This window comes from Vibrio fluminensis (assembly GCF_015278125.1).
GTDB classification, from domain to species: Bacteria; Pseudomonadota; Gammaproteobacteria; order Enterobacterales; family Vibrionaceae; genus Vibrio; species Vibrio fluminensis.
This window is the reverse complement of sequence record NZ_JADILO010000022.1, coordinates 1-57,671: the sequence shown is the minus strand read 5'-3', so window position 1 is coordinate 57,671 and position 57,671 is coordinate 1. Positions and strand designations below refer to the sequence as shown.

Genomic DNA, 57,671 nt, shown 5'->3' with positions numbered 1-57,671 from the left:
TTCGGTAATCAAAAGTGCCTTTGAAAACCTTTCAGAACTTATTTTCGTTAAAGGTATCCACGGAGAAAAACTGTTTACCAACCGTGCCTTTGACCGATTTTGGGGAGAGCGTTTTGACGAAGGCATGTCTGATATCGTAGGGATAAAGAAAGGACGTGTATCACAACGTCATTGGACCGTGGATATCTATGGTCGTAGTTGCTTGCTCGAAACTCATCAAAGCTTATTAATGTCGCCGCAAGGTGAGCCTTTGGGAATGCTAGGCATTAGCCATGATGTTACTGATTGGCATGATATCCAACGCAATTTGCGTGATGAGATGGAAAAACGCCGCGATACAGAAGTTGCCTTGGCACAGCGAGATACTATTTTGCACAACATTTTAGAAGCTAGCCCTGATGCGATAGGTATCTTTAATGAGAACATGATTTATCAAGCCTGCAACAAGCCATTTGTTGATAAATTGGGGATCACTGACCCCGAAGAATTGATCGGTCATCGATTGCAAGACGTCATTTCGGATAATGCCTATCAACGTTTTTCTGCCAGCGATAAACAAGTGTTGGAACAAGGTGAGCCGCTGCGTTATATCGACCGCGTTAGTCTTAGTGATGGTGAAGAGTCATGGTTTGACGTGGTTAAGTCACCATTTAAAGACCCAGCATCAGGCACCAACGGCGTACTGGTCATGGCGCGAGACGTTTCTGAGCGATATTTGAGCGAAAGAAAATTAGCTAAGGCGAATCAAGAACTAGAGAGGTTGAGTTATGTTGATAGCCTTACGCAAATAGCCAACCGCCGCCGTTTTGATGAGCAGTTGGATCTGATGTGGCATATTCATGGTCGCGAACAAAAGTCACTCACAATCATGTTGTGTGACATTGACTACTTCAAAGGCTTTAATGATCTTTATGGTCATCAAAAAGGGGATGATGCCTTAATTAGTGTTGCTCAAGCTTTTACTCGAGTCATTAACCGTTCTAGTGATTGTGTTGCAAGATACGGTGGTGAAGAGTTCGTTTGTCTGCTGCCGAATACGACAATTGAGGGCGCAAAAGTTGTGGCACAACGTATCCATAGTGAAGTGGCACAATTGGCCATTCCGCATCAAGGTTCCCAAGTGAGTGAGTCGGTCACAGTGAGTGTCGGCATGGTCTCCTTTGTGCCTTCTTTGCAAAGTAGCGCTCAAGCAATGCTCTCTTGCGCTGATAGCGCGCTGTATCTAGCCAAGGAGAGTGGCAGGAATCAAACTTGCGTACATCACACATCCAATAATTAACCCCAATGTTGATGGGGATTGTTTAGCTGTGTGTCACTAAAGCAGGTAAGATATTGCCTATGTCGTCACTGCATTACTCTAAATCCAGCAGCGGAACTTTGTGGCGATAGCTGCTGCCTTTTTGTCGCTCGGAGCGCTTAATGAAAACCATCAAGAACCTTGCTCAATACTACGTAGATTTACTCGTAAAACTGGGTATTTTGCGTTTCTCTATTCTTCTGGCTCTTGCTCTTATTTCTCTTGCCGTTGTTGTCCAGGTCGGGATCACTCTGTTTCTTAGTGGCTCTGTTGATAATATCGATATTGTCCGCTCTGTTTTCTTTGGCTTAGTTATTACGCCATGGGCGGTTTACTTTCTTTCAGTGGTGGTTGACCAACTCGAAGAGTCGCGTCAGCGTCTGTCGAAGCTCGTATCAAAATTGAAAGTGATGCGTTCACGTGACTTAGAGCTGAATCAACAACTGCAGCTCAATATCGAAAAGCTTAATCAGGAAATTGAAGACCGTATTAAAGCGGAAGAGGGACGCGAAGAAGCAATGAAAGACTTAGAAAATGAGGTCTATCAGCGTGAGCGTACTCAAATGGAACTGGCTGAGCGAACCGCATTGTTGCGTTCTTTTATTGATGCATCTCCAGATTTGATTTATTACCGCAATGCAGAAGGTGTGTTCTCTGGTTGTAACCGCGCAATGGAAGAGTTGACCGGGAAAAAAGAGTCTCAATTGGTGGGATTAACGCCATGGGAAGTTTATAGCAAAGAAGTCGCGCAACAAATCGTTGAAACCGATGATGCGGTATTTGCTGATAACCAAGCAATTACTTATGAACAATGGCTTGAGTATCCTGACGGGCGTAAGATTTATTTTGAATTACGTAAAGTACCGTTTTACAGCAAAGATGGTCGACATTTAGGTTTGGTTGGTTTTGGACGCGATATTACAGAACGTAAGCGCCATGAAGAATCTTTGGAAAAAGCCAGCCGTGACAAGACAACGTTTATCTCTACCATTAGTCATGAGCTCAGAACGCCATTGAATGGCATTGTTGGCTTAAGCCGTATGTTGCTCGATACACCTATGACCGATGAGCAGCGTAAACATATGCAAACCATTAATGTCAGTGCCATTACCCTTGGTAATATTTTTAATGACATCATTGATATGGACAAGTTTGATCGTCGTAAGTTAGAGCTTTATCCAGCGCCACTCAACTTTGAAGACTTTGTGGTAGAAATAGAGAGTATTGCGGCTTTGATGGCAGAACAAAAAGGACTGCGTTTTAACTTGGAGCGTCTTAATGATCTACCAACAGGAATCAGCGTCGACGCAACGCGACTGCGCCAAGTGTTGTGGAATTTGATCAGCAATGCGATGAAGTTTACCAAGGAAGGTGGTGTTGTCCTTTCTGTGAGTTCGTACATTGAGGACGAGCATGCACATATTACATTAGAGGTAGAAGATACGGGAGTTGGCATTCCAGAGCTTGAACTCGACAATATTTTTGCCATGTACTATCAAGTTAAATCTGAAAAAGACAACTTACATGCCGTGGGTACGGGCATTGGCTTAGCCGTTTCCAAGCAACTGATTGAAATGATGCATGGTGACATTGTTGTAAGCAGTGAAGAGGGCTTTGGTAGCACCTTTACTGTGACGATTTGCGTGCCACTGGCTCAAGAGATAGAAAGTGCCAAAGTGGAAGTGCAACCATCTGAGCGTGAGTTGAATATCTTTATGGTTGAAGATATCGAACTTAATATTACCGTGGCTCGTTCGCTGCTTGAAAGCATGGGGCATGAAGTGTCCGTGGCAATGACAGGGCAAGAAGCGCTCGAGATGTTTGATCCAGAATTGTATGACTTGGTGTTCCTAGATATTCAATTACCGGATATGACGGGATTTGATGTGGCCAAGCATTTCCGTGAACTCTATTCACAGCTGCCGCCGCTGGTGGCACTAACTGCTAATGTGGTAAAGAACAAGCAAGAATACTATGAGCAAGGTATGGACGAAGCGCTGAGCAAACCGCTTTCAGTTGCCGCAGTGCAAGAGGTCATTGCTCTGTTTGGTGATCATAAACCATGCGAGCCTATGCCACATTTACCAGAGCCTGAGCACTTAGTGGATTCTGATGAGGTTTATCAGACCATTCTCGATCTCGATATGTTAGAGTCTTACGTTGGTATTGTGGGCACTAAGCCAGTGCTTGAGAGCATAGCCATGTTTGAAGATATGATGCCGGATTATATTGAGTTACTAGACTCAAATATGGTTGCCAAAGATCAAGAAGGCATTGTCTCTGAAGCGCATAAAATAAAAGGTGCCGCAGGCTCTATTGGTCTCAAACATATTCAAAGTGTGGCGCAAAAAGCGCAATCCCCCGATATGCCTGCGTGGTGGGAAAACATTGATGATTGGGTCGATGAAATTAAGAAAGAATACCAAAGCGATATTCAGATACTCAAAGAATGGCTAGCCCAGAGGTAAGATTATGAAAAAATTTGCTGCTGTTTCACTGACTCTTGCCCTATTAGCAGGTTGCTCTGCGCCTCAAGTGGGGTGGGAGCAAGATGAGCATGTGACGATAAATAATGCTCAAGTGCAACTAACTAGTAACTTGTGGCTCAACAAGATGCCAACAATCGGTGAGTTACAGGAACAGAACTTACATGGTGCACTTTACTTAGAATCATCTTCAGCGTTACCAGCAGATTTAGAGATAAAGAGTATCACTCTGCGTCAAGGTGAAGAGACTTGGTTGATTGATGGTGACGACCTAGAACTTCGCACTCACAATGAAAATCAGTGGGAGTTGGTGTTTGTTTGGCAGTTTGAATTAGATCCGACTCAACCGGTTGATGTCGCAGTGCAGACCGAGCAACAAGGGAAGCAAGAGTGGATGGTTGAGAAACAAGTTAAGATCGACACCGTCTACTAGAAAACCTCTGAGATTTACTGAAATGTAAGCCAACCTTATCGGTTGGCTTTTTTGTTTAAAAAACAAATGGATTGGCAGTTGCATATTTCTAAGAAGAATATCTTATAAACTATCACTCAATTAAGTTATTTTTAGGTTAAAAAATTGTTTTTATTTTAATTGTTAAAAGCTGGTTGAATATTAATCTCAATTGCTTAGAATTTAACCATGAGTTTAGGCTCATACCCATTCGAAACTGGATTAAATAATTGCTAGGAGGCGCACGATGAAACAATTCACTGTTATTCAAAATCTGTGTGCCCCAGTAGCCCCTGCTAACACCACCGTCGTGGTTAAGGGTTCAGCGATTATCGCCTCAACCTGTAAGGGCGATCGCAAACCTACGCATGCATATATTTAATCCGTAACCTCTTTTAATTGGCTGCGGAAACAGTAGCCGATTACTCCAATAGATACACTTTCTCGGTTGCTTTTTCCCAGCTTTAATCTGACTGGAGAAAACCATGAACCAATCTATTTATCTGAAAGTTGCCACTTTACTTGTAAGAGCCGATATACGCCGTGAAGAACGAGCTTGGCGAAAAAAAGTGCGTCGTAGTGCTCATGAACTTCCTTGGATGAACGAACATTTGTTGCGAGATATCGGCCTTGATATTGAGGGGCGTCCAATTGGTAAGAGTAGTGCACCTGAAGTGAAAGCTGAGCGTCGTATTCGTCATCTTCGTCGGGTATTAACGCTGCGAATACCTACGTAAGTTTTGGGAGGGAAATGATATCTCCCTCCCATCTACTCGCTACGGACAAGGGTTGGAGTAAGTGGTACCAACCTCTTGGATATCTTTTAATAACTCATCACTTAACGTTATCTCGATACTATCGATATTATCTTTCAGTTGTGCCATCGTTGTCGCACCAATGATATTTGCGGCAACGAATGGACGCTGGTTAATAAAGGCCAGTGCCATTTGCGCAGGATCCATTCCGTGACGATGGGCTAAGTCGACATACGCTTGCGTTGCGGCAATTCCTTGTGGAGTAAAGTAGCGCACGAAGCGTTCAAATAGCGAACAGCGCGCACCTTCTGGGCGCTGACCATTGAGATACTTGCCACTCAAGCAACCAAATGCAAGTGGGGAATAAGCCAGTAATTCCACCCCTTCATAGTGGCTAATCTCAGACAGACCGACTTCAAAACTACGATTGAGTAAATTGTATGGATTTTGAATCGACACAATTCTTGGCAGATTGTGCTTCTCTGCTAATTTGAGCAGGCTCATGACTCCCCAAGGCGTTTCATTTGAGACGCCGATGTAGCGAACTTTTCCGGCTTTAATTAACTCTGCCATCGCTTCGAGCGTTTCTATTAACGTCACTTCTTGCAGGTTATCTGGATAGGGGTAGTTTAACTGACCGAAGGTATTGGTTTCACGTTGTGGCCAATGGATTTGGTATAGATCGATATAGTCCGTTTTTAATCTTGTTAAGCTATCGTCAATGGCTTGATGAACATTGCGGCGATCGAGCTTCATGTTGTCGCGAATATAAGGCACATTGCGTGGGCCTGCGACTTTGGTGGCCAGCACCACTTTTTCGCGTTTACCTGATTTATCCAACCAATTGCCAATGTATTCTTCGGTTGCACCTTGAGTTTGTTGTTTTGGTGGAACGGGGTACATCTCAGCGGTATCGATGAAATTGACTCCGCGCTCGAATGCGTAGTCTAGCTGATTGAATGCTTCCGTTTGTGAGTTTTGTTCACCAAACGTCATGGTACCTAAGCAGATTTTACTGACTTCTAAACTTGAATGCGGGAGTTTGTGATATTTCATTGCGCTTCCTTGTTGGAGAGTTCTCGATAGCGGTGAGTCTCTTTCACTCTGACAATTCAATATAAGCGAGCTTTTGTTGTGATTGAAAGTACCTAGGGCACAAAATGGCTGCCACTAACTATAATAATCATATTACTTCGCTACCGAATTAGGAGGGGGCATGCATAGGAAGCAACTCGACAAGTGGATCCATGGCTTTCATAAAAAAAGCTACCAGCCGCCAAAAGTATTTGTGATCAGCTGTTCTGACCTTTCACAGTACTTACTCGCAGTGGAATACAAACATAAACTCGAACCGATTTGTGAGGATGGTGAACCGGTCCATTACGCCTCACTTGATCAAGTTAAAGAAGAGCTGTATCGACTTGATGTTGAACGTGCTTATCTGCGTTTGCACAATAGCTATGACGAGTTTGGTTCTGACGATATGCCTAGATATCATGATATTGAACTCGCTGTCACGAGACATTAACTGAGCAAGTTCATGCAAAGTTTTTTTCTAGGATACGTGCGGTAAATTGAGTTCGTAAGTAAAAGCCTCTAGGCAACGTTTTAATTAGCTTACCGCTAGCACCGTAAGCTTCGGTTAATGCACGGCTATTGGCTGCTTTTGGTCGAAGCTGCAGTACTTCCCCATGTCGAGCGGTAATCTTTTCAACTTGACCAAGTACGATGAGCTCCATCAGCTCTTCCCAATCGGTTTGCAATTGTTGTTCTTCTTCTTCATTTGGTGACCAGATCAGTGGTGAGCCCACCCGGCGCTCAGCCAATGGGATCTCACGTTCTCCTTCTACTGGGACCCAAAGTACGCGAGACAGTTTGTTGCGTACATGGCTGTGTTGCCATGTTAGGCCTTGTACGCCGGTTAGTGGTGCAACGCAAACAAATGTAGTTTCTAGAGGCTTACCATTATAGCCAATAGGGATCGTTTTCAGTTCAATGCCAAGTTGTTCAAAGTCTTGTTGAGGTTTGCTGCCTGCTGTTGCGCCTAGATGCCATTCTAATAACTGTCCAACCCAGCCTTTATCTCGGCGCAAATCGGCAGGTACTTTTATCCCTGCTTCGTCTGCTAATTCGAGGAATGTGAGGCCGGCAATGTCGGTTGCGCGTTCGAGGAGTTCTTGTTCTGACTTCGGTTCAGCTTTCATTGGTGCTACTTATTGGCTTGTTGGCTTACTATTTTAACGCAATCTCGTCAAATGTGGAGTTGGTGAAAGATCATGCAGAGTGGCGAAAAGATCTTCATTAATAGGTTATCCACAGATATTGAATGAAAAATAGCTAAATTCATAACTTATGTATGAATTAACAGGGGTACTAGGTGGTAATTTTGCTTGAATTTTCAGACTTTAGCTTTTTTTGCTTAACGTTGTGTGGATAAATAAATGAGTGGTTGATCTTTGAGCAGTTTGGTTTGAGTGAAAATATAGACTTATAAATGGTAGAGTTTTGCTGTGGTGTTTTGGTTTAACTTTATGTTTTTAAATGTTTTTTGTTGGTGTTTCATAGGGGTGTTTTGTTGCGCAAATTGCTCTTGGTGAATAAATGATCGCTTGTTCGGTGTTTTTTCACATAGTTATACACAGAAAAGGTGAATAAATGTGGAGTAGGTCTCATCACGTTGTGAATAACGGCGTTTGTGGCTGGTAGTTATTCATAATGACAAGATTCGGCGATAATTTCTGTGCTAGTCACACTAGTAAGTTTGCTCCGCTTGGGGATATGTGGAAAAATTACTGCAATTAAGAATTTATTAGAGGTTGGCCAGTGATAGATGGCGATGGTTACCGCTTAAATGTGGGAATTGTAATCTGTAACAACCATGGTCAGGTCTTCTGGGCTAAACGATACGGACAACATTCATGGCAATTTCCTCAAGGTGGAATTGATGACGGTGAGACACCGGAGCAAGCCATGTTTCGAGAGTTGTATGAAGAGGTAGGTCTTACTAGTAAAGACGTGAAAATCATAGCGACAAGTCGGCATTGGCTAAGGTATAAATTACCGAAACGACTTGTCCGTTGGGATTCAAAGCCTGTTTGTATCGGCCAAAAACAGAAATGGTTTTTACTGCGCTTAGATTGTGATGAAAGTAAGATCAATATGCAGCGCGGTAATTCCCCTGAATTTGATGGTTGGCGTTGGGTGAGTTATTGGTACCCAGTGCGTCAAGTGGTCTCTTTTAAGCGTGATGTCTATCGTCGCGCGATGAAAGAGTTCGCATCCATGGCAATGCCGTTTAAAGAGCGTCGAGTCAAAGGCAAACGTAAATCACGAAGAGGGTAGAGATGCTTTCTCAACTAAGGGACATAGTTGAACAAGTTTCACGAGTTGAAAACGTTCATGCAGCGTTGCAACTTTTGGTTAAGCAAACTTGTCTTGCTATGCACACGGAATGTTGCACGATTTACCTTGCGAATGAAGAGATGCAGCGTCTTGAGTTAATGGCTACTCAAGGTTTGCGTTTTAAAGGCAATAAAATACATATCAACTTTAGTGAAGGTTTAGTAGGTTTGGTTAAACGCAGTGCCGAACCTTTGAACCTTGCTGAAGCTTCTAAACACCCTAACTTCAAATACTTTTCTCAGTTAGGAGAAGAGGTCTATCAGAGCTTTCTTGGCACGCCCATTATTCACCGCAAGCAGGTGCTTGGGGTATTAGTCGTGCAGCAAAAAGAGCAACGTCTGTTTAATGAAATGGAAGAGTCCTTTTTAGTCACGTTGGCCGCTCAGCTTGCGGTGATCATCGCACATGCTCAAACACAAGGGCAATGGCGACTAGAAAAGACTCAGCAAGCCATTCGTGGTATTCCGGCGTCTTCAGGTGTCGCGATTGGTCAGTTCTGGTGGGATGATAGTCAACCGCTCCTTTCTGATGTCAGCCCTGCTTCGACGTTGGATATTGAACGCGAGCAAGAGTGGTTACTGTTAGCCATTGAAGCCGCTCTTACTGATTTTCGTCGGATGCGCAAAAAGCTTGATAGCGAAATCAACAAAGATACGCTGGCGATATTCGATCTGTTTACCCATTTGCTCAATGATCCGATGCTACGCAAAGATCTCAAAGCACAGATTCAGAAAGGCGATCGTGCGGATTGGGCGGTACGACAAGTTGTTGAGACCTACTCGAGTCGCTTTGCTCGTATGTCGGATAGCTACTTGCGTGAGCGCGCGCAAGATGTGCGTGAGTTAGGCCAGCGACTGCTCTACTTCCTCAATAATACGGAACAAGAACAGCAAACGTTTGATCAACCTGTTATTTTGGTGGTACGCGAGTTAACCGCTTCGTTACTCGCATCAATTCCTAAAGAACAGTTATTGGCGGTGATTTCATTAGAAGGCGCAGCGAATTCGCATGCGGCTATCTTGTCACGTGCGCTTGGCATCCCTGCGGTTATGGGGGTTAACCTTAACCTCAACACCATTAATGGTAAACAGGGTATTGTCGATGGCTATAGTGGTAAGATTCTAGTATCACCAAGCCGTCAGTTACTCAAAGAGTACCGAGCTCTTGCCAATGAAGAGCGTGAGTTAGCCAATATGGTTAACCAGCGCATTGAGGAGCCAGCGCAAACCAGTGATGGTGAGCGTATTGAAGTATTACTCAATGCGGGTCTCAGTGCCGATGCCAATATTGCCGTTAACCAAGGTGTTGATGGGGTCGGTTTATACCGTACAGAAATTAGCTTTTTGCTCCAGCATCGATTCCCGTCAGAAGACGAACAGACGCAGCAATATAATTCCGTGTTGACCACGTATCCTGATAAGCGTGTAGTGATGCGTACCTTAGACATTGGTGGCGATAAACCATTGCCATATTTGCCAATCGAAGAGGACAATCCATTTCTGGGTTGGCGCGGGATTCGTTTTACACTCGATCATCCAGATATCTTTTTAATGCAAATTCGCGCGATGATGCGGGCAAGTTCAACAACGCAAAACTTAAGTATTTTGTTGCCGATGATTTCTGGTGCGCAAGAGCTGGATGATGCTTTGGTTTTGATTGAGCAAGCCTATTCGGAAGTCTTGACACTGAACCCTAGTTTGTTGCGACCTCAAGTTGGCATTATGATCGAAGTGCCTTCGATGCTTTATCTGTTGCCGCTGGTGGCAGATAAGATCGATTTTGTTTCAGTCGGAACCAACGATTTAACCCAATATTTACTTGCGGTAGACCGCAATAATTCACGGGTGTCTGATGTTTATGAGAGTATGCATCCGGCAGTGGTCATGGCGTTAAATCATATTTATCAAACTTGTCAGCAGTTAAAGTTGCCCGTTTGTATTTGTGGTGAGTTGGCGGGCGACCCGATTGGTTCATTACTTTTAGTGGGGCTGGGGTATCGAAGTTTAAGTATGAATACCTCGAACGTGGCTAAGGTGAAATACCTGCTACGCCACACCAGTATCGAAGAGTTGAGTCAATTAGCGAGCCAAGCTTTAACCCAACCTTATGGCAACAACATTTATGCGATGATGGAAGATTTCTTTGAATTAAAAGGCTTCTCAGGCTTTATCCGCGCTGGTAAAAAATAAGGAAACAGAGTGTCTATTGAATTGCTATTGTTAATGCTTTTGCTTGGCTCATTCGTGGGTGTAATGGCAGGGTTATTAGGTATCGGTGGTGGTTTAATAGTGGTCCCTGCTTTGGTATTTCTTTTACCGCAAGCCGGAATTGATCCCAGCATCACGATGAACATTGCGTTGGCAACCTCACTTTCGACCATCATCGTCACTTCAGGTTCTTCGGCGTTTAACCATCTCAAACTAGGTAACGTTGATATGTTTGTCGTTAAATGGTTGATGCCTGGTGTTATCATTGGCGGCTTTGTTGGCGCTAATGTCGCCGAGTGGATACCGAGCGAGTACCTACCTAAAGTCTTTGGCGTAATTGTGTTGCTGCTTGCGTTGCAGATGCTACTGTCGATTAGAAATACCATTGAGCGCAGTATGCCATCGAGTGGGGTAACCATGGGGTATGGTGCTGGTATCGGTATTATTTCCAGTTTGGCAGGGATTGGTGGCGGCTCTTTATCGGTGCCTTTCCTTAATCGCCATGGCGTTGAGATGCGAAAAGCGGTAGGCTCTTCCTCTGTGTGTGGCTGTGTGATTGCCATTTCAGGTATGACAGGCTTTATTTTGCATGGCTACAGCGCTGATAACTTACCAAGTTATAGTGTGGGTTACGTGTATTTACCCGCACTGGCAGCGATTGCATCAACTTCAATGTTGACGACAAAGATCGGCGCTAAATTGGCGACATCTTTACCGACGGCTGTATTGAAAAAGATTTTCGCGCTATTTTTGATGTTTGTAGCAGGAACTATGTTGCTGTAGTGCAATCTCATCTAAATCATTATTAAAAGAGTAGTCTTCTTATGTCTCAGGGATACTTTGAATTTCCTAATATCGATCCTGTATTAGTCTCAATTGGCCCACTATCTATTCGTTGGTATGGCTTAATGTACTTAATCGGTTTTGCTTTTGCGTTGTGGTTGGCAAATCGACGTGCTGATAAACCGGGCAGTGGCTGGACTCGCGAACAGGTGTCTGACTTGCTCTTTGCTGGTTTCTTAGGTGTCGTGATCGGTGGTCGTGTCGGTTATGTATTGTTTTATAACTTCGATTTATTCCTACAAGACCCACTTTACCTATTTAAAGTTTGGACCGGTGGTATGTCATTCCACGGCGGTCTGCTAGGTGTGATTACCGCAATGTTCTGGTATGCGCGTAAAAATGGGCGCACCTTCTTTGGGGTTGCAGATTTTATTGCTCCACTGGTGCCGTTTGGCTTAGGTATGGGGCGTATGGGTAACTTTATGAACAGCGAGCTGTGGGGACGTGTTACTGACGTGCCTTGGGCTATCGTATTTCCTAATGGTGGTCCGCTGCCGCGCCATCCTTCACAGCTATATGAGATGGCTCTGGAAGGGATCGTACTGTTCTTTATTCTAAACTGGTTTATTAAAAAGCCACGTCCACTTGGATCTGTGTCAGGTCTGTTCCTAGTTGGTTATGGTACATTCCGTTTCCTTGTCGAATATGTCCGTGAACCAGATGCACAATTAGGCTTATTTGGTGGCTTTATCTCTATGGGTCAAATCTTATCAACACCAATGATCATTGCTGGTGGATTGATGATGGTATGGGCCTACAAGCGCGGTCATTACAAAGACGAATTACCCCAACAGAAAGCGAAGTAAGGAATTGGTGTGAAACAGTATTTAGAACTCTGTCAGCGAATTGTTGACCATGGTGAGTGGGTTGAAAACGAGCGTACTGGCAAGCGCTGCTTAACGGTGATTAATGCCGATTTAACTTACGATGTGGCTAACAACCAGTTCCCGCTAGTGACTACACGTAAAAGCTTCTGGAAAGCGGCAGTCGCAGAGCTACTGGGCTATATCCGTGGTTATGACAATGCCGAAGACTTTCGTCAGCTAGGGACAAAAACCTGGGATGCGAATGCGAATTTGAACGAAGCTTGGCTGAACAACCCATACCGCAAAGGCGAAGATGACATGGGACGCGTATACGGCGTTCAAGGTCGTGCATGGGCAAAACCCGATGGTGGTCATATTGACCAGCTGCGCAAGATTGTAGATGACTTGACTCGCGGCGTTGATGATCGCGGTGAGATCTTAAACTTTTACAACCCAGGTGAGTTCCATATGGGCTGTCTGCGCCCATGTATGTACAGCCATCACTTCTCGCTACTGGGCGATACGTTGTACCTAAACAGCACTCAACGTTCGTGTGACGTACCGCTAGGGCTGAATTTCAACATGGTTCAAGTGTATGTGTTCCTTGCTATCATGGCGCAAATTACTGGTAAGAAGCCCGGTGTGGCGTACCACAAGATTGTTAATGCACACATCTACGAAGATCAGCTTGATTTGATGCGTGATGTGCAGCTAAAACGTGAGCCATTAGCACCAGCAACGTTCCACATTAACCCTGAGATTAAGTCACTTGAAGACTTGGAAACATGGGTTACCTTGGATGACTTTTGGGTTGAAGGCTACGAATGCCACGAACCAATTAAGTATCCGTTTTCGGTGTAAGCGATAGATTGAATGAAAAAGACTGACCTAGTGTCGGTCTTTTTTTTGGAAGTGGGAACGCGTTGCTACGGAACGTTGCGCTGCACTTCACTTACGGATGCGGGAATGCGTTGTTACGGAACGTTGCGCTGCGCTTCACTTATGGATGCGGGAGGCGTTGCTGCGGAACGTTGCGCTGCACTTCACTTATGGATGTGGGAATGCGTTGCTACGGAACGTTGCGCTGCACTTCACTTACGGATGCGGGAACGCATTGCTACGGAACGTTGCGCTGCACTTTACTTACGGATGCGGGAACGCATTGCTACGGAACGTTGCGCTGCGCTTAACTCACTGATGCAGGAATGCGTTGTTACGGAACGTTGCGCTGCGCTTAACTTACTGATGCGGGGATGCATTGCTACGGAACGTTGCGCTGCGCTTAACTCACTGATGCGGGAATGCGTTGCTACGGAACGTTGCTCTGTACTTAACTTACGGATGCGGGCATGCGTTGCTACGGAACGTTGCGCTGCACTTCACTTATGGATGTGGGAATGTGTTGCTACTAAATGTTTTTCCCGTGAGCGAAGCGTTCCGTAAACGCAGTGTTCCTATGTTTCCTTAGCCTGCGTTCCTTGCAAAAAAAAGCCCCTGACCGAGGTCAGGGGCTTAGCAAGCGATGGTGTGTTACTTTGTTATTATACTGTCAGTGCTAGGATTGCGCCTGGTAGCACGATGAACACTGATAGTAGGTATGCTGCTACAACTGCTTTGTTCTTAACTGCTGTTGCTGCTAGGTATTCAGCACACTTCACTGGAATCTCACGTAGGAACGGGATACCAAAGATAAATACAGTTGCCATCAGGTTAAACACTAGGTGTACAAGTGCGATTTGTAGTGCGAACACTGCGAACTCGCCTGATACTGCTGTTGCTGCTAGTAGCGCAGTAATACAAGTACCGATGTTAGCGCCTAGAGTGAACGGGTATACGTCACGTACTTTAAGAACGCCAGTACCCACTAGTGGAACCATTAGACTAGTTGTCGTTGAAGAAGACTGAACTAGTACTGTCACGATAGAACCCGATACGATACCGTGGATTGGACCACGACCGATTGCGTTCTTAAGAATATCACGTGCACGACCAACCATTAGACCTTTCATTAGCTTACCCATTACGGTGATAGCTAGGAAGATTGTCGCGATACCGATAGCGATCAGCAATACGCCACCAACAGTGTTACCAAATGTACCTAGAGGACCTTGCAGTGCACTGATTACTGGTTTAGTGATTGGTTTGATGAAGTCAAAACCACCCACGCTCATATCACCAGTGTTTAGTAGTGGTGAAACCAACCAGTGAGACACTTTGTCTAGAATACCGAACATCATCTCTAGCGGTAGGAAGATCATTACAGCTAGTAGGTTGAAGAAGTCGTGAATCGTCGCACTTGCAAAAGCGCGTTGGAATTCTTCTTTGCAACGAACGTGACCTAGAGAAACTAGAGTGTTAGTTACTGTTGTACCAATGTTTGCACCCATAACCATTGGGATTGCAGTTTCAACTGGTAAACCACCAGCCACAAGGCCGACGATAATAGAAGTTACTGTACTTGAAGACTGGATAAGTGCTGTAGCCACAAGGCCGATCATTAGACCAGCAATTGGGTGAGCCGCAAATTCAAATAGAACTTTAGCTTGGTCGCCCACTGACCATTTAAAACCAGTACCTACCATTGATACCGCTAGAAGCAGTAAGTACAACATGAATGCCAAGTTAGCCCAGCGTAACCAGCGAGCCGTGCTCGAAATAGGTGCTGCTGTAGTAGTAGCTTGGTTCATAAATATTTTCTCCGTTGGACCGTTAACTCGTTGATTTGGTCTGTAAGTTGAATCTGAGGGCGATAGTAGAGAGGAAATATTTCAGTAATATTACAGTTAAGTGTAACAATGATTTTTTTTCTCTTAGTAAGCAAATATGTCTGTATTTTTTGCTTTACATTTAATTTAAGTTATTGAAATTAAATGAGTTAAATACTGGCTTGATGTTGTTGAAATCAGTCACAAAAATGTCAGAAAAGTCAGGATTGAGTAAAGTTGAACGCTGTTTTATGACAATGAAGTGTCATAAATGACAATGAGAATATCGGTAAAACTACGCCTTTTGCCATTTTTGGTCGGTTTTTTCGAATCGTTGTTGTCATCTAATGCTTCTGTTATAAAATAAAGACATCAATTGACCAATGAAATTTATAATGTCTCATCTAAACTACAACCACCTTTATTACTTTTGGATGGTCTGCAAGCAAGGTTCAGTAACCAAAGCAGCAGATGCTTTATTCCTCACACCGCAAACTGTCACAGGCCAAATCAAAGCACTAGAAGATCGTCTTGACGGCAAGTTGACCAAGCGTAATGGTCGTAGTGTTGAGCCGACAGAGTTGGGACAACTTGTTTTCAAGTACGCCGATCGTATGTTTGGTTTAAGCTATGAGATGCTTGATATCGTGAATTACAGTCAGCATTCGAATATTCTATTTGATGTTGGCGTCGCGGATGCATTATCGAAGCGGTTGGTGAGCAAGGTTTTGATGACCACAGTGCCAGAAGACAACAGTATTCATTTACGCTGCTTCGAATCGACTCACGAAATGCTACTTGAGCAACTGGCACAACATAAGCTGGATATGATTTTGTCCGATTGCCCAGTCGATTCGAGCCAAAGTCCGGGACTGTTTAGCAAAAAGCTAGGTGAAAGTAGCATGAGTTTCTTCTGCTCTGGTCAAGTAGAAAAAGCGAAGTTTCCTGAAGTGCTAGAGCAGCGTAAGTTACTGATCCCAGGTAGTCGCACGGCGATGGGACGCAAGGTGATTGAGTGGTTTGATCGTCAGGGGATCACCGTAGACATTCTGGGCGAATTCGATGATGTCGCGTTAATGAAGGCATTTGCCCGTTATCATGATGACGTCATCTTCTTAGCTCCGACTCTTTACAGTCAAGAAATTCAAGAAGACCAAGCTTTGCAGTTGCTTGGACATATCGACGAGTTGAAAGAAGAGTATTACGTTATTTTTGCTGAGAGGATGATCCAGCATCCTGCTGTAAAAAATGTATGTGATGCGGATTTTAGTAAACTATTTAATTAAGGTCTTTTACACATTGCGTCAGATCGCTTAACATCCACATTTAGTAAGTGTATATAATACAGACTAATAAAGGTCTCAAAACCTCAGGTGAGATGTTTTGCTGTTCCAAGGAGGCGTACTGATGAATGTGCTAGAGATGGAGAAAAACTCTGCTCAAGCGGTAGTGCTATTAAAAGCGATGGCCAATGAAAGACGCTTGCAGATTTTATGTTTGTTGCATAACCAAGAACTTTCGGTTGGCGAGTTGTGCAGTAAGTTATCACTGAGCCAGTCGGCGCTTTCACAGCATTTGGCGTGGTTGCGCCGCGATGGTTTGGTTGATACACGTAAAGAGGCACAAACGGTTTACTACACACTGAGTAGTGATGAAGTGAAAGCATTAATTCACTTGTTGCATAGTTTATATTGCCAGCCAGAGAGTGAACTACAACCAAGTTAACTGGGTTGATGTTTATTGGCCTGAACCGTTGATTAAGAGCGGAATGTGCAGATTTTAGATATAAAAAAACCGGCCAAGGCCGGTTTTTTCTTCACTGGAAATCAGAGTTCTATTATAGAGCTTTGATTGCAGCAGCGAAACGAGACTTATGACGAGCAGCTTTGTTCTTGTGAACAAGACCTTTAGTAGCCATACGGTCTAGGATTGGTGTAACTGCAGCGAATGCAGCAGTTGCAGCTTCTTTGTCGCCTGCTTCGATAGCAGCAACAGTTTTCTTCATGTAAGTGCGCATCATAGAACGACGGCTAGCGTTGTGCTGGCGACGTTTCTCAGCTTGGATAGCGCGCTTCTTAGCAGATTTACTATTTGCCAAGGGTCTAACTCCCAAAAACTTTAGTTCGGTGACAATTTAAGGGCAGGGAATATCCCCTATTTGCACCCAAATGTCAAATGATTTGTGCAAAAACCAGTCTGGCCCAAACAATTTTTGGATTCGACGAGTCATCGCGGTTAAGATGGCGGGGATTCTATCAGTATTCTTTTTTTAATGCTAATACTTATCTGCCCAGAAAACGACTTTCCTTCATCTATTAAGGCAGATCAATAGGGTATGGCTGTTATTTGAGGTAATTGTGAGTAAACGTCTGCTCAAATCTGGCATGATTGTCAGTGCGATGACATTAATTTCCCGCGTTTTGGGCTTAGTCCGAGATGTTGTCGTTGCTAACCTAATGGGCGCGGGGGCAAGCGCGGATGTGTTTTTCTTTGCCAATAAGATTCCTAACTTCCTACGCCGCTTATTTGCTGAAGGTGCGTTTTCACAAGCATTTGTACCAGTGTTGACCGAAAGTCATGCCGCGGGGGATATGGATAAGACTCGTGAGCTGATCGCCAAAGCATCCGGTACACTGGGCGTTATAGTTTCTATCGTGACCCTATTGGGTATTCTTGGCTCTGGCGTGGTAACAGCACTATTTGGTTTTGGCTGGTTTTTAGATTGGCTGAACGATGGCCCTTCGGCAGGAAAATTTGAACTGGCGAGCTTTATGCTCAAAATTACTTTTCCTTACTTGTGGTTCATCACTTTTGTCGCCTTGTCAGGCGCAATTCTCAATACGTTAGGCAAATTTGCGGTTTCCTCTTTTACGCCAGTCTTTCTCAACGTCATGATCATTTTCTCTGCGTGGTTTATTGCTCCGCAGCTGGCGCAACCAGAAATTGGTTTAGCGATTGGTGTGTTCTTAGGTGGTTTAGTTCAGTTCTTATTTCAAATTCCTTTCCTTATTAAAGCAGGAGTGATGGTCAAACCCAAGTGGGGTTGGCGCGATCCGGGCGTGGTCAAAATTCGCACGCTAATGATCCCAGCGTTGTTTGGTGTTTCGGTTAGCCAGATAAACTTACTGCTTGATACTTTTATTGCTAGTTTCCTACAAACTGGCTCAATCAGTTGGTTGTACTACTCTGACCGTTTACTTGAATTTCCACTCGGGCTATTTGGTATCGCGATTGCTACCGTTATTCTACCTGCATTGTCGCGTAAGCATGTTGACGCTCATAGTGAAGGGTTTGCCAGCACGATGGATTGGGGCGTGCGAATGGTGCTGTTATTAGGTCTGCCTGCCATGCTGGGTTTGATGGTATTAGCCAAACCGATGTTAATGGTGCTATTTATGCGTGGTGAATTCTCTCCTCATGATGTTCATCAAGCCTCCCTTTCCTTACTGGCCTACTCGTCAGGGTTGCTTAACTTTATGTTGATTAAAGTTCTCGCCCCGGGTTACTACTCACGGCAAGATACTAAGACGCCAGTGAAGTACGGTATTGTCGCTATGGTGACCAATATGGGCTTTAACGCGATCTTTGCTTATTTCTATGGCTATGTTGGTTTGGCAATGGCAACGGCGTTATCAGCTCTGGTTAACATGTCTCTTCTTTATCGAGGACTGCATATTCAAGGTGTGTACCAAATCAGCAAGCGCACTCTGCTATTTATTGCTCGTTTGACTATCGCAGGTGTGGCGATGGTGGCGGCTATCTTATGGCAGTTAGAAGAGATGAGTGTTTGGTTGACTTGGAGTTTTGCTGAACGAGTTATGTGGCTTGCTGCGTTGATTGGCTTGGGTGCCGGCGTTTACCTGATTTGCCTCTTGGTTTTAGGTGTTCGCTTAAAAGATTTAAAAGCAGCAACAGAGTAGGCTAGCTAAGTTATTCTCGTTGAACTAAGCATATTGAGGTTACTTGGGTATTAGGATTAGTATATAATCCGTCGGTTTCACGCAGTGTAAATAAAAGGCATTAAGCAGCTCCCAATGGAATTGATCCGAGGTATTCACAATATTTTGCCGCAACATCAAGGTTGTGTGCTTACCATAGGAAACTTTGATGGTGTTCATTTAGGGCATCAAGCTGTGTTAGAGCAAGTGGCACACCAAGCGCAAACATTAGGTTTGCCATCTATGGTGATGACGTTTGAACCACAGCCATTGGAGTTGTTTGCAAAAGAGAAAGCGCCAGCGCGTTTAACTCGTTTGCGAGATAAGTTTGTCCAATTGAGCAAACTTAACTTAGATCGCTTACTTTGCGTCAGTTTTAATACCTATTTCGCCAATCTAAGCGCGGAAGAGTTTATTACTGACTTGTTGGTCAAGCGATTGGGTGTTAAGTTTCTCGTAGTTGGTGACGACTTCTGCTTTGGTCGCGGTCGTAAAGGTAACTTTGCGATGCTGCAACAGGCAGGTCAAAAGTACGGTTTTGAAGTGGTCAGCACTCAAAGCTTTTGTTTACAGCAACTGCGCGTGAGCAGCACTGCAATTCGCAATGCTTTAGCGGAAGATAACTTACCGGCTGCGGCTGAGATGTTAGGTCGCGACTACAGTATTAGTGGGCGCGTATCTCATGGACGCAAATTAGGTAGAACCATAGGTTTTCCTACTGCAAATATTCCCCTCAAACGCTGCGTATCACCGGTTTCTGGTGTGTATGTCGTTCAAGCTTTAGGGCTGGGCGGGCAAGCGATTGGAGGAGTGGCGAACATTGGTCAAAGACCAACAGTAAATGGTGTTCGCCAACAACTCGAAGTGCATTTATTTGACTTTCAAGGTGATTTGTACGGCAAACAGCTCGAAATTGTACTTCTGGAAAAACTTCGCAATGAACATAAATTTGAGTCATTCGAAGCGCTTAAACAGCAAATAGAATTGGATGCTGAGGCAGCAAGGGTGTGGCTGCGTCAGTTTAAGGGTTAATCGGTTTATTCCACCGATTAGCATAATGTCTAACTTTCGCCCAATATAACGGAATTAAGAATCGATGAGTGAGTATAAAGATACCCTGAACTTACCTGAAACAGGGTTTCCAATGCGCGGTAATCTGGCACAACGTGAGCCAGAAATGCTTAAGCGTTGGTACAAAGAAGATCTTTACGGTGAAATCCGTAAAGCTAAGAAAGGCAAAAAGTCATTCGTGTTGCACGATGGTCCTCCATACGCGAACGGTGACATTCACATTGGCCACGCACTAAACAAGATTCTTAAAGACATTATTATTAAATCCAAAACACTTTCAGGTTTTGACGCACCATACATTCCTGGTTGGGACTGTCACGGTCTTCCTATCGAGCTAATGGTAGAGAAGAAAGTAGGTAAGCCAGGCCAAAAAGTGACGGCAGCTGAGTTCCGTGAAAAATGTCGCGAATACGCAGCGGGTCAAGTTGAAGGTCAGAAAGAGAGCTTCAAGCGTCTTGGTATCATGGGTGAGTGGGACAAACCTTACCGCACAATGGATTTTGCTACCGAAGCAAACATTATCCGTGCACTAGGTAAGATTGCCGACAAAGGTCACCTACTAAAAGGTTTCAAACCAGTTCACTGGTGTACTGACTGTGGCAGCGCACTTGCTGAAGCAGAAGTTGAGTACAAAGACAAAGTTTCTCCGTCTATCGACGTACGTTTTAAAGCCGCAGACGAAGCAGCAGTGCTGGCTAAGTTTGAGCTAAACGAAGGTCATGAAGGTCACGGTGACGTATCTATCGTTATCTGGACAACCACACCATGGACACTGCCAGCAAACCGCGCAGTCTGTCTACGTGATGATCTTGAGTACGTGCTAATCCAAGTAGAAGGCGACAACCCAGAGCGTATTATCGTTGCATCTGAGCTCGCGAAAGATGTGATGGACCGCGCGGGTATCGAGCACTTCCACAATCTTGGTTTTGCTAAAGGTGCCGATCTAGAGCTTGCTCAGTTCAATCACCCATTCTACGATTTCAGCGTTCCTGCGATCCTAGGCGATCACGTAACGACAGATTCAGGTACTGGTGTGGTTCACACAGCACCTGGCCACGGTCAAGAAGACTTCGCAGTAGGCCAGAAATACGGTCTAGAAGTTGCAAACCCAGTAGGTTCAAACGGCGTTTACCTGCCTGATACTGAGCTTTTTGCTGGTCAACACGTGTTTAAAGCAAACGATGCGGTAGTAGAAACGTTAAAAGAGGCTGGCGCATTGCTGCACCACCACGCTTATGAGCACAGCTACCCACACTGCTGGCGCCATAAGACTCCAATCATCTTCCGTGCAACACCACAATGGTTCATCTCTATGGATCAAGCGGGTCTACGTGCTAAAGCACTAGAGTCAATCAAAGGTGTTCAGTGGATGCCTGAGTGGGGTCAAAGCCGTATCGAAGGTATGATCGAAGGTCGTCCTGAGTGGTGTATCTCTCGTCAACGTACATGGGGTGTGCCAATCGCTCTATTCGTTCACAAAGAGACCGCTGAACTACACCCTAACTCACTAGAGCTAATTGAAAAAGTAGCACTACTCGTTGAGCAAAAAGGCATTCAAGCTTGGTGGGATGTGGACAACGCTGAACTACTAGGCGATGACGCTGACCAATACGAAAAAGTACTAGATACGCTAGACGTATGGTTTGACTCAGGTGTAACGCACTCTGCAGTTGTTGATGCTCGTGAAGAGTTCAACGGTCACAGTGCTGACCTATACCTAGAAGGTTCAGACCAACACCGCGGCTGGTTCCAATCATCACTAATTTCATCTATCGCGATGAAAGATGTGGCGCCATACAAGCAAGTACTAACGCATGGTTTTGTGGTAGATGGTCACGGCCGTAAGATGTCAAAATCCATCGGTAACGTTGTAGCACCAAAAGACGTAACCAACAAACTAGGCGCAGATATTCTTCGTCTATGGGTTGCATCAACAGACTACACTGGTGAAGTAGCGGTTTCTGACGAAATCCTAAAACGCTCAGCAGATGCGTACCGCCGTATCCGTAACACAGCGCGTTTCTTCTTAGCTAACTTGAATGGTTTCAACCCTGAAACGGATCTTGTTCCTGCAGAAGAGATGGTTGCTCTAGATCGTTGGGCTGTAGGTCGTGCATTTGCAGCACAAGAAGAAATCATTAAAGCTTACGATGAGTACAACACGCACGCAGTAATGCAGCGTCTAATGCACTTCTGTTCAGTAGAAATGGGTTCATTCTACCTAGACGTGATTAAAGACCGTCAATACACAGCGAAACTGGGCGGTCACGCACAACGTAGCTGTCAAACAGCACTTTACTACATTGTAGAAGCGCTAGTTCGTTGGATGGCACCAATCATGTCGTTCACTGCAGACGAAATCTGGAACGAAATGCCAGGCGCTCGCGACAAGTTTGTGTTCACAGGCGAGTGGTTCGATGGTCTATTCGGTCTTGCTGAGGGCGAAGAGCTAAATAACGAATTCTGGACTGAAATCCAAAAAGTTCGTGGTGGTGTGAACAAACTGCTAGAAGCAGCGCGTACTGATAAAGTTATCGGTGGTGCGCTACAAGCAGAAGTAACGCTGTTCGCAGATGATGCGCTAGCTGCGCAAATCAACAAGCTTGAAGATGAGCTACGCTTCGTTCTACTGACTTCAGCAGCGGTAGTTAAGCCTCTAACTGAGAAAACAGACGCAGCAAAAGCCACTGAGCTTGAAGGTCTGTTTGTTGAAGTGAAAGCGACGGAAGCTGAGAAGTGTGACCGTTGTTGGCACCACACACCAGATGTAGGCACAATCGCAGGTCACGAGACAGTGTGTGGTCGTTGTGTGTCGAATATCGACGGTGAAGGTGAAGTGCGCCATTATGCCTAATCATTCTTCATTCTTGGTCTTGTCGCGTTGTTGACAGCGTTTGCTCACCCCATCACATAGTTATCTATGCTCAGGGGCTTCGTAAACTTGTCGCCTAGCGACAAAACCAATAATCTTGAATGAGCTAAGCAAAGATTGAACTTTTTAATAACCAAGCAGCCCCAGTATTTACTGGGGTTGTTTTTAGGTAAGGATATGAGTGAGAAAGCACTAACACTGAAAGAATCTGGCGTACGTTGGCTTTGGCTAGCCGTAGTGATCTTTATTGCCGATATCACGATTAAGTTGGTGGTAATGGACAATATGGGGTATGGCTGGAACAACCGTATTGAAATCCTGCCATTCTTTAATTTGCTTTATGTTCATAACTACGGTGCGGCATTTAGCTTTTTGAGTGATCAAGCAGGTTGGCAGCGTTGGCTATTTACTGGTATTGCCTTTGTGGTTACAGCAATGCTGACATATTGGATGAGTAAATTGCCCGCCAAAGAGAAGTGGAACAACATTGCTTATGCGATGATTATTGGTGGCGCGATTGGCAATGTTTTTGATCGAGTGGTACACGGCTTTGTTGTCGATTACCTAGATTTCTACTGGGGCACCTATCATTGGCCCGCATTCAACTTAGCTGATACTACAATCTGTATTGGCGCGGCGATGATCATCCTTGATGGTTTTCTTAGTAAAGAGAAAACCACCGCATAAAAGCGAATAACCCTAAACGCTGTCTGTTGATTCGACAGCGTTTTTTCTATATACCTGCATATAAAATTAGACAGTACGCGACTTAATGAAACTAAGTGTTTTTTTGTCTAGCTAAGGTCTATCTTGGAATAATAAGAACTACAAGGAAGCTGTATCGTGACATCAATAACCCAAGACTCTACTGTAACTCTTCACTTTACTATCAAAATGAAAGATGGCTCTGTAGCCGACAGCACCCACAATATGGGTAAACCAGCCAAACTGGTGATTGGTGATGGTAGCCTGAGCGATAACTTTGAACAGTGTTTGCTCGGTTTAAGCGCTGGTGAAAGCAAAGCGATTGAATTGTCAGCGGCAGACGCTTTTGGCATGCCAAATCCAGATAATATTCACTATATGGATCGCGCTAGGTTTGTCGGTGATGCTGAAGTTGAAGTGGGTACCATTATGGCGTTTAGTGGTCCTGATGGTATGGAGATCCCGGGAATTATTACCGAGATTGCCGGTGATTCAGTCACGGTTGACTTTAACCACCCTCTAGCAGGACAAGATGTGACTTTTGAAGTTGAAATTTTGTCAGTAGAATAACGCCCCGAAGAAGAAAACACCCCATGAGCAATGAAATGAAAATCCTGTTAGCTAACCCGCGTGGCTTTTGTGCCGGTGTAGACCGTGCCATTAGCATCGTAGAACGCGCTTTGGAACTTTATCAGCCACCTATCTATGTGCGTCACGAAGTGGTGCATAACCGTTTTGTGGTGGAAGGGTTAAAACAGCGCGGTGCAATCTTCGTTGAAGAACTGCATGAAGTGCCTGATGACAATATTGTGATTTTCTCAGCTCATGGTGTATCACAAGCTGTGCGTCAAGAAGCGAAAAAGCGCGCCTTGACGGTATTTGATGCTACTTGTCCATTGGTGACTAAAGTTCATATGGAAGTCGCGCGTGCGAGTCGTCGTAATATGGAAGTGGTTTTGATAGGTCATGCTGGTCACCCTGAAGTTGAAGGCACTATGGGGCAGTACTCAAGCGAAACGGGCGGCATGTATTTGGTCGAGAAACCAGAAGATGTCGAGAAGTTGTTGAGTGTGGTCAAAGACCCAACGGAACTTCATTACGTAAGCCAAACCACACTGTCTGTTGATGAGACGGCCGATGTGATTACTGAGCTGCGTCGTGTATTCCCAGAGATCCAAGGTCCACGTAAAGATGATATTTGCTACGCCACTCAGAACCGCCAAGATGCAGTGCGTGAAATTGCGACTAACGTAGATGTTGTCATTGTGGTTGGCTCAAAGAACTCTTCTAACTCAACGCGCCTGAAAGAGTTGGCAGAAAAACTGGGCACACCGGGGTATCTTACTGACTGCCCTGAAGACATTAAAACCGAATGGTTTAACGGTAAGCGTAAGGTTGGTGTAACCGCGGGCGCATCAGCGCCAGAAGAGCTTGTGAACCAAATTATGGAACGTATCAAAGTATTGGTTGGTACGCGCTCGGTTGAAGAAGTGACGGGTCGTGAAGAGAACATGTTCTTCGAAGTGCCGAAAGAGTTGCAGATTAAGCAAGTCGATTAATGTTGCTTAACTAAATCTAGCCCCTAACTTCATCATAAGTTAGGGGCTTTTTTATTTGTTACTTTTGCAGATAACTAATAATCATATAGATTTCATGATTATTTATAGTGAGTCGAATTTTTAACCAGTTGAAGCTGGTGTATTACATTCTGCACCACGCTGAACGATATAGTGCGACTAGTAATTGGACTAGGAACTGATCATGCAACGTATTAAAAAGTGGCTTATCTTATTTACCGTTTTAATTATCGTAGGTTGTAATAGCGATCTCGATAAATCTATTCCCAATGACTCGAACTGGAGCCAGCATCAACTTGATAATGGGTTACGTTACCACCTCTATCCAACAGAAGATAAAGAAATATCAATTCGACTGATGATTCATGCTGGATCGATGCAAGAGTCCGACCAGCAAAAAGGTTACGCGCATTTCGTCGAGCATATGGCGTTTAATGGCAGTCGCAACTTCACTGGTAATGATGTGATTCGGTTATTTGAGAAAACCGGGGGCAGCTTTGGTGCCGATATTAATGCTTTTACCAGTTATCAATTGACGGCTTATAAAATGGATTTAGCGGATCAAGAGCATCTGCCATTAGCGTTGACTTGGATGAGAGATATTGCAGACGGTATAGAGTTTTCTCCTGATCAAGTAGAGCGAGAAAAAGGCGTTATTCTTGGGGAGTTTAGAGATAGTCGTCCAGAGAATGAACCCTTATTTACTAAAGCGTACCTTGAGGCAATAAAAGGCACCGTGTTAGAAAATAAAAATCCTTTAGGTACGGAAGTTTCAGTTAAACAGGCATCCGCAAAAGGGTTGGAAAACTACTATCGCACATGGTATCAACCGCAAAATGCTGAGTTGATTATATCTGGCAATATCAGCACAGAAGAACTTTCAAAGCTTATCTCACAACAATTTTCAACGTGGAAAAACAGTGGTGAGCCTGCGGTTAACAAGCAACGTGATTATCGAATTAACCACGGCTCTTACACATTACTTGCAGGAGATAAGGAATCGCCCAGCTTACATTTCTTTGTCGATAGAGGCCCTAGTTCTATCACGACTTTTAAGCAGCAATATCAGTATTGGTTGGATGACGTTACTCAGCAGCTAATTTATCAAAGATTAAAGGCATCATTCAACGATGCTGCTCAGGCCGTACAACACTTGGGAAGCTACACGCAATGGATAGGGTATAACCGATACTCTGCTGCGAGTGTGGCGTTCTCTGCTGATAACAGAGAGGTCACTCAACAGCTGTTTTTAGAGACGTTAGGTTCATTAAGAGATTATGGTGTCAGTCAAAGTGAACTAGATAGCATTATGACGAGCTATCGTAACACTTTGTCTAACTTCGACAGTGAATGGAACAAGCGCAAGCCATTGCAAATTGTGGATGAAAAACTCTTCGCTATTGATCAAGCAATGCCAGTACAAAGTCGCGAGACCAACCGCCAGGCTCTAAATGAGTTTATTACCCATGTTGATTTAAAGCGGGTCAATGAAAACATTGATGAACTACTTTCGGCCAATTTCTCTTGGCTTCAAGGCTATAGTGTAAGCGAATCATTAACGGACTTAGAGCAAGAAATGATTAAGCTGCCAGGTTTATATGCTCAAGCCGGGTTTAAACCACTGGATCTCCAGGGGGTGACGGCAGAGCTTAAACAGCCAATGGCACAGGGCGAGATAGTGTCACGAGTGGATAGAGAGCGTAATTTGACCGTGTGGCGGTTGAATAACGGCATAGAAGTTTGGTATCAACGTGACCCGAAAGCTGGCCAGCGAGCGCATATTGTCTATGCGAGTCAAGGGGGGAGAGCTGCCCTGATACCGGAGCTATACGCAGCGAGTGATTTACTGTCGCAGTCTGCTGCTCGAAGTGGATTAGGTGAATTTAGCGGTGCACAATTTGATGGTTACTTGCGTAAAAAAGACGTTGCTGTGTACCCATTTATTGGCTTTACAACCCATGGTTTAGAGGTAAACACTGCGGTGAAGGAGCTACCTTTAGCTCTAAATACTATTTTTAATATCTCAACAGAAATAAAGATTGAGCCTCGCCAACTTGAGGCGGTGAAGCAAGAGTTTTATGAGAAAAATAGTGCTTATCTCAGTTCTCCTGAAGGTAAGTGGCAGAAAACGATCAATGCAGAAACCTATCAACCACAGAGTCGCCATCGTTTGGTGGTAAATTCAGATATTGCGGCCGTCACTACAGAGCAGCTACTTCAGGTTCACGAGCGTTTGTTTCGCTACAATCGCGACAATAAGTTGGTCATTATCGCCGATCTCGAGCCTACGCATATTGCTCCTATGCTACGTAAGTACGTCGCTTCAATTGCTCTCAAAGGCGAGCAGTCTCCATCTTTGAACTTTGATAATCAATACAATGCGGATTTAGCACCATTGGTGGAAGTTATTGAGGGTAGTGAAAAAGGTACAATGTTATTGACTCGGCTAATAAACACGGAAAAGAGAACGAAATCGGCTAAAGATGTTTTTACAGAGGATGCGCTGAAACGTATCGCAAATGCCCGTCTTCTTGAAGATATAAGAGAAAAACGCGGCTTAGATTACACTCCGGAAATTTATCCAGTAACTCAAGACGGAGAACTGGTGTCTGATTGGTTTGTGACTGCCAAAGTAGCAAGTAAAGATTTGAAAGAGGTAAAGTTAGCTTTAGAATTCATGTTTGATGGATTAGCACACTCTATTACCGAAGAAGAGGTATCTACGGCAGTTAAACAACTTGCAGTTGCCGTGGAACCCATTAATGAAGACCCGCAACAAAGGGCTTGGTTTTATAGTCGTTATTTAATACATGGCTATGGTATCGATGCGTTACTTGATATTGAAGGTACAGCAAATAGCATCACGCTAGACGATATTCAACAGCGGGCTAGTTGGGTATTTGGGTCTAACAGCAAAAAGCTTACCGCGACACTTTCACCTAAAAATTAACTGATACTGGCATTTGTTTACTAAAAAGGCTCCTTGCGGAGCCTTTTGCTTACTATATCCAATGTGAGGTTTAAGCGGTTTCAGCTTTGCCGCTTGGTTTCTCTTCATCAGCCAGCTCAGTTTCACCTTTGCCTTGTGATGTTTTAATCACGTAACCCAATACCGCAATAGCGAATACGACACCAACGATAGTCGAGATTTGCATTGGCAGGCCAAAGCCAAGCGTGCTGTTGTTAAGGATAAAGGTCACACATACTGTTGTCATAAACACTGCTGGGATAGAAGTAATCCAGTGCAGTTTGTTGTGGCGTAGTAGGTATGCTGAGGCTGTCCAAAGCATCATTACTGCTGTGGTCTGGTTAGCAAAACCGAAGTAGCGCCAGATAATGCCGAAGTCTACTTGAGTTAAGATACCACCAATAACGAATAGTGGTACGGCCATCAGTAGGCGGTTACGAAGTGTTTTCTGCTCCATGTTGAAGTACTCAGCCAGAATCAGACGGCTAGAGCGGAACGCAGTATCGCCAGAAGTGATTGGTAAGATAACGACACCTAGGAAAGCGATAACACCACCAAACACACCGAGTAGACCAAATGATGATGCGTATACTACGTTACCAGGACCGCCGTTGCTTACCGCTTCTTGTAGAGACTCCAGCGAACCGAAGAAAGATAGAGCAATCGCACACCAGATAAGCGCGATAATACCTTCTCCAATCATGGCACCGTAAAATACGAAGCGACCATTTTTCTCGTTTTCCATACAACGCGCCATCAAAGGTGATTGAGTCGCATGGAAGCCCGAGATTGCACCACAAGCAATCGTGATAAATAGTGCTGGCCACAATGGCATATCATTTGGGTTTAGGTTGCTGAACATATCGGTGACTTGGAAGTCGCCCATCACAGTGTGTTCGCTAGAGAAGGCAACGGCAGTCATTAGGCCAACCGACATAAAGATCAGAAGGGCACCAAATAGTGGGTAGAAACGACCAATGATTTTATCAACCGGCACAATTGTCGCGATAATGTAGTATGCAAAAATCACCACAACCATGGTTGTCATGCTGACAGTGAAATCAGTCTGGTCATTAATCAGGTTAGTGATCATGCCAGCAGGAGCTGAAACGAATACCACACCCACAAGAAGCAATAGAACAATGGCAAAGATGTTCATAAAGTGTTTTGCGCCATTGCCTAGGTAACGACCTGTGATGGTTGGTACAGAAGCCCCGCCGTTGCGGACTGATAACATACCTGAGAAGTAGTCATGCACGGCACCGGCAAAGATACAGCCAATTACGATCCAAAGCATTGCTGCAGGGCCGTATAGTGCGCCCATGATAGGGCCAAAGATAGGGCCAACACCAGCAATGTTAAGTAGTTGAACTAGGTAAACCTTTTTAGTCGACATAGGTACGAAGTCGACGCCGTCTGTTTTAGTATGCGCGGGTGTTTGACGTTTTTCGTTGATGCCAAAGATTTTCTCAACGAAGGCGCCATAAATAAAGTAGCCACCAATTAGTGCAGCGACACAAGTTAAAAACCACAACATAGCAATTGTCCCCTGATCTTAGAATTCATGGTGGATAGTAGAGAGTTACTTGTATAGATTCATCCGGATTTACCTTAAGTGGTCGTATTGCAATTTAAGTGGCAAGCTCACCATTTAAATGGTTTTGATTTAAGTTAAGTGGTCAAATTACACCATTAATGGTTAAACTAGATCACACACGCGGTGGTAAGTTTTTGATGAACTTGCTCAGTAAATCACAAGGAAAACAATGAAAAAGTTACTAAGCGTTTTGTTACTCGCGGGACTGGCGGGTTGCGCTAGCAGTGTCGAAGAGTTGGCGCAAGCTGGTGATTGGTACCAAGTTGGCTATCAAGATGGTGTAACGGGTAATACGTCTCGTACTATGCGTGAGTTAACCACCATGGGGAATGTCAATATTGCCGATTACGATCAAGGGTATCTCACTGGCGTTAACGAATATTGTAATCCAGATGTGGCCTATCAAATAGGTTTGTCTGGTCAATACTATGAAGGCGTTTGCGAAGGAACAAAAGATGCTCAACGCTTTCGTATGGAGTGGCAGCGTGGCTGGGATGATGCGCGCAACACTTACTAGCAATGGTTAAGGCTTGGTTGATATCACCAAGCCTTTCTAGGTTTATTCAGGTTGGTGTTCTTCAACCGCTAGGCGTAAGAAACCTTGTTTTGATGCGAGTTGAACTTTAGCGGTGTAGAGATCCATGCCGGTTAAGATCATCAAGATCGCCAGCTTCACGTCATAGTCGGTTTGTTCGAGAGTTTGTGTCGCAATTTGGTTCGTGCATTCTGTTGCCTGCATAACAATTCGAACCGCGCGTGCCAATAGTTTTTTATTGGTCGCTTTTACATCAACCATTAAGTTTTGATAGCTCTTGCCTATGCGGATCATACTGGCGGTCGTCAGCATGTTGAGTACTAACTTCTGCGCAGTTGCGGACTTTAAGCGTGTTGACCCCGTTAATGCTTCCGGCCCGACCACGGGGCTAATAGCAATCTGAGCTTCTTTAGCAATCGCTGAATCTGGATTACAAGAGAGTGCGACCGTCGTTGCACCGATTTGGTTAGCATAACGTAACGCGCCAATCACATACGGCGTTCGACCACTTGCTGCGATACCGACCACCACATCTTTTTCGCTAAAATGGATGTTTTTTAGATCTTGCTCGCCTAACTCAAAGTTATCCTCAGCCCCTTCTTTCGCTTTGAGAATCGCTTCTGGCCCACCTGCTATTAAACCAATCACCATTTTATCGGATACACCAAATGTCGGCGGACACTCAGAAGCATCGAGTACCCCAAGGCGACCGCTTGTTCCCGCACCGATATACACTAAACGTCCACCAATTTTGAAAGCATGAGTGATTTTATCTACGGCTTGAGCTATCTCTGAAATAACGAGTTCGACGGCGAGCGGAACTTGCTTATCCTGTTGGTTGATTCGTTTGACGATATCGAGTGATGAGAGCAAGTCAATATCCATTGTTTCTGGGTTTCGTCCTTCAGAAACTAAATGGGCGAGTGCCGCAATCAAAGCATCGTTAGTCATAAATTTCTCAGTCCCTAGTCATGATTATTAGGCGAAATAGAGTACGCCAAGTGATGCGAGATGGCTGGCGCCAGTCACCTCAGGCAAATTGCTTGGCAAATTATGCAGACGTCGTTGGGCAAGCCAAGCGAACGCCATCGCTTCCATATTGTCACTGTCGACGCCTTTATCATCTGTCGTCACCACCGACCATTGGGGCAGCAGTTCTGCTAAGCGTGACATCAATAACGGGTTGTGAACACCTCCGCCGCACACCAGCAGTTCAGGCTCTGCGCCGATTTGGTACTGTGCGACCTCATTGGCAATGGTGATCGCTGTGTATTCACATAAGGTGCGTTGTACATCGTGTGGCTTGAGTGTGAACTGACTCAGTTGAGCCTCTAGCCAAGGTAAATTGAACAGTTCACGGCCGGTGCTCTTTGGTGCTGAGCGGCTAAGGTAGGGCTCATTCATTAATTGTGCGAGCAGCGCCTTGTCTACTTTGCCTTCTAGGGCAAATTGCGCATCCTGATCAAACTTATGTTGTCGATGTTTCGCACACCAAGCATCCATTAACATGTTCCCTGGACCTGTGTCGTATCCAATCACCGGGTGTTCAGGACGCAGAACAGAAATATTGGCAATTCCACCAATATTGAGCACCACCACGCTAGAATCGCTGGTGGCAAAAATAGATTGATGGAAAGCCGGAACCAATGGAGCACCTTGGCCACCAAGTGCCATATCTTTGCGGCGAAAATCTGCAACGGTATCGATGCCAGTTTTAGTCGCGATGATATTCGCGTCGCCAATTTGCATGGTAAAAGGTGCCGCGCCATCAGGGCGATGGAATACTGTTTGCCCATGATTACCAATTGCGCTGATAGCACTGGCATCACAGTTAGCATGCTTAAGTAGCGCATCGACGGCATCGGCGAATAGGTGCCCGAGCAGGTGATCCAGTTCGCCTACTTCATCAAGGCTGGTTGGCTGACCGAGGCAAATTGCCAGCAATCTTTGCTTAAGCGGCTCAGGAAATGGGTAATCAAGAGAAGCAATCAATTCAATATGATTACCATCAATCTCGACTAATACGGTATCGACGCCGTCCATGCTAGTGCCCGACATCACTCCAATAAAGCGTTGTTTTGTACACATATCCAATTTTTCGTAATAGGTCCACTTATCCATTGTAAACCTAGAATAATCAGAATAACCTCAAAGCCAAAGCGAAATTAGTACGCAATGAGGAGAAATTATGGGTCCGTTATGGGTGGACGTTGCTGGGTATGAGTTAACCGCGGAAGATAGAGAGATTTTGCAGCACCCGACGGTGGGTGGCTTAATTTTATTTACTCGTAATTATCATGACAGCAAGCAGCTAATGGCGCTGACAAATGAAATTCGTAAAGCGGCCAAGCGACCAATATTAATTGGTGTTGACCAAGAAGGCGGACGTGTACAACGTTTTCGAGAAGGTTTTTCACGTATTCCTGCGCCTAAGCTCTACGCACAGCAAGCTGAGAGCGAACGTATGGCAGAATTGGGTGGCTGGTTAATGGCTGCTGAATTAATTGCTCATGATATTGATTTGAGCTTTGCCCCTGTTTTAGACAAAGGATTTGAATGCAAAGCGATTGGTGATCGTGCCTTTGGTGAGGACATAGATACCATAATACGCCAAAGTAGCGCGTATATGCGTGGTATGAAATCGGTGGGCATGGCAACGACGGGTAAGCACTTTCCTGGTCATGGCGGCGTCATTGCTGATTCTCATCTAGAGACCCCTTACGATGAGCGTCAAACTATTCTTGAGCAAGATATGGCGATCTTTAAAGCGCACATTGATGCCGGTACGCTTGATGCGATGATGCCTGCCCATGTGATTTATCCGCAATATGACGATCAACCAGCTAGCGGTTCTCAATTTTGGCTTAAGAAAGTGCTGCGAGAACAGCTGGGTTTTAAAGGCATTGTCTTCTCGGATGACTTGAATATGGAAGGGGCAGCGATCATGGGGGGGCCTGCCGAGCGCTCACATCAAGCGCTGGTGGCTGGTTGCGACATGCTGTTGTTATGCAATAACCGTGATGGCCAAGTAGAAGTATTGGATAATTTGCCTATTCTAGAATTCCCACAAGCGACGAATTTGCTCAAGCAGCAATCATTCACCTTAGATGACTTACAGCGCAGTGAAAAATGGCGAGAAGCCTCTGAAGCGATGAAACGTATTCTTGATTGCTAACAATAAACAAAAGAGTCACTTAAGTGACTCTTTTGTTATCGACTTATCGAAACGATTAATTAGTGGAAACCGAGTCGCTCTTTAAGCGTTTTTAGGTAGCGTCGACTGACTGGAATTGGATGACCACTTGCTGAAACAATTTCCGCTAAACCATTCTCCAGCAATTTAATTTCTTTGATCGCTTTAATATTAATTAAGTACTGACGATGACAGCGTACCAGTGGCGTTTTTTCTTCTAGTACCTTCAGCGTTAGTTGGCAGGTCGCAACTTGTTCAGCAGTCTGCACATGTACCCCGCTAATATCACTGTAAGCAAACTCAATATCTGTGGTTGGAATAATGACGATGCGGTTTAAACCCACGCATGGCACCTGATCTAAGCTTGGTGGCGCGATAGGTTGGTATTGCTGTAGGTTCTTACGCTCAGACTTAAGCAGTCGATTTATGGTGACATTCAGGCGTTTTGTGTCCACTGGCTTAAGTAGGTAATCGAAGGCATTCTCTTCAAACGCTTGTACTGCAAATTGGTCATAGGCAGTGACAAACACCACCCGGGTTTGAATATCAGGATCTAACATCCCCAGTAGTTCAATTCCGGTGATTTGTGGCATGTGAATATCAAGAAACACCACATCGGGTTTAAGTTGGTTGATCTTCTTTAAACCTTCGATGGCATTACTGGCTTGATCGAGGACGGTAATATGTCCGGTTTCTTCAAGCAGCTCGGTCAATTCCTCGCGAGCAAACAGTTCATCATCTATCACTAAAGCGGAAAGCATGAATTATCCTTAACGATCTTGATGGGGAATGATAAAGCTCATTCTCGTATATTGATTTGGTTCGACTTCGATAGTCAGTTGCCCAATGGTGCCAAACTTATTGCTCAGCCGTTTGGCAACGATTTGCATGCCGAGCCCTTCATGGTCTTGTTGTGGGGCTTTATAGCTGCCGGCATTATCTTCAACAGTAATTTTACAGCCTTGCTCAACGTCTTGGCTGTAAATGCGGATCACCCCACCTTCGAGTAGTTGAGAGGTGCCGTGCTTAATCGCATTTTCGACTAATGGCTGAAGCGTAAAGGTGGGTAGTTTCCGCGCCATCCAAGCTTGATCAATATCCATTTCTACCTCGAGACGATCAGTAAAGCGTGCTTTCTCAATGGTGAGGTAAGCATTCACATGATCCAGTTCATCTTGCAATGACACTTCTTCAATATCTTGCTTGAGGTTACTGCGGAAAAACTGAGACAAATGTTGGATTAACTCTCGAGCTTTACTGGGATCGCGCCTTACTACGGCACTGATAGTGTTAAGCGCATTAAACAAGAAGTGTGGGTTAACTTGTGCATGGAGCAGCTTGATTTCTACCTGTGATAGTAAAGATTGTTTTTGCTGCAACTCCCCATAAAGAATCTGACTGGAAAGCAACTGCGCGATACCTTCTGCCATCGACATATTGATGGTTGAAAATAGCTTACGCTTTGGTTCGTAGAGCTTAATGGTGCCAATCACTTTATCACCCGCACGCAATGGAATAATTAGTGCAGAACCCAGTTTGCAGCGGTGAGAAATTGAACATTGGTACGGTTTGTCTTTGCCATCAAGATAGATAATCTTGTCTTGTGTAATGGCATCTAAAGTGCTTTGTGATGAAATCGGTGTTTCTGGTCTGTGGTGGTCATCACCAATTCCAACAAAGGCTAAGATTTTTTCATTGTCAGTAATGGATACTGCGCCCACACTCGTTTCTTCGTAGACAATCCGCGCAATACGTTCGGCGGTATGTGTATTAAAACCGGCAGCAAGAATACCGACTGAGCGTTCGGCGATATTGAGCGCGCGCCTAGAGAAAGTGGCCGAGTACTCTTCGAAGATGGTTTTTCGGTCTTGCAGAATGCTCATGAACAGTGCCGCACCAACAGAGTTCGCAATAATCATTGGCGCAGCGATAGCAGAAACCAAACTGTATGACTGTGCAAAAGGCTTTGCTACCAGAAGAATAATTGCCATCTGGACGATTTCAGCAAACAGAGTAATGGCAAATACGATGCTTGGGCTAAATAGTAAGGCGCCTTTGCCACGACGAACCAAGTAGGTATGCAGTAATCCACCGATTAGTCCTTCTGCAGTGGTGGAGATGGCGCAGGCCACATCGGTAAAACCACCTAAACTGTAGCGATGCAAGCCGCCGGTTAAGCCGACAAAAAATCCGACCACGGGCCCGCCAAACAAACCGCCCATGACGGCACCGATTGCTCGCGTATTGGCAATCGCATCATTGATTTGCAAACCAAAGTAGGTGCCCATAATGCAAAAAAGCGAGAACAGGATATAAATCGCAACTTTATGACTAAGACGATGTGAGATGTTGAGTAGAGGTAGAAAGATAGGCGTCTTGCTCAACATATAGGCGAGCACTAAGTAGACGCACATTTGCTGCAGTAGCGAGAGGATCAAATCCATGTTGCTCAACCTATTTCCTTGCGTGGTTTATGCCTATTCTAAAGACTTTGCTAATAAGAAAACATGCTTTCAGTATAGATTTGTAATTAAGCTGGGTAAAAACGTGGTTGTAAATTTATTTTTACATTGATGTTTATTTAAATTTACGGTTGAAATATTAATTACGCCTGTTATCTTAATGCTTAAGCAGTGCCTTGATGAAATGGAATTCAAGGTGTAACTAAAAGTTTACAGAGTGTCGATTATGCAGAAAAGTGAATTGAGTAATATCAACATCATTGATGAACAAGTACTGATTACGCCAGATGAGTTAAAGGCGAAGTTACCATTAAGTGATAATGCCCGTCGATTTATCCAGCAATCTCGTCAAGAAATTGCCGATATTATTCACAAAAGAGACCACCGTCTGCTAGTCGTGTGTGGGCCTTGTTCTATTCATGATGTGGAAGCCGCTAAGGATTATGCACGTCGACTCAAACAACTGTCTGAGCAACTAAACGATCAGCTTTATATCGTGATGCGAGTTTACTTTGAAAAACCACGTACTACAGTCGGTTGGAAAGGTTTGATAAACGACCCTCATCTTGATGGAAGCTTTGATATCGAACATGGTCTGCATGTTGGCCGTCAATTGCTGGTGGAATTAGCCGAGATGGAAATTCCGTTGGCAACCGAAGCGCTGGATCCAATCAGTCCACAATACCTTGCTGATACTTTTAGCTGGGCCGCAATTGGCGCACGAACTACGGAGTCTCAAACTCACCGTGAAATGGCCAGCGGTTTGTCGATGCCGATTGGTTTTAAAAATGGTACAGATGGTAACCTTGCGACCGCCGTCAACGCGATGCAGGCGGCTTCTTCTAGCCACCGCTTTATGGGTATTAGCCGTGAGGGCGAAGTGGCACTGCTGACAACGCAAGGTAACCCTAACGGTCACGTAATTTTGCGTGGCGGTAAGCAGACGAACTATGACTCAGTATCAGTGGCTGAGTGTGAAGAAGAGATGGCAAAAATGGGCTTAGATGCTTCATTGATGGTGGATTGTAGCCATGCTAACTCACGTAAAGATTACCGCCGTCAGCCGCTGGTTGCTGAAGATGTGATTCACCAGATCCGTGAAGGCAATAAATCGATTATTGGTTTAATGATTGAAAGCCATATTAATGAAGGCAATCAATCGTCAGATTTAGCGCTAAGTGAGATGCAATACGGTGTTTCTATCACAGATGCCTGTATTAATTGGCAAACAACTGAGACACTACTGCGTCATGCGCACGAAGCTTTAGTGCCATTCTTACAAGATCGTTTACAAGCTTAAGTAGTAAGGTATAGGGATATTCATGGCTGAACAGTTAAACCACCTGCGTGATCAGATTGATGCAGTAGATAAGCAGATCCTCAATTTGTTGGCTCAGCGCTTAGCGCTGGTCGAGCAAGTTGGCGAGGTGAAAAGTGAGCATGGTTTGCCGATTTATGCGCCGGATCGTGAAGCGGCAATGCTTGCTTCTCGCCGCGCGGAAGCGGAGAAAATGGGTGTGCCACCACAGCTGATTGAAGACATTTTACGCCGCACGATGCGCGAGTCTTATGCCAGTGAAAAAGACTCAGGTTTTAAGTGCTTGAATCCAGAATTGCGCTCAGTCGTGATTGTCGGTGGTAAAGGTCAATTAGGTGGTTTGTTCGGTCGTATGTTCAGCTTATCAGGCTATCAAGTGAAGGTGCTGGGTAGCCAAGATTGGCATCGCGCTGATGAGATCCTTGAAGATGCGGGACTGGTAGTGGTCACAGTACCGATTCATCTGACACAAGGGGTGATTGAGAAGCTAGGTAATCTGCCTAGCGATTGCATCTTGTGTGATTTGACCTCAATTAAATCTAAGCCTCTCGAGGCGATGATGCGCGTGCATCAAGGCCCGGTTGTTGGCTTGCATCCAATGTTTGGTCCAGATGTGCCAAGTCTGGCTAAGCAGGTCATTGTTTACTGCGATGGTCGAGGGGAAGAGCATTACCAGTGGCTATTAAAGCAGTTTGCTATTTGGGGCGCGAGTCTGTGCCAGATTGATGCCAGTGAGCATGATCATGGCATGACCCTTATTCAAGCCTTGCGTCACTTTACGTCGTTCGCATACGGTTTGCACCTGAGTCAAGAAAACCCAAGCATCGATAAGCTGTTGCAATTAAGCTCGCCAATTTACCGTCTAGAATTAGCGATGGTAGGTCGCCTGTTTGGACAAGATCCGAATTTGTACGGTGATATTATTTTCTCTTCGCAAGAGAATATCGAGATGATCAAGCGCTTCCATCAGCGTTTCGGTCGAGCGTTAGATATCTTGGATAGCCAAGATAAACAGAGTTTCATCGATAACTTTAATCAAGTCAGTGATTGGTTTGGCGATTACTCACAGCAGTTTATGATCGAAAGCCAGAACTTACTGAAACAAGCCAATGATTCGATTCATCGCGGCTAAACGAGCACTTATCCTCATATAAGTAAAAAGCTGCCTAAGGCAGCTTTTTTGGTTTTAACCGTGACCGTTATTCGTCAACGTCGCTATTATTGAACCGAGAGATCATCGCTACTGCTTGCCGTGTTGTTTACTGTGTTTACAGAGCTGTCAGTATATGGGTTGTTGGTTAAGTTGACTTGCAGACGTACATTGTCATCAATCAGTTTCACCAAAGGTGCCCATTTGATTTTTTTCTCTTTCTCAAATAGATAGTTAAAGTTATCTGGTGTCCAATCCATGGTGTATTGCGGGTTAAGTGAGCGACCTAAAAAGCGCACTTCATAATGCAGATGCGGTCCAGTGGAGTTCCCCGAGTTACCACAGGTTGCAATCACTTCACCTTTTGATACGAATTGGCCACTTTTCACTTTGAAGTATTGTAAGTGAGCGTAAGAGGTCATAAAACCAAATGAGTGACGTAATGTTAAGAAGTTACCGAAGCCTTTTTTACTTGGGCGCACGGTTTCGATTACACCATCAGCTGGAGCGACGATCGCCGTCCCACGATCACAGGTTAGATCGATGCCGGTATGAGTGTGGCGCTTACCAGTAATAGGATTGGTTCGGCGACCATACGATGATGAAATGCGGTTATAATCCAAAGGTGATTCGTTAGGGATCATGCGGAACATAGTCGCACGTACCGCAGAGTCGACAGCGGCAGCATCCAGACGATCTTCTAGGTTTTGTTCGTCCAGTGGTGCTTCATCGGATAAACCTAATACCGCTTCAACATCGTAAACTCGCTTGCCGAGCACATGTAATTGGTTACGTTTCTGTTCTAGTTCTTGGGATAGAGTGTGCGAGGTATCTATCTGTTCTTCGTAAAGCTGCTCAAAGGTTACTTTTTGCTGATTCGCGGCAGTGAGTTGTTGACGCAAATTGGTAATAGACTGATCACGTGTAGAGATATCTTTTTGCTTGGTATAAATATAACCAGCAGTACCACTAATCACGGCGAAGCTTGTGACAATAGTAAGCAGAAGAGATTTTCTACTTAAAGTGAAATGTTGTACTTCTGTTCCTGTTGGAATCGTAATTGTTATTTTTCTTTTAGGCATACAATTTTGTTAGGGAAATTCTGCTAGGTCAGAGAGCTGCTCGATTTCTCGATGCAATAACTGATCGTCGCCAACATTGAGTTCGATGATACGTTTAATATGACTGATACTATCGATATCAATATGTTCAATAATGATTCGAGTGATTTCATGCAGTTCGCCAATTATGCGCCCTTCAAGTTCGATAGTAATGTCGCTATCTGTCAGTTGGAACTTAATCGAAATAGTCTCAGAGGGATTGAGTAAATGGCTTTGTGGGCAACGGAGTAACAATCCATGTAAAGATAAATCTTTCACGGTTGCTTCTACTTCAATATCACCTTGTGAAACTACAGCAAGTGCTTGGTATACGATGCGTGAAAATCGACGACGTTCAATCATGTTGGTTCTCTTTAAAATCCATTTTTCGCAGCTTAACAGAAGAAGCCGAGTTACCATTTGGATTTGTTTTCAGTTAGTGATGAAGGTCGTTTTTGCTGGATTAACTATGCAATTCGGATAACAACAAAGGCCGCTATATTAGCGGCCTTTGAACGAATTTCAAGCAGAGATCTCATTGTATCTCTGCTGATTACATCACAATTACTTAGAAATACGCTTGTACTTGATGCGGTGTGGTTCTGCCGCTTCAGGTCCCAAAGTCTTCTTCAGCCATTCCATGTACTCGGTGTAGTTACCTTCGTAGAAGTTAACTTGACCTTCGTCACGGTAGTCGATGATGTGTGTTGCGATACGGTCTAGGAACCAACGGTCGTGCGAGATAACCATGGCACAACCTGGGAACTCAAGCAGCGCTTCTTCAAGTGCACGTAGAGTTTCAACGTCTAGGTCGTTGGTTGGTTCATCGAGTAGCAATACGTTACCGCCCGCTTTCAGCAGTTTGGCTAGGTGAACACGGTTACGTTCACCACCAGACAATTCGCCGATGATCTTCTGTTGGTCAGAACCTTTGAAGTTAAAGCGAGAACAGTATGCACGCGCTGGAATTTCGAAGTTATTGATCTTAAGAATATCAGCGCCTTCCGAAATTTCTTGGAAAACGGTCTTCTTATCATCCATGCTGTCACGGAACTGATCAACCGAGGCCAGTTTTACCGTTTCACCGAGCTCAATCGAACCTGAATCCGGTTGTTCTGTACCACTTAGCATCTTGAATAGCGTTGATTTACCCGCACCGTTGGCACCGACGATACCGACGATAGCCCCTTTTGGCATGCTGAATGATAGGTCATCAATTAGAACGCGGCCATCAAATGACTTAGTCAGGTTGTTGACTTCAAGAACCTTGTCACCTAGACGCTCACCTGGCGGAATGAACAATTCGTTGGTTTCATTACGTTTCTGGTGATCGCTGCTTTGTAGTTCTTCGAAGCGAGCCATACGTGCTTTCGATTTCGCTTGGCGACCTTTAGGGTTCTTACGTACCCATTCTAGTTCTTTCTCGATGGTTTTTTGACGAGCGCTTTCTTGAGATGACTCTTGTTGTAGACGTGCATCTTTCTGCTCTAGCCATGAGGTGTAGTTACCTTGCCATGGAATACCTTCACCGCGGTCAAGCTCTAGGATCCAGCCGGCAGCGTTATCTAGGAAGTAACGGTCGTGCGTGATCGCTACAACAGTACCGGTGTAATCAACAAGGAAGCGCTCAAGCCAAGCAACAGATTCTGCATCCAAGTGGTTGGTTGGTTCGTCAAGTAGCAGCATGTCTGGCTTTTCAAGTAGCAGACGACAGATTGCAACACGGCGACGTTCACCACCAGATAGGTTTGCAATTTTTGCATCCCATTCAGGTAAGCGTAGTGCGTTCGCTGCACGCTCAAGAGCATTCTCTAGATTGTGACCATCTTTTGCTTGAATCAGTGCTTCTAGTTCACCTTGCTCTTTTGCAAGTGCATCGAAGTCAGCATCAGGTTCCGCGTAAGCTGCGTATACCGCATCAAGACGAGTTAATGCACCAGCAACGTCGCCAACCGCTTCTTCAACGATTTCGCGTACAGTTTTTGATTCATCAAGAACGGGTTCTTGCGGCAAGTAACCTACGTTGAGGCCTGGTTGAGGGCGTGCTTCACCATCAATATCGGTATCGATACCAGCCATGATACGTAGCAGTGTTGATTTACCTGCACCGTTCAGACCAAGTACACCAATTTTTGCACCAGGGAAGAAGCTTAGAGAAATGTCTTTTAGAATTTGACGCTTCGGTGGCACAATCTTGCTCACCCGCGACATGGTATATACGTATTCAGCCATTGCCGATCGTTCCTAACTTTCTGTATACATAAACGAGTATTTTACACCAACCGAACAAGCTTTGTTACCGATACTGACAATTGGTGCAGATAGAGAAAGCATACTAATGAAATTTGCATGATAGGGAAGTGGAATTGATTAAATGTGTCACACTTATATGAAATAATTTTTTCGAGCTAATTCTTGTCTCGCAGATCTATGCTTACTTAAACTATTTAACGTGTATATGCTTTATAGAACTTATTACAATAGTTTTATATAGCATTTTTATATAATCGTTTCTCACTAGGACGAGATGACATGACGCCAAGGTTTTCTAAGTCGCTGTATTGCCTTCCTTCATCGATACTGGCTTTGTCTACGATGATATACAGCGCAGCAGGTATCGCTGCTACTCCATTATCTGAGCAAAGGGCCCTTTATGACCAAGCTCAGCAGTTACTTGATAACAAGCAAGTAGGTAAGTACCTAGAATTGCGACCAAAGATCGCATCTTATCCACTTACTCCTTATGTTGATTATCGAACCTTTTTACTGCAATTAGGTGATAAATCACCACAACAAGTGAACGCTTTCGTTTCTGAGTATCAAGATTTTCCGTTTTCCAACCGCATTCAAGCGCCTTATTTAGATCGATTGGCTGGCCGTAAACAGTGGCAAACTTTACTCGAGTTCCAGACACAGTTGCCACGCGGAGAGAGGTATCAATGCCATTTCTATAATGCCCACTTACAGACAGGTAACCAAGAGTTAGCCTTTAAAGGCGCAGAGGATTTATGGCGTCACGGACGCAGTATTTCAGATGCTTGTGATCCATTGTTTGCTGCATGGGACAAAGCAGGGCTGAGAACTGACCAACAAATACTGGATCGTATGTTACTGGCTTTCGATGCTCGCAATGGCAATTTACTCAATTATCTTTCGAAGCAAGTCGATTCCGCACAAGCGAAACAACAAGCGAAGAAGATGCGAGCGCTTTTTAACCAGCCAAGTGATGTCAATCAGTTTGCAAAGCAAAATACAGCGAATGATTTTCATCGTAAACAAAGTGAAATGGCGCTGAAAAAACTCGCTCGAATGGATGTTAAACAGGCTCAAAAAGCTTGGCGCAGTGTGGTTGATGGGCAGAAAATGTCACAGGCAGAGGCGCAACAGTTAGCCGATTATATTTCGCTTCGCTTGATCAATACGGACTCTTCTGCGCTTGCTGAATGGCGAGACAAGCACATTGCTACTTCGAATAATACGAAACTTATTGAGCGACGTATTCGTCTCGCGATTCAACATGCCGATTGGCAAGATATCGAGCGTTGGATTAGCGTATTACCAGAAAAGCCGCAAACCACGCTGCGTTGGCAATATTGGCTAGCGCGTTCTGAAATGGCTTTAGGGAAAAGCAAACAAGCGAATCAACGTTTAGAGAAAATGGTAGGGAAACGTAACTTCTATAGCGTCGCGGCGGCAAAAGAACTAGGACGCTCAGTCGTGTACCCGCAGAGCACGCTTACACTAGACCGCGATGTTGTGAAACCATTCGATAAAAGTCTGGTCCGTATTGGCGAACTGATTGATCGCGACAAAATCGCTGCGGCAAAGAGTGAATGGCGTCATTTACTAAATAGAGCGACTCAGCAACAACAAGAGCAATTGACCGCATATGCGGCATACAAACGTTGGCATCATTTAACCGTGACGGGCAGTATTGAAGCGAAAATGTGGGATAACATTAAACTTCGTTTCCCTATGGCTCATCGATGGTGGTTTGATTTTTATGGAGAAAAGCACAGTGTTGATCCAATTACGCTGATGTCATTAGCTCGCCAAGAGAGTGCGATGGATGTTGAGGCGAAGTCGCCGGTAGGCGCTCGAGGCATTATGCAGATCATGCCATCGACGGCAAAATATACGGCCCGAAAATTTGAACTAGAGTATTCGGGGAGTAAAGACCTCTATCAAGTAGGTAAAAATATCGAGATTGGTAGCCGTTATTTGCAAAGTCTACTGGAGAAATACGATAACAATCGAATTTTCGCATTTGCCGCGTATAATGCGGGACCAGGAAGAGTAAAAACGTGGCGCGAGAGAACGCAAGGAAAATTAGATGCTTATGCGTTTATTGAAGCCATTCCGTTCAATGAAACTCGCGGTTATGTACAAAACATATTGATGTTTGAAACCTACTACCGTGATTTAATTGGCGCAGATGGTGCTTTTCTCAAACCACATGAAATGAACACTAAGTATTAAGCGAGCGCGCAAATCATGTCACAACAACCAGAGTATACTGACTGGCAACAAATCTTAGATTTGATTAAACATAGTGCAGCAACTGATCAGCATGAAATGTTGTTGACCATGTTATTAACCCCAGATGAAAGAGACTCTCTTGTGGCGCGTGTCAATATTCTACGCGAATTACTCAAAGGTGACTTATCACAACGCCAAATCAGCCAAATGCTTGGTGTTGGCGTTGCGACGATCACTCGTGGCTCCAATGAACTTAAATCGAAAAGCTCAGAAGAGAAGCAAGTGATTACAGAATTACTTGAACGCCAATAAGATAAAGGTGCCAGATGGCACCTTTATTGTTGTGTGCTGATTAGATATTTGCCGCGTAGTGGAGAGGGTTGCTGAAAGGTATCAGCGCCAAAATTAAAGCTTGGTGGTAGACCGAACTGCGAGTTAGTTGGTGTTGAGTTAAAAGCCCAATTGCGCCGCCTTTCTGTTTAATATTCTCGGTATTAAACTCTTTATCCATTATGCAGCCGAGTTCTACGGAATGATCTAATTGCTCAGCAACTTTAGGCGGTAACATCATACTCGCTGAGCGAGACTCACCGCGCTGGGTATCTGACTCAATCACCATCCAAGCGAAGGTGACCCCATTTTCTACCCCTGCTTCTAACCCTACATAGTAGTCGCCCGCAATAGATTGTTTTGCGTTACGCACTCGGTTGAGCGCACCTTGATAAGTTTCTTGATTACTCATTGGTTGGTCAGCGACCCCACTTGGCACACTAATACCGCGGAAATGAAACTGCTGTTGAGGGAACACGGCGTTAAACGCGCTTTCTACCGCGCTTATTTTCGCGGGATTAAGCGAGGCGACGATAACGGTTCGTACTGGCATCTTTGTTTACCTTAGTCGTGGCAGCAAAATCCTTTAACTGACTCAGTTTGACAGGTGGAGATAAGTAATAACCTTGCATGTAATCACATTGATTTTCTTCAAGCCAATGATGCATCTCTGCCGATTCAATTCCCTCAGCGGTGACGAGCATTGCTTGCGAATGGCATAAATCAACCAGAGGTTTCACTACCTTACGGTTATTTGTCTTAATGAGTGCGGCTAAGAATTCGCGGTCCAGTTTGATTTTCTGTACTGGGTATTCTACTAACTGTGTGATGGATGTATAGCCCGAACCGAAGTCATCAATCGCCAATTTGAAACCCATAGTGGATAGCTCATGGAGCAGAGTATAGCTTTGAGAATCCGTGGCAAAAGTTTCAGTAATCTCAAAGTCGATTAGATGTGGCTGTACCTGATATTGCAAAGAGATCATCTCAATAAACGTGGCTAACTGCTTAGAATCTAGCTCGGCAGAAGAAAGATTGATTGATAGTTGAATATCATGACTAAATATCTCTTGGATACTGACAAAGTCGCTAAAGGCACGTTCGATCACCCAACGGTCGATGCCGCCAAACAAGCCGGTTTTTTCTGAGATGGGAATAAACTCTTCTGGAGGAACGATGCCTAATTTAGGCGAGTGCCAACGTAAAAGAGCCTCAACACCCACAATTTTCTTTCCGGTTCGATCGAAATAAGGTTGGTAAAACAGCACAAATTCGTTGTCATAGTCACCAATTCTTAACGCGCGCTCAATTTGAGTTCGACGACGGACAGAATTATCAAGCTCATGAGAATAATCAGAAAGTTGGTTTTTTCCGGCTCGTTTAGCTTGATACATAGCAGTATCGGCGCTTGAAAGTAAGCTCTCTAAACTCTTACCATCTTTCGGGTAACTGGCAATACCAATACTTGCCGTGATGGGTAAGTTACCTAATGGGGAGTCAATATTATCAATCAAAGGATTGAGAATTGATTGAGCCAGTTTGTTTGCTTGGTTTTCATCTCTTCTTGCTGAAATAAAAATAGCAAACTCATCACCTGAAAGTCTGGCAGCTAAGCAATTGACATTATTTGATTTTTTCCAATCATAACAAAGCCTATTAACGTGCGCAGCGAAGTGAGTCAATAGTTCGTCTCCAGCACTGTGGCCATATTTGTCATTTACATACTTAAAATTATCTAAGTCGATATACAGAATCCATGCATGCTTAAAGTGAGGATTTTTTGTTAACTGTTTAGTGACGTAGGTTTGAAATTGATAGCGGTTGGCGAGTCCAGTCAGATGATCATTCTCAGCCATAGCTTTGGTTTTTTGATAAGAAGATTGTAGCTCTTGATACATGCTATGAAATCGGTACGACAAGCGACCAATTTCATCTTCATTTGGGAGCATTTCAATGTTATGTCTTTGTTTTCTCTCAACTTCAAGCAGTTGTCTATCGAGTTTCGCTAGCGGACTTGTCACGTGTCGATAGAGCAAAATAAGTAACATGAATAAGGTGAAGATTGAAGAGCCGGTAAAAAACACGAACAGTTTGCTTTTGATTGCTTGTAACTTGTCTTCAAGCAAATAACTGGCTGGATCTAGGGTTGCGAAAAGACCGGATTTTAATTCGATCGATTGATTTAGCCCGCTTTTATCCACCGGATGCGAGGTGAAAAATATCGAACTATCGTTATCAAACTCAATGATGCGCTGTAGTTGATCGAATTGTTCTAAGGTCATGTAAACCATAAAAATAGAAGCATGATTTCTATCTTTATTTGGTGATTTTCGCCATGATTTAGGGTCGATTACTTGGTAATAAACCAAGATACTTTGCCCTTGCTGATTCTTGCTAAAGCCAATATGTTCCTCTTCGCTTATCAGAGCAGAGGCTATTTTGACGTAATCCAGAGCTCGGTTGTCTATGACTGAAAAAGGATCTTTCTGGTTATCAGCAAAAAAACGTGGGATTTGCCTTTCATCAAGAATCGCAATGCCAATTGAGTCTTGGGAAATGGATTGAAAGCTATTGATGACACGCTGCATATTGCTAAGCATTTCCATTTCGATAAATGGATTGCCGCGATGGCGTAAGTATTGAAGCACTGTTTCACTTCGAGAAAGAGTGAGCGCATAGCTATTGATCAGAGAATAAGACTGGCGAAAGTGACCCGCCAACTTTTCCATAGTTAATTGCAAGTAACTGGTTTCTCTTTTGATCAATGCATCTTTTTGGTTTTGAAATATGCCATAACTTGAAACAGCGGCACTGATTAAGATAACTGGTGCGACAAGTAGCAGGACTCTAGTATTGAGTTTCATGGTCAATTAAAAGCTGACTTAAGATTTTTGCCCGAAGGCTTATATTTTCGGCTGAAAGAACTTGTTCCATCTGACGAACAAGAATATTTTCGGTTTCAGCTGACAATAATGCATCATTAAGATACCAACCGGGCAGCAGTTTTCTCGCACTCCTATTCGTAGTTGCAGCTTTGATTTCTGTTGCATTTGTTGCAGAAATATTGGGAGATGATACGTAGCTAATAAATCGCTTGGCTAACGCTTGCTTGGCTGATTTCTTGTTGATTGTTAGGCAGTCCAACCAAAGCTGTGGTTGTTGACTAAGCGCTACAAAGCGCCATATATCTTTACCGCTTTGTTGATTGAGTAAATGTTGGTCTCCGCTATAAGCCATGGCAAGGAATAACTCCTGAGCATTACTTTCTTGATTCATGAATGTGAGTGGGTATTGATAAGTGAGCACATGCTGATTAAATCGACGCATCGCTTGGTAAGTTTGTTTGAGCGCGACAGCGTTGTCAGTATGTGGTGATATTCCTCGGCTAAGCAAGAAAGGAAGAAAGCTGTCAGTCGTGTCATTAAGTAAACCTATATGGCCACTTAATTCAGGTGGAGGCCGGATAAATTCCGCCCAAGTCTTCGGTGGATTTTTAACTTTATCTGTACGGTATACGACACCCACGGAGCCCCAAAAATAGGGTTGCCCAAATTCACCACAAGCTTCTAGCCAAAATTTGTCGTGGTGCTTTCGGTTCTTAATCTTAGTGATTTCGGAAAGTTTTCCCAGCTCTGCAAAGACGTTGGTTGAAATGTTGTCGAGGACTAAGATATCGAAGGGAAGGTTTTGGTTCCCGCTTAATAAAATGTCCCTATCATCATTACTGTCGAAATGCGTAATATTAAGGGTGATTCCAGTCTCTTTCTGCCATTGGTTGATCACACGAGTGGAAAGCGTGTCTTCCCACATGAGCAGATTTAACTGTTTAGCAGATAAAGAAAAACTCACTGTTGGTATAAACAACAGCGAGTAATAAAACAATGTCCTTATTGTCATGCGGTGTTACCGAATCCTTTTTTTAGATAACGCCGAGCAGTGTGGTGCAATCCGTGACCGACACAAAACAAGCTCAAAGAGTGAGCATGCTATTAAATTTTATAAAAAGTGTCAGTCACAGTTGGTGTGTTTTTTGAGCCAAGTGGTAATTATTTACACTAATTTTACTTGAGTGGGTTTTACGTTCTCACTTGGGTAACAACCTAATACTTTTAAGTGCTTAGTAATGCGAGTCAGTTCAGAAAGTGCATTTTGCATGTTTTCTGCGTCCAAGTGCGCATCGACATCCACATAGAACATCTCTTCCCATGGGTTACCCATGATTGGTCTTGACTCAAGTTTAGTCATGTTAATCTCATAACGTTGCAGTACCAGCAAAGTTGCGACTAGTGAACCGGTCTCTTGTGAGGTAGACATGATAAGCGTGGTTTTGGCTGGAATTTGCGGAGAGACTTCAACGGGTTTGCGTGCGACAACGATAAAACGTGTATGGTTTTCAGTTTGGTTGGCAATGTTGCCTTGAATTGGCTGTAAGCCGTAGATTTTTCCTGAAGAAGCATTGCCAATGGCTGCCACATCAGAGCGGTTCAGCTCGCGTACTTTTTGCATTGCATCCGCTGTGCTAGCGCACGTTTTCAGCTCAATATTTTTTAAGCGTCCGATGAACTCACTGCATTGCTGGTGAGGCTGTGGGTGTGAGTAGAGGGTCGTTAGGTTCTCTAGACGGATTTCTTCAGTTGCAACCAAACAGTGCTCAATCGGTAAGGTGATTTCACCGACGATATATAGCGTGGTGTGTTGCAATAGATCGTAGACTTCATTGATCGAACCTGAACTGGTGTTTTCAATCGGTAGCACACCGTAATCGGCATGACCAGATTCTACCGTGCTAGCAACTTCTTTAAAGCCTTCGCAATTGAGTTCGATTAATTCAGTATTTTTACGGCTGAAATATTCACGACTTGCGAGATGTGAGTAAGAGCCTTTTGAACCAAGAAAAGCAACGCGAGCCAGTGGTTTTCGACTCAGTTCAGGATTCGCAAGATTTTGTAAGTATGACTGCTGCAGAAGTACGGAGTCTTCAATAATCGCATGGAATAGCTTAGTGATGTACTGGGCATCAAGTTGATACTTGTCTAAACCGTTGTTGATTAGTTTTACTAGGAGTTGCTGTTCACGCTCGGCATCACGTACAGGCTTAGCGGTGTGCACTTTGCTTTTTGCCACCTCAATACTCATCTTACGACGTTCAGAAAGTAGTTGTAGTAGCTTATCGTCTAGCTCATTAAGTCGCAGACGAATTTCGTCAAGAGAGTATTGTTGTTCTGTCATCCTAATAATCCTTACATAAAAAAACCTCCCGTTGGGGAGGCTTTCTGTTCGTTTTTGACTTATCTTCCGAAAACGAGTCAGCCCCCAAAGCTATTGGAGAAAAAACAAGTCGAAAAAGAACAGATGAGTGGGTTGCATAAATTTTATTCATTTAAGAAGTTACTCAACACAATAAGCAACCGTGTTTTCAGCGTCAAGCAAAAAAATAGCGCCCTGAGGCGCTATTTTCTAAATATCGATTTGGTTATTCCGCTTCTTCGACTTCTTCAAGCTCCGGCTTTTCGCTGCGGCGAGCTTCTGGCTTGTGGCGTAGTTTGTTTAGCTGACGTTCTAGTTTTTGTTCTACCTCGTTAACGGCAGCGTATAAATCTTCATGTAATGCTGAAGCGACAAGTTTTCCTTTTGGTACCGTGATGACTGCTTCAAACTTCATTTGTTTGTTTGGCTCCTCGCTGAAGGTCGCTTGGCAGCCAATGATATCTACTTGCCACTTCTCGAGCTTTTTAAATTTGCTCTCAATGTGATTGCGGATTGCAGAGGTGATGTCGATATTTTTACCAGTGATGTTTACTTTCATAGATGTTTTCCTCTGTTGCATCCCTCATGGGTTAACTCCAGATTACTGATTCAACCGAGAAAAAATGTGATCTATATCACTATTTTTGTCTGATATTTCTTGCTCGAAACCATTTGTGATCTCACTCAAACACTGTTGGAAATAATGTGCGAAAAAGCTTGTGAAACAAAAAAAACGCGTTAGATTGGTAAGGGTATCCAGCTAAAAAGCCACTGTTTTTTAGGGCACTTATGCGGCCTAAACAAATAGGTTGCTCATTCCTTGCTCACTGTCTAATTGTGATCTTAATCTCAAAAAAATCCACCAGATCCCAGATTCGGTTTTCTCTATCGTAATGCGTTAGCTTTAATTATTTTCCTTCCACTTCAATCGGGAATATCAAGGGGTTTGTTATCGAGTGGTCGGGTTGATTTCGGCTTTGTTGTAATAACGATAGCTGCGTATAGATAATAAAATAGCGATTTACGTTGGCGACGTATTGCACCGGTTCACGACCGATATTTCGGCGGGTGACGATCTCTACGTGTTTAAACCATCGATTTGGGTTATACCCTTGCTGACGCGCAATACGTCGCATCTTGCGAATGTTGCCTGGGCCGGCATTGTAAGAGGCAAGCGCGAAGTAGACTTTGTTCTCAGCGCTAATGCTAGTGTCATTGAAGTAGCGGTCTTTAATGAAACGCATGTATTTCACACCGGCATGAATGTTATTGTCGAGTTTGTAAATGTTAGGAATATTGATATTGGGATCTCTGGCTGTGCTGGGCAATACTTGCATGATCCCTACCGCACCCATGTGCGACACCCTCCTTTGATCGAGCCCTGACTCTTGATAGCCTTGAGCTGAAATCATCAGCGGATCGAATCCGTATTGATTGGAATATTTAGTAAAGGTATCCGCCAACGATTCTAATTTACGGATGTTTTTCGGATCGAGAACCTCCCTTAGCCATCGCGTATTTTCGAGATATTTGCCATAAATCACATTGCCCATCATGGTGCCAGAGCGGTGTTTGGCAAGGTACTGATCAACCGAGCGCTTTAGTTGAGGGCTATCTTTTCGCATTGCCCAAGCTATCACCCCGTTTTTACGCAGTGGTAGTTTCTTTTGCGCCTGAATATTGTTCATGACAGTTAGCCAAAGCTCGGCTTTGTGACTATCGAGAATCGTCGCTTTGATGTGCCCCTGATTAACCATCTCCATCACTTCGTAGTCTTGTATGGTTTCATGCAAAAAGCGGATTAACACAGGAGGTTTGCCGAGTTTATTGAGCTGGTGGTTGAGTTTTTGCAGACTTTCAAAGTAACTAGAGCTAGCGCGTACCCAAAACTCTTTACCGCTTAATTGCTTGATATCGGTGTATTGGGTTTTCTGTTTAGGGGTGATAATCCATTCTTGTACTCCCCGTCTTACTGGCGCGCTGAATTCGACCTTTTCTTGCCGTTGTTTGGTGACGGTTAGATTGGCGACCACAAGGTCACCATAGCCCTGCTCAAGTAACGGGAGAAGATCATCACGATCAACCGGAATAACTTGGAGATTGAGTTTGGCATGGCTGCGTTTGAGCTGCTTTTCAAAATGATAGAGTAGCTCAGCCAATATTCCTTTAGGTTGGCCTTGCTCAATGTAGTAAAAACCCAGGTCAGCGGATACCAAGACACGAATAACGCCTTTTTTTTCCAATTTATTTAAGTCGCCAAAATAGGGCGCCCTATCTAGGGGAGTAAGCGATAACGCCATTGCATGAAGTGGCAATAATATCAAAGACAAGCAAAGAGCTTTTAACATGAGGTAGCCTTTATAGATAACTCTATTAAAGGTAGCTTTTGTTAGGAAGTAAACAAGGTTGGGTTATACCTCAGTCGTATGTTGAGGCTATTTGGATTTAAATTAAGTGGCTGGAATAAAAAGCCGCGTTTAAACGCGGCTATGATAAATCTGAAGATTTAGATTGGGTTCAGTTTCATTAACTGACGAGTTCGTTCTGCCGGTTCTTCTAGTCCCAACTCTTCGTAAGCTTCTAATTGGATGCTCAAAGACTTACGTGCAGCTTCCGTATTTGGATAGGTCTTTTGCAGTTCCTGACAGCGATTGATTGCGGCAATCCAAGCTTCACGGCGTAGATAGAAATCAGCCGTTGCTAAATCGTATTCAGCTAAGCGATTTTTTAATGAAATCATTCGCTTATGCGCATCTTCAGCGTAAGGGCTATTTGGGTATCGTTCCAATAGTTTCTTAAAGTCTGCAAACGCGGATTTTACCGGTTCAGGATCGCGGTCGCTACGATCAATATTGAAGATATCGTGCATAAAGTTGCGATCTTGCGCCATATGCGTCAAGCCACGCATATACAATACCCAGTCTAATTTTTCATTGGTTGGGTTTAAACGAATAAAGCGTTCGATGGTAGCCAAGCCTAGCGCGAGATCATCATTTTTGTAGTAAGCGTAGATGAGATCAAGCTGAACTTGTTCTGAATACGCACCAAACGGGTAACGAGAGTCGAGAGCTTCGAGTTTCTCGATCGCTGTATTCCAACTACCTTGCTGCAGTAATACTTGAGCTTCAGAGTAAAGCTCTGATGGCGGAACATCTGGAACAATCTCTTCGCTGCTGGTACATCCGACGAGTAAACTGAGTGCCAATAATCCAGATAAAGTATGCTGTTTCATGTCAGGAGTCGATTCCTTGAAGTAAATAATTCTCTCGCTTCCGTTACTTTCTTGTCGGTAGCAGATACAATGGAGCAATATTCTTCCATACTAGTGACAATTAGTCTCACAGTTTTTAAAAAAGTTCGATATGGCTCAGCAGATTGAATTAACCAATACAGTAAAAGATAGTCAATTAGGTCAACGTCTTGACCAAGCTATCGCAGAAATTTTTTCCGATTTCTCTCGTTCGCGACTCAAAGAGTGGCTTCTTGCGGGCAAAGTGCAAGTGGATGGTGAAGTGATCACTAAACCACGTACGAGAGTTATGGGTGGCGAAGTCATCACACTACAAGCGGAGCTTGAAGATGAAGAGCGCTGGGAAGCGCAAGATATCCCATTGGATATCGTCTATGAAGATGATGACATCATTGTTATTAACAAGCCTCGTGACTTTGTCGTGCACCCTGGAGCGGGTACACCAGACGGTACGGTGCTTAATGCGTTGCTGCATCATTACCCTGATATTGCGGAAGTACCTCGTGCGGGTATTGTGCACCGTCTAGATAAAGACACTACCGGTTTGATGGTGGTGGCGAAGACGGTTCCGGCACAAACACGTTTAGTGCGTGCGCTGCAAAAACGTAATATCACACGTGAATACGAAGCGATTGCTATCGGTCGTATGACTGCGGGCGGTAAGGTGGATAAACCGATTGGTCGCCACTCGACGAAGCGTACTTTAATGGCGGTAAGCCCTATGGGTAAACCGGCAGTGACGCACTACCGTGTAGCTGAACATTTCCGTGAACATACACGCATTCGTCTGCGTCTGGAAACCGGACGTACTCACCAAATCCGTGTGCATATGTCATACCTACAGCACCCTCTGCTAGGTGACACTGCTTACGGTGGTCGTGCGCGTATACCATCAGGTGCAACACCAGAAGTGACGGACATGATTCGTCGTTTCGATCGTCAAGCGCTTCATGCGGTGATGCTGCGTTTCGAACACCCTGTTACAGGTGAAGAGCTCGAATTCCACGCTCCAGTACCTGCTGATATGGTGGCGATGACTGAAGCATTGCGCCAAGACGCTCAAGAGCACGGATTAGAAGAAGAGTACTAATATGTCGCTAATTATTCCTAACTGGAAAGTGCCTAAGCAGGTTAAAGCTATCTCGACGACACGTTTGGGTGGTCATTCTGCAGCGCCATATCAAGGTTTGAACCTTGGTAGCCATGTTGGGGATGAATTAGCAATGGTACTTGAAAATCGTCAGGTTTTGGTTGAGCTTGCTGGTATGCCGAGTGCGCCAATTTGGCTTAATCAAACCCATTCGACGCGCGTTGAAGTCGTCGATAAACCGACATCAAGCACGCTTGATGCCGATGGTTTATTTACCGATCAGCGTGGTGTTGTCTGCTCAGCGATGACGGCGGATTGCTTGCCTGTATTGTTGACTAATACGCAAGGCACACAAGTGGCTGCCGTTCATGCTGGTTGGCGTGGGCTCGCCCATGGCATTGTTGAAAATGCAGTTGAGATGTTTGAAGGTGAGGTGATTGCCTGGCTTGGTCCTGCAATTGGCCCGAGCGCCTTTGAAGTGGGTGACGATGTATTACAAGCATTCTGTGATTTTGATTCACAGGCGAGTCGTGCATTTAAACCGACGGGCACAGTGGGTAAATGGTGGGCGAATATGGATCAAATTGCCACTCAGCGCTTGAATAAACTCGGCGTAAGCCAAGTGTACGCCAGTGGCATGTGTACCTACTCTGACCCTGAACAATTCTACTCTTATCGTCGTGATGGGGTGACTGGGCGACAAGCCAGTTTAATTTGGCTCGAATAATTTAAAGGCTGACATTTTGTCAGCCTTTTTTCATTTTTGCTCCCTTGAAAATCGCGCCATGCGTAGCCATCTTTGTTAGTGAAATAGAATTACCTCAGTTGAGTTTAGGAAGGTTGAAATGCGTCTAGACAGATTTACTAGCAAGTTCCAAATCGCTATTTCTGACGCGCAGTCTTTGGCGTTAGGTCGTGATCATCAATATATTGAACCAGTCCACCTGATGGTGGCACTGATGGATCAAAATGGCAGCCCGATCCGCCCATTACTGACGATGTTAAGTGTGGATGTTTCCCAGTTACGATCGAAGCTAGGAGAAATGTTAGATCGTTTACCGAAAGTGAGTGGCATTGGTGGCGATGTTCAGCTTTCTGGTGGTATGGGCACTTTGTTTAACTTGTGTGACAAAGTGGCGCAAAAGCGTCAAGACACTTACATATCTTCCGAGATTTTCTTACTGGCGGCGATTGAAGATCGTGGCCCTCTTGGTGCGTTACTGAAAGAGTTTGGCATTACCGAGCAAAAAGTCACTGAAGCGATCGATAAGATCAGAGGCGGTCAAAAGGTTGATGACCCAAATGCTGAAGAGATGCGCCAAGCGCTTGAGAAATTTACCGTCGATCTTACCGAGCGTGCCGAGCAAGGTAAATTGGACCCTGTTATCGGCCGAGATGATGAAATTCGTCGCACGATCCAAGTTTTGCAGCGCCGAACTAAAAATAACCCAGTCATCATAGGTGAGCCAGGGGTGGGTAAAACTGCAATTGTTGAAGGTCTTGCTCAGCGCATTATTAATAATGAAGTGCCGGAAGGCTTGCGTGGTCGCCGCGTATTGTCACTCGACATGGGCGCATTAGTCGCGGGTGCGAAATATAGAGGCGAATTTGAAGAGCGTCTAAAGTCAGTCCTTAATGAACTATCTAAAGAAGAGGGCAATATCATCCTCTTTATTGATGAGATTCATACTATGGTTGGGGCAGGTAAAGGTGAAGGCTCAATGGATGCGGGTAATATGCTCAAGCCAGCCCTTGCTCGTGGTGAACTTCACTGTGTAGGAGCGACGACTTTAGATGAATACCGTCAGTATATGGAGAAAGACCCTGCGTTAGAGCGTCGTTTCCAAAAAGTGCTGGTGGATGAGCCAACCGTAGAAGATACCGTGGCGATCTTACGTGGTCTTAAAGAGCGTTATGAATTGCACCACCATGTTGAAATTACCGATCCGGCGATTGTTGCTGCAGCAACGCTGTCACACCGTTATGTCTCTGATCGTCAATTGCCAGATAAAGCGATCGATCTCATTGATGAAGCGGCGTCGAGCATTCGTATGCAAATGGACTCGAAACCGGAAGCGCTTGATAAGCTAGAGCGCAAGATCATTCAATTAAAGATCGAACAACAAGCGCTAAGTAACGAGCAAGACGACGCGAGTGAAAAACGCCTAGAGATTCTGAATCAAGAACTGCAAGAGAAAGAACGTGATTTTGCTGAGCTTGAAGAAGTGTGGAATACAGAGAAAGCCGCACTGTCTGGTACTCAACATATTAAGACTGAACTCGAGCAAGCGCGTCTTGATATGGAGTTAGCTCGTCGAGCGGGTGATTTAAGTCGTATGTCTGAGCTGCAATATGGCCGTATTCCTGAGTTAGAGAAACAACTCGACTTAGCGACGCAAGCTGAAATGCAAGAAATGACGCTTCTGCGTAATAAAGTGACTGATGCAGAAATTGCCGAAGTTCTGTCTAAACAAACCGGCATTCCAGTTTCTAAAATGCTGGAGGCAGAGAAAGAGAAGCTACTGCGTATGGAGCAAGTGCTACATAAGCGTGTCATTGGCCAAAAAGAAGCGGTTGAAGTGGTGGCGAATGCGATTCGCCGTAGTCGAGCAGGCCTGTCTGATCCAAATAAACCGATTGGTTCCTTCTTATTCTTAGGTCCAACGGGTGTGGGTAAAACCGAACTGTGTAAAACACTGGCAAACTTTATGTTTGATAGTGAAGATGCCATGGTACGTATCGACATGTCTGAGTTTATGGAGAAACACTCTGTGGCTCGCTTAGTCGGTGCGCCTCCTGGTTATGTTGGCTATGAAGAGGGTGGCTATTTAACGGAAGCAGTGCGACGCAAACCATACTCAGTCATTCTATTAGATGAAGTTGAGAAGGCGCATCCGGATGTGTTCAATATATTGCTACAAGTATTGGATGATGGGCGCCTAACTGATGGTCAAGGTCGTACGGTTGATTTTCGCAATACGGTTGTGATCATGACGTCGAACCTCGGTTCTTCGCGTATTCAAGAGAACTTTAATACACTGGATTACCAAGGTATTAAGAATGAAGTCATGGAAGTAGTCACGAAACACTTCAGACCTGAGTTCCTTAACCGTGTTGATGAAAGTGTCGTTTTCCATCCACTTGGTCAGGATCATATTAAGTCGATTGCCGCCATTCAGTTGTTACGTCTATCTAAACGTATGGAAGAGCGTGGCTACCATATGGAAGTATCAGAGAAAGCGTTGGACTTGATTGCTCAAGTTGGCTTTGACCCTGTATACGGCGCTCGACCACTAAAACGCGCGATTCAACAAAGTGTCGAGAACCCGTTGGCGAAAGCGATACTTTCAGGACGAGTTGTGCCGGATAAAACCATTAAATTGATTGTGCACAATGACCAAATCGTTGCTCACCAGTAAGTATAAGTAGAGAGAAAAGGGGCTTTTAGCCCCTTTTTTGCTGCTGTTTTAACTGTTTTGTTTAAAATCCGTGCAAACAAACCGAAAGTAGCAAAAAAACTATTGCCAGTTAAAATTATCTCCCTATAATTCGCCTCCGTTGTCACGACAAACCAAGCGGTTTAGCGAAGCAACGAGACGGTGAAAGTTAACAAACTAACTTTCAGAGAAATAACGAAAAAAGTGTTTGACACTGAAAGTTATCTCGCTAAAATTACCGTCCGCTTTGAGATGAAAGCTTAAAGCAAAGCTCTTTAACAATATAAACCTATCAATCTGTGTGGGCACTCGTTGATGATAATCCAATTAGATACTTCGGTATCAAATTCGATTTCAATGAACTGAGTGACCAATTGATACTTCGGTATCAGCACAGTCA

At 44.4% G+C, this 57,671-nt stretch carries 47 protein-coding genes and 1 other annotated feature (1 of these 48 running past the window's edge); of the genes, 28 read left to right on the top strand and 19 right to left on the bottom strand.

The genetic code is table 11. The features are described from left to right. The 4 genes from IRQ95_RS14800 to IRQ95_RS14785 form a co-directional block, all read left to right on the top strand. On the top strand, window positions 1–1,279 hold the 3' portion of the coding sequence (locus tag IRQ95_RS14800) for a sensor domain-containing diguanylate cyclase (protein ID WP_194437639.1). It extends 473 nt beyond the left edge of the window; only the last 1,279 of its 1,752 coding nucleotides appear in the window; its start codon lies off the left edge, out of view; its stop codon occupies window positions 1,277–1,279. 140 nt (window positions 1,280–1,419) lie between these two features. Then, window positions 1,420–3,765 carry an aerobic respiration two-component sensor histidine kinase ArcB gene (arcB, locus tag IRQ95_RS14795; protein ID WP_194437638.1) on the top strand — a complete coding sequence of 782 codons (2,346 nt, stop codon included), beginning with the start codon at window positions 1,420–1,422 and terminating at the stop codon, window positions 3,763–3,765. Between the two features lie 4 nt (window positions 3,766–3,769). Continuing rightward, window positions 3,770–4,216, top strand: a complete 447-nt coding sequence (locus IRQ95_RS14790) for a hypothetical protein (protein ID WP_194437637.1) — start codon at window positions 3,770–3,772, stop codon at window positions 4,214–4,216. 503 nt (window positions 4,217–4,719) lie between these two features. Further along, window positions 4,720–4,971, top strand: a complete 252-nt coding sequence (locus tag IRQ95_RS14785; protein ID WP_194437636.1) for a DUF1127 domain-containing protein — start codon at window positions 4,720–4,722, stop codon at window positions 4,969–4,971. A gap of 39 nt (window positions 4,972–5,010) precedes the next feature. On the opposite strand, the gene IRQ95_RS14780 is transcribed toward IRQ95_RS14785, so the two are convergent. After that, complete coding sequence (locus IRQ95_RS14780) at window positions 5,011–6,045, bottom strand: NADP(H)-dependent aldo-keto reductase (protein ID WP_194437635.1); 1,035 nt, start codon at window positions 6,043–6,045, stop codon at window positions 5,011–5,013. A 160-nt stretch (window positions 6,046–6,205) separates the two neighbouring features. On the opposite strand from IRQ95_RS14780, the gene IRQ95_RS14775 reads away from it, so the two are divergent. Beyond that, window positions 6,206–6,517, top strand: coding sequence for a DUF6482 family protein (locus IRQ95_RS14775; protein WP_194437634.1), 312 nt, complete (start codon window positions 6,206–6,208; stop codon window positions 6,515–6,517). Window positions 6,518–6,527: 10 nt separating this feature from the next. Here the strand turns inward: IRQ95_RS14775 and mutH are convergent, their stop codons facing one another. Further along, window positions 6,528–7,193: a DNA mismatch repair endonuclease MutH gene (gene mutH / locus IRQ95_RS14770; protein ID WP_194437633.1), complete on the bottom strand. Its 666-nt coding sequence runs from the start codon at window positions 7,191–7,193 to the stop codon at window positions 6,528–6,530. A 619-nt stretch (window positions 7,194–7,812) separates the two neighbouring features. On the opposite strand from mutH, the gene rppH reads away from it, so the two are divergent. The 5 genes from rppH to IRQ95_RS14745 are packed head-to-tail and all read left to right on the top strand — an operon-like array spanning window position 7,813 to window position 13,108. Further along, a complete protein-coding gene (gene rppH / locus IRQ95_RS14765; RefSeq protein ID WP_194437632.1) occupies window positions 7,813–8,331 on the top strand; it encodes an RNA pyrophosphohydrolase in 519 nt (172 codons plus the stop codon). Window positions 8,332–8,333: 2 nt separating this feature from the next. After that, window positions 8,334–10,580 carry a phosphoenolpyruvate--protein phosphotransferase gene (ptsP, locus tag IRQ95_RS14760; RefSeq protein ID WP_194437631.1) on the top strand — a complete coding sequence of 749 codons (2,247 nt, stop codon included), beginning with the start codon at window positions 8,334–8,336 and terminating at the stop codon, window positions 10,578–10,580. A 33-nt stretch (window positions 10,581–10,613) separates the two neighbouring features. Next, window positions 10,614–11,381 carry a sulfite exporter TauE/SafE family protein gene (locus IRQ95_RS14755; protein WP_228481439.1) on the top strand — a complete coding sequence of 256 codons (768 nt, stop codon included), beginning with the start codon at window positions 10,614–10,616 and terminating at the stop codon, window positions 11,379–11,381. Window positions 11,382–11,422: 41 nt separating this feature from the next. Next, window positions 11,423–12,247, top strand: a complete 825-nt coding sequence (gene lgt / locus IRQ95_RS14750; RefSeq protein ID WP_194437629.1) for a prolipoprotein diacylglyceryl transferase — start codon at window positions 11,423–11,425, stop codon at window positions 12,245–12,247. Window positions 12,248–12,256: 9 nt separating this feature from the next. Continuing rightward, entirely contained in the window at window positions 12,257–13,108 is an 852-nt protein-coding gene (locus IRQ95_RS14745) for a thymidylate synthase (protein WP_194437628.1), read from the top strand. Window positions 13,109–13,788: 680 nt separating this feature from the next. Here the strand turns inward: IRQ95_RS14745 and IRQ95_RS14740 are convergent. Next, complete coding sequence (locus tag IRQ95_RS14740) at window positions 13,789–14,934, bottom strand: Na/Pi symporter (protein WP_075651468.1); 1,146 nt, start codon at window positions 14,932–14,934, stop codon at window positions 13,789–13,791. Between the two features lie 413 nt (window positions 14,935–15,347). Between IRQ95_RS14740 and nhaR the strand changes: the two genes are divergently transcribed. Together nhaR and IRQ95_RS14730 are read left to right on the top strand one after the other, a co-directional pair. After that, on the top strand, window positions 15,348–16,238 hold the full coding sequence (gene nhaR / locus IRQ95_RS14735) for a transcriptional activator NhaR (protein WP_194437627.1): 891 nt from the start codon (window positions 15,348–15,350) through the stop codon (window positions 16,236–16,238). Between the two features lie 121 nt (window positions 16,239–16,359). Continuing rightward, window positions 16,360–16,677 carry an ArsR/SmtB family transcription factor gene (locus IRQ95_RS14730; RefSeq protein ID WP_194437626.1) on the top strand — a complete coding sequence of 106 codons (318 nt, stop codon included), beginning with the start codon at window positions 16,360–16,362 and terminating at the stop codon, window positions 16,675–16,677. A gap of 112 nt (window positions 16,678–16,789) precedes the next feature. Here the strand turns inward: IRQ95_RS14730 and rpsT are convergent, their stop codons facing one another. Next, window positions 16,790–17,050, bottom strand: a complete 261-nt coding sequence (gene rpsT, locus IRQ95_RS14725; protein WP_075651474.1) for a 30S ribosomal protein S20 — start codon at window positions 17,048–17,050, stop codon at window positions 16,790–16,792. A 259-nt stretch (window positions 17,051–17,309) separates the two neighbouring features. Here rpsT and murJ point away from each other — a divergent pair, with 259 nt between their 5' ends. From murJ to IRQ95_RS14690, 7 genes are all read left to right on the top strand, one after another. After that, on the top strand, window positions 17,310–18,872 hold the full coding sequence (gene murJ, locus IRQ95_RS14720) for a murein biosynthesis integral membrane protein MurJ (RefSeq protein ID WP_194437625.1): 1,563 nt from the start codon (window positions 17,310–17,312) through the stop codon (window positions 18,870–18,872). A gap of 114 nt (window positions 18,873–18,986) precedes the next feature. Continuing rightward, window positions 18,987–19,922 carry a bifunctional riboflavin kinase/FAD synthetase gene (gene ribF / locus IRQ95_RS14715; RefSeq protein WP_194437624.1) on the top strand — a complete coding sequence of 312 codons (936 nt, stop codon included), beginning with the start codon at window positions 18,987–18,989 and terminating at the stop codon, window positions 19,920–19,922. Window positions 19,923–19,986: 64 nt separating this feature from the next. Beyond that, entirely contained in the window at window positions 19,987–22,815 is a 2,829-nt protein-coding gene (ileS, locus tag IRQ95_RS14710) for an isoleucine--tRNA ligase (protein WP_194437623.1), read from the top strand. A 195-nt stretch (window positions 22,816–23,010) separates the two neighbouring features. Continuing rightward, a complete protein-coding gene (gene lspA / locus IRQ95_RS14705) occupies window positions 23,011–23,520 on the top strand; it encodes a signal peptidase II (protein ID WP_194437622.1) in 510 nt (169 codons plus the stop codon). A 156-nt stretch (window positions 23,521–23,676) separates the two neighbouring features. Beyond that, window positions 23,677–24,108, top strand: a complete 432-nt coding sequence (fkpB, locus tag IRQ95_RS14700) for an FKBP-type peptidyl-prolyl cis-trans isomerase (protein WP_194437621.1) — start codon at window positions 23,677–23,679, stop codon at window positions 24,106–24,108. A gap of 23 nt (window positions 24,109–24,131) precedes the next feature. Further along, window positions 24,132–25,097 carry a 4-hydroxy-3-methylbut-2-enyl diphosphate reductase gene (gene ispH, locus IRQ95_RS14695; RefSeq protein WP_194437620.1) on the top strand — a complete coding sequence of 322 codons (966 nt, stop codon included), beginning with the start codon at window positions 24,132–24,134 and terminating at the stop codon, window positions 25,095–25,097. Between the two features lie 202 nt (window positions 25,098–25,299). Next, window positions 25,300–28,065: a M16 family metallopeptidase gene (locus IRQ95_RS14690; RefSeq protein ID WP_194437619.1), complete on the top strand. Its 2,766-nt coding sequence runs from the start codon at window positions 25,300–25,302 to the stop codon at window positions 28,063–28,065. A 70-nt stretch (window positions 28,066–28,135) separates the two neighbouring features. Here the strand turns inward: IRQ95_RS14690 and IRQ95_RS14685 are convergent, their stop codons facing one another. Then, on the bottom strand, window positions 28,136–29,620 hold the full coding sequence (locus IRQ95_RS14685; protein WP_194437618.1) for a carbon starvation CstA family protein: 1,485 nt from the start codon (window positions 29,618–29,620) through the stop codon (window positions 28,136–28,138). Between the two features lie 229 nt (window positions 29,621–29,849). Between IRQ95_RS14685 and IRQ95_RS14680 the strand changes: the two genes are divergently transcribed. Beyond that, window positions 29,850–30,197 carry a DUF2799 domain-containing protein gene (locus tag IRQ95_RS14680; protein WP_194437617.1) on the top strand — a complete coding sequence of 116 codons (348 nt, stop codon included), beginning with the start codon at window positions 29,850–29,852 and terminating at the stop codon, window positions 30,195–30,197. 42 nt (window positions 30,198–30,239) lie between these two features. Here IRQ95_RS14680 and murQ read toward each other — a convergent pair whose 3' ends face one another. Together murQ and IRQ95_RS14670 are read right to left on the bottom strand one after the other, a co-directional pair. Next, window positions 30,240–31,166, bottom strand: a complete 927-nt coding sequence (gene murQ / locus IRQ95_RS14675) for an N-acetylmuramic acid 6-phosphate etherase (RefSeq protein WP_194437616.1) — start codon at window positions 31,164–31,166, stop codon at window positions 30,240–30,242. A gap of 27 nt (window positions 31,167–31,193) precedes the next feature. Then, the gene (locus IRQ95_RS14670; RefSeq protein ID WP_194437647.1) at window positions 31,194–32,303 is read right to left on the bottom strand and encodes an anhydro-N-acetylmuramic acid kinase; all 1,110 of its coding nucleotides are present in this window, start codon (window positions 32,301–32,303) and stop codon (window positions 31,194–31,196) included. Window positions 32,304–32,403: 100 nt separating this feature from the next. Between IRQ95_RS14670 and nagZ the strand changes: the two genes are divergently transcribed. Then, complete coding sequence (gene nagZ, locus IRQ95_RS14665; protein WP_194437615.1) at window positions 32,404–33,390, top strand: beta-N-acetylhexosaminidase; 987 nt, start codon at window positions 32,404–32,406, stop codon at window positions 33,388–33,390. 59 nt (window positions 33,391–33,449) lie between these two features. Here the strand turns inward: nagZ and btsR are convergent, their stop codons facing one another. Continuing rightward, a complete protein-coding gene (gene btsR / locus IRQ95_RS14660) occupies window positions 33,450–34,169 on the bottom strand; it encodes a two-component system response regulator BtsR (protein WP_194437614.1) in 720 nt (239 codons plus the stop codon). 9 nt (window positions 34,170–34,178) lie between these two features. Beyond that, window positions 34,179–35,852 carry a sensor histidine kinase gene (locus IRQ95_RS14655; RefSeq protein ID WP_194437613.1) on the bottom strand — a complete coding sequence of 558 codons (1,674 nt, stop codon included), beginning with the start codon at window positions 35,850–35,852 and terminating at the stop codon, window positions 34,179–34,181. Window positions 35,853–36,096: 244 nt separating this feature from the next. On the opposite strand from IRQ95_RS14655, the gene IRQ95_RS14650 reads away from it, so the two are divergent. Both IRQ95_RS14650 and tyrA read left to right on the top strand, forming a co-directional pair. Further along, a complete protein-coding gene (locus IRQ95_RS14650; RefSeq protein ID WP_194437612.1) occupies window positions 36,097–37,170 on the top strand; it encodes a 3-deoxy-7-phosphoheptulonate synthase in 1,074 nt (357 codons plus the stop codon). A 22-nt stretch (window positions 37,171–37,192) separates the two neighbouring features. Beyond that, window positions 37,193–38,320, top strand: a complete 1,128-nt coding sequence (tyrA, locus tag IRQ95_RS14645) for a bifunctional chorismate mutase/prephenate dehydrogenase (RefSeq protein WP_194437611.1) — start codon at window positions 37,193–37,195, stop codon at window positions 38,318–38,320. An 86-nt stretch (window positions 38,321–38,406) separates the two neighbouring features. On the opposite strand, the gene IRQ95_RS14640 is transcribed toward tyrA, so the two are convergent. From IRQ95_RS14640 to ettA, 3 genes are all read right to left on the bottom strand, one after another. Further along, window positions 38,407–39,420 carry a M23 family metallopeptidase gene (locus tag IRQ95_RS14640; protein WP_194437610.1) on the bottom strand — a complete coding sequence of 338 codons (1,014 nt, stop codon included), beginning with the start codon at window positions 39,418–39,420 and terminating at the stop codon, window positions 38,407–38,409. Between the two features lie 9 nt (window positions 39,421–39,429). Beyond that, window positions 39,430–39,801: a PilZ domain-containing protein gene (locus IRQ95_RS14635; protein WP_194437609.1), complete on the bottom strand. Its 372-nt coding sequence runs from the start codon at window positions 39,799–39,801 to the stop codon at window positions 39,430–39,432. A gap of 201 nt (window positions 39,802–40,002) precedes the next feature. Then, window positions 40,003–41,670 carry an energy-dependent translational throttle protein EttA gene (gene ettA / locus IRQ95_RS14630; protein WP_194437608.1) on the bottom strand — a complete coding sequence of 556 codons (1,668 nt, stop codon included), beginning with the start codon at window positions 41,668–41,670 and terminating at the stop codon, window positions 40,003–40,005. Window positions 41,671–41,970: 300 nt separating this feature from the next. On the opposite strand from ettA, the gene sltY reads away from it, so the two are divergent. Together sltY and trpR are read left to right on the top strand one after the other, a co-directional pair. Continuing rightward, on the top strand, window positions 41,971–43,917 hold the full coding sequence (sltY, locus tag IRQ95_RS14625) for a murein transglycosylase (protein WP_194437607.1): 1,947 nt from the start codon (window positions 41,971–41,973) through the stop codon (window positions 43,915–43,917). A 15-nt stretch (window positions 43,918–43,932) separates the two neighbouring features. After that, window positions 43,933–44,229, top strand: coding sequence for a trp operon repressor (gene trpR, locus IRQ95_RS14620; protein WP_194437606.1), 297 nt, complete (start codon window positions 43,933–43,935; stop codon window positions 44,227–44,229). A gap of 40 nt (window positions 44,230–44,269) precedes the next feature. Here the strand turns inward: trpR and yjjX are convergent, their stop codons facing one another. The 7 genes from yjjX to IRQ95_RS14585 all read right to left on the bottom strand — a co-directional run bounded on the left by yjjX (window position 44,270) and on the right by IRQ95_RS14585 (window position 52,726). Then, window positions 44,270–44,800, bottom strand: a complete 531-nt coding sequence (yjjX, locus tag IRQ95_RS14615) for an inosine/xanthosine triphosphatase (RefSeq protein WP_194437605.1) — start codon at window positions 44,798–44,800, stop codon at window positions 44,270–44,272. Next, window positions 44,766–47,111 carry a putative bifunctional diguanylate cyclase/phosphodiesterase gene (locus tag IRQ95_RS14610; RefSeq protein WP_194437604.1) on the bottom strand — a complete coding sequence of 782 codons (2,346 nt, stop codon included), beginning with the start codon at window positions 47,109–47,111 and terminating at the stop codon, window positions 44,766–44,768. The genes yjjX and IRQ95_RS14610 overlap by 35 nt, the downstream gene beginning before the upstream one ends. Continuing rightward, window positions 47,095–48,144: a polyamine ABC transporter substrate-binding protein gene (locus tag IRQ95_RS14605; RefSeq protein WP_228481436.1), complete on the bottom strand. Its 1,050-nt coding sequence runs from the start codon at window positions 48,142–48,144 to the stop codon at window positions 47,095–47,097. The genes IRQ95_RS14610 and IRQ95_RS14605 overlap by 17 nt, the downstream gene beginning before the upstream one ends. A gap of 153 nt (window positions 48,145–48,297) precedes the next feature. Next, window positions 48,298–49,476 carry a prephenate dehydratase gene (gene pheA / locus IRQ95_RS14600; protein WP_194437603.1) on the bottom strand — a complete coding sequence of 393 codons (1,179 nt, stop codon included), beginning with the start codon at window positions 49,474–49,476 and terminating at the stop codon, window positions 48,298–48,300. Between the two features lie 14 nt (window positions 49,477–49,490). Next, window positions 49,491–49,611 (bottom strand) — a sequence feature (Phe leader region). Between the two features lie 109 nt (window positions 49,612–49,720). Continuing rightward, window positions 49,721–50,053, bottom strand: a complete 333-nt coding sequence (hpf, locus tag IRQ95_RS14595) for a ribosome hibernation-promoting factor, HPF/YfiA family (RefSeq protein WP_075651523.1) — start codon at window positions 50,051–50,053, stop codon at window positions 49,721–49,723. Window positions 50,054–50,402: 349 nt separating this feature from the next. Further along, window positions 50,403–51,842 (bottom strand): MltF family protein, encoded by a 1,440-nt coding sequence (locus IRQ95_RS14590; RefSeq protein WP_194437602.1) that lies wholly within the window; start codon window positions 51,840–51,842, stop codon window positions 50,403–50,405. A 158-nt stretch (window positions 51,843–52,000) separates the two neighbouring features. Then, window positions 52,001–52,726, bottom strand: a complete 726-nt coding sequence (locus IRQ95_RS14585) for an outer membrane protein assembly factor BamD (RefSeq protein ID WP_194437601.1) — start codon at window positions 52,724–52,726, stop codon at window positions 52,001–52,003. Between the two features lie 130 nt (window positions 52,727–52,856). Between IRQ95_RS14585 and rluD the strand changes: the two genes are divergently transcribed. From rluD to clpB, 3 genes are all read left to right on the top strand, one after another. Beyond that, a complete protein-coding gene (rluD, locus tag IRQ95_RS14580) occupies window positions 52,857–53,834 on the top strand; it encodes a 23S rRNA pseudouridine(1911/1915/1917) synthase RluD (protein ID WP_194437600.1) in 978 nt (325 codons plus the stop codon). A 1-nt stretch (window position 53,835) separates the two neighbouring features. Continuing rightward, window positions 53,836–54,561, top strand: coding sequence for a peptidoglycan editing factor PgeF (gene pgeF / locus IRQ95_RS14575; protein WP_194437599.1), 726 nt, complete (start codon window positions 53,836–53,838; stop codon window positions 54,559–54,561). Between the two features lie 118 nt (window positions 54,562–54,679). Next, window positions 54,680–57,253, top strand: a complete 2,574-nt coding sequence (gene clpB, locus IRQ95_RS14570; protein WP_194437598.1) for an ATP-dependent chaperone ClpB — start codon at window positions 54,680–54,682, stop codon at window positions 57,251–57,253. Window positions 57,254–57,671 lie beyond the last annotated feature (418 nt).

Coding starts and splice junctions, on each gene's coding strand:
- hpf (WP_075651523.1), bottom strand. CDS start 50,053: ATGAAAGTAAACATCACTGGTAAAAATATCGACATCACCTCTGCAATC.
- ispH (WP_194437620.1), top strand. CDS start 24,132: ATGAGCAATGAAATGAAAATCCTGTTAGCTAACCCGCGTGGCTTTTGT.
- arcB (WP_194437638.1), top strand. CDS start 1,420: ATGAAAACCATCAAGAACCTTGCTCAATACTACGTAGATTTACTCGTA.
- btsR (WP_194437614.1), bottom strand. CDS start 34,169: ATGCTTTCCGCTTTAGTGATAGATGATGAACTGTTTGCTCGCGAGGAA.
- IRQ95_RS14790 (WP_194437637.1), top strand. CDS start 3,770: ATGAAAAAATTTGCTGCTGTTTCACTGACTCTTGCCCTATTAGCAGGT.
- IRQ95_RS14610 (WP_194437604.1), bottom strand. CDS start 47,111: ATGAAACTCAATACTAGAGTCCTGCTACTTGTCGCACCAGTTATCTTA.
- IRQ95_RS14670 (WP_194437647.1), bottom strand. CDS start 32,303: ATGTGTACAAAACAACGCTTTATTGGAGTGATGTCGGGCACTAGCATG.
- IRQ95_RS14775 (WP_194437634.1), top strand. CDS start 6,206: ATGCATAGGAAGCAACTCGACAAGTGGATCCATGGCTTTCATAAAAAA.
- nagZ (WP_194437615.1), top strand. CDS start 32,404: ATGGGTCCGTTATGGGTGGACGTTGCTGGGTATGAGTTAACCGCGGAA.
- sltY (WP_194437607.1), top strand. CDS start 41,971: ATGACGCCAAGGTTTTCTAAGTCGCTGTATTGCCTTCCTTCATCGATA.
- clpB (WP_194437598.1), top strand. CDS start 54,680: ATGCGTCTAGACAGATTTACTAGCAAGTTCCAAATCGCTATTTCTGAC.
- lspA (WP_194437622.1), top strand. CDS start 23,011: ATGAGTGAGAAAGCACTAACACTGAAAGAATCTGGCGTACGTTGGCTT.
- IRQ95_RS14685 (WP_194437618.1), bottom strand. CDS start 29,620: ATGTTGTGGTTTTTAACTTGTGTCGCTGCACTAATTGGTGGCTACTTT.
- IRQ95_RS14605 (WP_228481436.1), bottom strand. CDS start 48,144: ATGACAATAAGGACATTGTTTTATTACTCGCTGTTGTTTATACCAACA.
- yjjX (WP_194437605.1), bottom strand. CDS start 44,800: ATGCCAGTACGAACCGTTATCGTCGCCTCGCTTAATCCCGCGAAAATA.
- pheA (WP_194437603.1), bottom strand. CDS start 49,476: ATGACAGAACAACAATACTCTCTTGACGAAATTCGTCTGCGACTTAAT.
- IRQ95_RS14640 (WP_194437610.1), bottom strand. CDS start 39,420: ATGCCTAAAAGAAAAATAACAATTACGATTCCAACAGGAACAGAAGTA.
- rluD (WP_194437600.1), top strand. CDS start 52,857: ATGGCTCAGCAGATTGAATTAACCAATACAGTAAAAGATAGTCAATTA.
- tyrA (WP_194437611.1), top strand. CDS start 37,193: ATGGCTGAACAGTTAAACCACCTGCGTGATCAGATTGATGCAGTAGAT.
- IRQ95_RS14785 (WP_194437636.1), top strand. CDS start 4,720: ATGAACCAATCTATTTATCTGAAAGTTGCCACTTTACTTGTAAGAGCC.
- murQ (WP_194437616.1), bottom strand. CDS start 31,166: ATGACTAACGATGCTTTGATTGCGGCACTCGCCCATTTAGTTTCTGAA.
- IRQ95_RS14585 (WP_194437601.1), bottom strand. CDS start 52,726: ATGAAACAGCATACTTTATCTGGATTATTGGCACTCAGTTTACTCGTC.
- IRQ95_RS14635 (WP_194437609.1), bottom strand. CDS start 39,801: ATGATTGAACGTCGTCGATTTTCACGCATCGTATACCAAGCACTTGCT.
- nhaR (WP_194437627.1), top strand. CDS start 15,348: ATGTCTCATCTAAACTACAACCACCTTTATTACTTTTGGATGGTCTGC.
- mutH (WP_194437633.1), bottom strand. CDS start 7,193: ATGAAAGCTGAACCGAAGTCAGAACAAGAACTCCTCGAACGCGCAACC.
- IRQ95_RS14690 (WP_194437619.1), top strand. CDS start 25,300: ATGCAACGTATTAAAAAGTGGCTTATCTTATTTACCGTTTTAATTATC.
- IRQ95_RS14655 (WP_194437613.1), bottom strand. CDS start 35,852: ATGGATTTGATCCTCTCGCTACTGCAGCAAATGTGCGTCTACTTAGTG.
- IRQ95_RS14590 (WP_194437602.1), bottom strand. CDS start 51,842: ATGTTAAAAGCTCTTTGCTTGTCTTTGATATTATTGCCACTTCATGCA.
- IRQ95_RS14755 (WP_228481439.1), top strand. CDS start 10,614: ATGCTTTTGCTTGGCTCATTCGTGGGTGTAATGGCAGGGTTATTAGGT.
- IRQ95_RS14730 (WP_194437626.1), top strand. CDS start 16,360: ATGAATGTGCTAGAGATGGAGAAAAACTCTGCTCAAGCGGTAGTGCTA.
- IRQ95_RS14780 (WP_194437635.1), bottom strand. CDS start 6,045: ATGAAATATCACAAACTCCCGCATTCAAGTTTAGAAGTCAGTAAAATC.
- ptsP (WP_194437631.1), top strand. CDS start 8,334: ATGCTTTCTCAACTAAGGGACATAGTTGAACAAGTTTCACGAGTTGAA.
- ettA (WP_194437608.1), bottom strand. CDS start 41,670: ATGGCTGAATACGTATATACCATGTCGCGGGTGAGCAAGATTGTGCCA.
- ribF (WP_194437624.1), top strand. CDS start 18,987: ATGGAATTGATCCGAGGTATTCACAATATTTTGCCGCAACATCAAGGT.
- IRQ95_RS14680 (WP_194437617.1), top strand. CDS start 29,850: ATGAAAAAGTTACTAAGCGTTTTGTTACTCGCGGGACTGGCGGGTTGC.
- trpR (WP_194437606.1), top strand. CDS start 43,933: ATGTCACAACAACCAGAGTATACTGACTGGCAACAAATCTTAGATTTG.
- IRQ95_RS14740 (WP_075651468.1), bottom strand. CDS start 14,934: ATGAACCAAGCTACTACTACAGCAGCACCTATTTCGAGCACGGCTCGC.
- lgt (WP_194437629.1), top strand. CDS start 11,423: ATGTCTCAGGGATACTTTGAATTTCCTAATATCGATCCTGTATTAGTC.
- IRQ95_RS14650 (WP_194437612.1), top strand. CDS start 36,097: ATGCAGAAAAGTGAATTGAGTAATATCAACATCATTGATGAACAAGTA.
- pgeF (WP_194437599.1), top strand. CDS start 53,836: ATGTCGCTAATTATTCCTAACTGGAAAGTGCCTAAGCAGGTTAAAGCT.
- ileS (WP_194437623.1), top strand. CDS start 19,987: ATGAGTGAGTATAAAGATACCCTGAACTTACCTGAAACAGGGTTTCCA.